The sequence below is a fragment of the Mycobacterium saskatchewanense genome (assembly GCF_010729105.1).
Taxonomy (GTDB): Bacteria; Actinomycetota; Actinomycetes; order Mycobacteriales; family Mycobacteriaceae; genus Mycobacterium; species Mycobacterium saskatchewanense.
This window is the reverse complement of the sequence record NZ_AP022573.1, coordinates 1,882,556-1,938,691: the sequence shown is the minus strand read 5'-3', so window position 1 is coordinate 1,938,691 and position 56,136 is coordinate 1,882,556. Positions and strand designations below refer to the sequence as shown.

General features: G+C 66.6%; 54 protein-coding genes and 2 tRNA genes (2 of these 56 only partly in view). 32 read left to right on the top strand and 24 right to left on the bottom strand.

Annotation, left to right across the window (positions count from 1 at the left end; genetic code table 11):
• Positions 1–121 carry the 3' end of an alpha/beta fold hydrolase gene (locus G6N56_RS08920; RefSeq protein WP_085254853.1) on the top strand. 1,022 nt of this gene lie to the left of the window's left edge, so the window shows 121 of its 1,143 coding nt (coding positions 1,023–1,143); its start codon lies off the left edge, out of view; the stop codon is at positions 119–121.
• 22 nt (positions 122–143) lie between these two features.
• Here G6N56_RS08920 and bcp read toward each other — a convergent pair whose 3' ends face one another.
• Positions 144–617 (bottom strand): thioredoxin-dependent thiol peroxidase, encoded by a 474-nt coding sequence (bcp, locus tag G6N56_RS08915; protein WP_085254854.1) that lies wholly within the window; start codon positions 615–617, stop codon positions 144–146.
• 103 nt (positions 618–720) lie between these two features.
• On the opposite strand from bcp, the gene G6N56_RS08910 reads away from it, so the two are divergent.
• Positions 721–948, top strand: a complete 228-nt coding sequence (locus tag G6N56_RS08910) for a DUF3618 domain-containing protein (protein WP_085254855.1) — start codon at positions 721–723, stop codon at positions 946–948.
• Here the strand turns inward: G6N56_RS08910 and G6N56_RS08905 are convergent.
• From G6N56_RS08905 to G6N56_RS08895, 3 genes are all read right to left on the bottom strand, one after another.
• Entirely contained in the window at positions 935–2,677 is a 1,743-nt protein-coding gene (locus tag G6N56_RS08905; protein WP_085254856.1) for a DUF3556 domain-containing protein, read from the bottom strand. The two genes, G6N56_RS08910 and G6N56_RS08905, sit on opposite strands and share 14 nt — an antisense overlap.
• Positions 2,678–2,770: 93 nt before the next feature.
• Positions 2,771–2,846 (bottom strand) — tRNA-Lys (locus G6N56_RS08900).
• A gap of 191 nt (positions 2,847–3,037) precedes the next feature.
• Complete coding sequence (locus G6N56_RS08895) at positions 3,038–4,276, bottom strand: GNAT family N-acetyltransferase (RefSeq protein WP_085254857.1); 1,239 nt, start codon at positions 4,274–4,276, stop codon at positions 3,038–3,040.
• A gap of 275 nt (positions 4,277–4,551) precedes the next feature.
• Here G6N56_RS08895 and G6N56_RS08890 point away from each other — a divergent pair, with 275 nt between their 5' ends.
• The 3 genes from G6N56_RS08890 (at position 4,552) to G6N56_RS08880 (ending at position 9,249) form a co-directional block, all read left to right on the top strand.
• On the top strand, positions 4,552–6,906 hold the full coding sequence (locus G6N56_RS08890; protein WP_085254858.1) for an MMPL family transporter: 2,355 nt from the start codon (positions 4,552–4,554) through the stop codon (positions 6,904–6,906).
• A gap of 58 nt (positions 6,907–6,964) precedes the next feature.
• A complete protein-coding gene (locus G6N56_RS08885) occupies positions 6,965–7,864 on the top strand; it encodes a DMT family transporter (protein ID WP_085254859.1) in 900 nt (299 codons plus the stop codon).
• Positions 7,865–8,052: 188 nt separating this feature from the next.
• A complete protein-coding gene (locus G6N56_RS08880) occupies positions 8,053–9,249 on the top strand; it encodes a L,D-transpeptidase (RefSeq protein ID WP_085254860.1) in 1,197 nt (398 codons plus the stop codon).
• Positions 9,250–9,267: 18 nt separating this feature from the next.
• On the opposite strand, the gene G6N56_RS08875 is transcribed toward G6N56_RS08880, so the two are convergent.
• The 5 genes from G6N56_RS08875 to orn all read right to left on the bottom strand — a co-directional run bounded on the left by G6N56_RS08875 (position 9,268) and on the right by orn (position 11,620).
• The gene (locus tag G6N56_RS08875) at positions 9,268–9,531 is read right to left on the bottom strand and encodes a hypothetical protein (RefSeq protein ID WP_142280506.1); all 264 of its coding nucleotides are present in this window, start codon (positions 9,529–9,531) and stop codon (positions 9,268–9,270) included.
• Positions 9,522–10,445 (bottom strand): hypothetical protein, encoded by a 924-nt coding sequence (locus G6N56_RS28970; protein WP_085254862.1) that lies wholly within the window; start codon positions 10,443–10,445, stop codon positions 9,522–9,524. Before G6N56_RS28970 ends, G6N56_RS08875 begins: the two co-directional genes overlap by 10 nt.
• On the bottom strand, positions 10,446–10,742 hold the full coding sequence (locus G6N56_RS08865; protein WP_085254863.1) for a hypothetical protein: 297 nt from the start codon (positions 10,740–10,742) through the stop codon (positions 10,446–10,448). It abuts the gene before it with no gap.
• Between the two features lie 108 nt (positions 10,743–10,850).
• Positions 10,851–10,923, bottom strand: a tRNA-His gene (locus G6N56_RS08860).
• A gap of 49 nt (positions 10,924–10,972) precedes the next feature.
• The gene (gene orn, locus G6N56_RS08855; protein WP_085254864.1) at positions 10,973–11,620 is read right to left on the bottom strand and encodes an oligoribonuclease; all 648 of its coding nucleotides are present in this window, start codon (positions 11,618–11,620) and stop codon (positions 10,973–10,975) included.
• 110 nt (positions 11,621–11,730) lie between these two features.
• Here orn and G6N56_RS08850 point away from each other — a divergent pair, with 110 nt between their 5' ends.
• Positions 11,731–13,314 carry a helicase HerA-like domain-containing protein gene (locus G6N56_RS08850; RefSeq protein ID WP_085254975.1) on the top strand — a complete coding sequence of 528 codons (1,584 nt, stop codon included), beginning with the start codon at positions 11,731–11,733 and terminating at the stop codon, positions 13,312–13,314.
• A gap of 1 nt (position 13,315) precedes the next feature.
• Here the strand turns inward: G6N56_RS08850 and cmrA are convergent, their stop codons facing one another.
• Positions 13,316–14,122, bottom strand: coding sequence for a mycolate reductase (gene cmrA, locus G6N56_RS08845; protein WP_085254865.1), 807 nt, complete (start codon positions 14,120–14,122; stop codon positions 13,316–13,318).
• Between the two features lie 270 nt (positions 14,123–14,392).
• Between cmrA and G6N56_RS08840 the strand changes: the two genes are divergently transcribed.
• Positions 14,393–15,718 carry an MFS transporter gene (locus G6N56_RS08840; RefSeq protein ID WP_085254866.1) on the top strand — a complete coding sequence of 442 codons (1,326 nt, stop codon included), beginning with the start codon at positions 14,393–14,395 and terminating at the stop codon, positions 15,716–15,718.
• 3 nt (positions 15,719–15,721) lie between these two features.
• On the opposite strand, the gene G6N56_RS08835 is transcribed toward G6N56_RS08840, so the two are convergent.
• Positions 15,722–16,519 (bottom strand): MmpS family transport accessory protein, encoded by a 798-nt coding sequence (locus G6N56_RS08835; RefSeq protein ID WP_085254976.1) that lies wholly within the window; start codon positions 16,517–16,519, stop codon positions 15,722–15,724.
• Positions 16,520–16,586: 67 nt separating this feature from the next.
• Positions 16,587–17,243 carry an SACE_7040 family transcriptional regulator gene (locus G6N56_RS08830; RefSeq protein ID WP_085254867.1) on the bottom strand — a complete coding sequence of 219 codons (657 nt, stop codon included), beginning with the start codon at positions 17,241–17,243 and terminating at the stop codon, positions 16,587–16,589.
• Positions 17,244–17,388: 145 nt separating this feature from the next.
• Between G6N56_RS08830 and G6N56_RS08825 the strand changes: the two genes are divergently transcribed.
• From G6N56_RS08825 to G6N56_RS08790, 8 genes are all read left to right on the top strand, one after another.
• A complete protein-coding gene (locus G6N56_RS08825) occupies positions 17,389–17,850 on the top strand; it encodes a CoA-transferase (protein ID WP_085254868.1) in 462 nt (153 codons plus the stop codon).
• The gene (locus G6N56_RS08820) at positions 17,847–18,302 is read left to right on the top strand and encodes a CoA-transferase (RefSeq protein WP_085254869.1); all 456 of its coding nucleotides are present in this window, start codon (positions 17,847–17,849) and stop codon (positions 18,300–18,302) included. The genes G6N56_RS08825 and G6N56_RS08820 overlap by 4 nt, the downstream gene beginning before the upstream one ends.
• Positions 18,303–18,313: 11 nt before the next feature.
• The gene (locus G6N56_RS08815; protein ID WP_085254977.1) at positions 18,314–19,885 is read left to right on the top strand and encodes a carboxyl transferase domain-containing protein; all 1,572 of its coding nucleotides are present in this window, start codon (positions 18,314–18,316) and stop codon (positions 19,883–19,885) included.
• A 5-nt stretch (positions 19,886–19,890) separates the two neighbouring features.
• Positions 19,891–21,882, top strand: a complete 1,992-nt coding sequence (locus G6N56_RS08810; RefSeq protein WP_085254978.1) for an acetyl-CoA carboxylase biotin carboxylase subunit — start codon at positions 19,891–19,893, stop codon at positions 21,880–21,882.
• The gene (locus G6N56_RS08805) at positions 21,879–23,045 is read left to right on the top strand and encodes an acyl-CoA dehydrogenase family protein (RefSeq protein WP_085254870.1); all 1,167 of its coding nucleotides are present in this window, start codon (positions 21,879–21,881) and stop codon (positions 23,043–23,045) included. The genes G6N56_RS08810 and G6N56_RS08805 overlap by 4 nt, the downstream gene beginning before the upstream one ends.
• A gap of 52 nt (positions 23,046–23,097) precedes the next feature.
• Positions 23,098–23,595 (top strand): MaoC family dehydratase, encoded by a 498-nt coding sequence (locus G6N56_RS08800; RefSeq protein ID WP_085254871.1) that lies wholly within the window; start codon positions 23,098–23,100, stop codon positions 23,593–23,595.
• Positions 23,592–24,404 carry an HpcH/HpaI aldolase/citrate lyase family protein gene (locus G6N56_RS08795; RefSeq protein ID WP_085254872.1) on the top strand — a complete coding sequence of 271 codons (813 nt, stop codon included), beginning with the start codon at positions 23,592–23,594 and terminating at the stop codon, positions 24,402–24,404. The genes G6N56_RS08800 and G6N56_RS08795 overlap by 4 nt, the downstream gene beginning before the upstream one ends.
• Before the next feature lie 283 nt (positions 24,405–24,687).
• Positions 24,688–25,572, top strand: a complete 885-nt coding sequence (locus tag G6N56_RS08790) for a bile acid:sodium symporter family protein (protein ID WP_085254873.1) — start codon at positions 24,688–24,690, stop codon at positions 25,570–25,572.
• On the opposite strand, the gene G6N56_RS08785 is transcribed toward G6N56_RS08790, so the two are convergent.
• The gene (locus tag G6N56_RS08785) at positions 25,569–26,339 is read right to left on the bottom strand and encodes an enoyl-CoA hydratase (RefSeq protein ID WP_085254874.1); all 771 of its coding nucleotides are present in this window, start codon (positions 26,337–26,339) and stop codon (positions 25,569–25,571) included. The genes G6N56_RS08790 and G6N56_RS08785 overlap by 4 nt on opposite strands.
• Before the next feature lie 160 nt (positions 26,340–26,499).
• On the opposite strand from G6N56_RS08785, the gene G6N56_RS08780 reads away from it, so the two are divergent.
• The 3 genes from G6N56_RS08780 to G6N56_RS08770 all read left to right on the top strand — a co-directional run bounded on the left by G6N56_RS08780 (position 26,500) and on the right by G6N56_RS08770 (position 28,081).
• On the top strand, positions 26,500–27,207 hold the full coding sequence (locus G6N56_RS08780) for a carboxymuconolactone decarboxylase family protein (protein WP_085254875.1): 708 nt from the start codon (positions 26,500–26,502) through the stop codon (positions 27,205–27,207).
• A gap of 116 nt (positions 27,208–27,323) precedes the next feature.
• Positions 27,324–27,572, top strand: a complete 249-nt coding sequence (locus G6N56_RS08775) for a hypothetical protein (RefSeq protein WP_085254876.1) — start codon at positions 27,324–27,326, stop codon at positions 27,570–27,572.
• Between the two features lie 128 nt (positions 27,573–27,700).
• Positions 27,701–28,081 carry a DUF4189 domain-containing protein gene (locus G6N56_RS08770; protein WP_085254877.1) on the top strand — a complete coding sequence of 127 codons (381 nt, stop codon included), beginning with the start codon at positions 27,701–27,703 and terminating at the stop codon, positions 28,079–28,081.
• 17 nt (positions 28,082–28,098) lie between these two features.
• Here the strand turns inward: G6N56_RS08770 and G6N56_RS08765 are convergent, their stop codons facing one another.
• Together G6N56_RS08765 and G6N56_RS08760 are read right to left on the bottom strand one after the other, a co-directional pair.
• Positions 28,099–28,845, bottom strand: coding sequence for an alpha/beta fold hydrolase (locus G6N56_RS08765; protein ID WP_085254979.1), 747 nt, complete (start codon positions 28,843–28,845; stop codon positions 28,099–28,101).
• A 47-nt stretch (positions 28,846–28,892) separates the two neighbouring features.
• Positions 28,893–29,585, bottom strand: a complete 693-nt coding sequence (locus G6N56_RS08760; RefSeq protein ID WP_085254878.1) for an O-methyltransferase — start codon at positions 29,583–29,585, stop codon at positions 28,893–28,895.
• A gap of 353 nt (positions 29,586–29,938) precedes the next feature.
• Between G6N56_RS08760 and G6N56_RS08755 the strand changes: the two genes are divergently transcribed.
• The 5 genes from G6N56_RS08755 to G6N56_RS08735 all read left to right on the top strand — a co-directional run bounded on the left by G6N56_RS08755 (position 29,939) and on the right by G6N56_RS08735 (position 35,493).
• Complete coding sequence (locus G6N56_RS08755; RefSeq protein ID WP_085254879.1) at positions 29,939–30,709, top strand: SDR family NAD(P)-dependent oxidoreductase; 771 nt, start codon at positions 29,939–29,941, stop codon at positions 30,707–30,709.
• Positions 30,710–30,779: 70 nt separating this feature from the next.
• On the top strand, positions 30,780–32,033 hold the full coding sequence (locus tag G6N56_RS08750) for an FAS1-like dehydratase domain-containing protein (protein ID WP_085254880.1): 1,254 nt from the start codon (positions 30,780–30,782) through the stop codon (positions 32,031–32,033).
• Positions 32,030–32,464, top strand: a complete 435-nt coding sequence (locus G6N56_RS08745) for a VOC family protein (protein WP_142280507.1) — start codon at positions 32,030–32,032, stop codon at positions 32,462–32,464. Before G6N56_RS08750 ends, G6N56_RS08745 begins: the two co-directional genes overlap by 4 nt.
• Before the next feature lie 28 nt (positions 32,465–32,492).
• The gene (locus G6N56_RS08740; RefSeq protein WP_142280508.1) at positions 32,493–34,118 is read left to right on the top strand and encodes an AMP-binding protein; all 1,626 of its coding nucleotides are present in this window, start codon (positions 32,493–32,495) and stop codon (positions 34,116–34,118) included.
• A gap of 19 nt (positions 34,119–34,137) precedes the next feature.
• The gene (locus tag G6N56_RS08735; protein ID WP_085254883.1) at positions 34,138–35,493 is read left to right on the top strand and encodes an amidohydrolase family protein; all 1,356 of its coding nucleotides are present in this window, start codon (positions 34,138–34,140) and stop codon (positions 35,491–35,493) included.
• 53 nt (positions 35,494–35,546) lie between these two features.
• On the opposite strand, the gene G6N56_RS08730 is transcribed toward G6N56_RS08735, so the two are convergent.
• On the bottom strand, positions 35,547–36,728 hold the full coding sequence (locus tag G6N56_RS08730) for a flavin reductase (RefSeq protein ID WP_085254884.1): 1,182 nt from the start codon (positions 36,726–36,728) through the stop codon (positions 35,547–35,549).
• 157 nt (positions 36,729–36,885) lie between these two features.
• On the opposite strand from G6N56_RS08730, the gene G6N56_RS08725 reads away from it, so the two are divergent.
• The 3 genes from G6N56_RS08725 to G6N56_RS08715 are packed head-to-tail and all read left to right on the top strand — an operon-like array spanning position 36,886 to position 40,122.
• The gene (locus G6N56_RS08725) at positions 36,886–37,335 is read left to right on the top strand and encodes an SRPBCC family protein (RefSeq protein ID WP_085254885.1); all 450 of its coding nucleotides are present in this window, start codon (positions 36,886–36,888) and stop codon (positions 37,333–37,335) included.
• Positions 37,328–39,028, top strand: a complete 1,701-nt coding sequence (locus G6N56_RS08720; protein ID WP_085254886.1) for an FAD-dependent oxidoreductase — start codon at positions 37,328–37,330, stop codon at positions 39,026–39,028. Before G6N56_RS08725 ends, G6N56_RS08720 begins: the two co-directional genes overlap by 8 nt.
• 11 nt (positions 39,029–39,039) lie before the next feature.
• Positions 39,040–40,122 (top strand): MBL fold metallo-hydrolase, encoded by a 1,083-nt coding sequence (locus tag G6N56_RS08715; RefSeq protein ID WP_085254887.1) that lies wholly within the window; start codon positions 39,040–39,042, stop codon positions 40,120–40,122.
• Between the two features lie 96 nt (positions 40,123–40,218).
• Here the strand turns inward: G6N56_RS08715 and G6N56_RS08710 are convergent, their stop codons facing one another.
• Together G6N56_RS08710 and G6N56_RS08705 are read right to left on the bottom strand one after the other, a co-directional pair.
• The gene (locus G6N56_RS08710; protein WP_085254888.1) at positions 40,219–40,410 is read right to left on the bottom strand and encodes a ferredoxin; all 192 of its coding nucleotides are present in this window, start codon (positions 40,408–40,410) and stop codon (positions 40,219–40,221) included.
• Between the two features lie 31 nt (positions 40,411–40,441).
• The gene (locus tag G6N56_RS08705; RefSeq protein ID WP_158090695.1) at positions 40,442–41,656 is read right to left on the bottom strand and encodes a cytochrome P450; all 1,215 of its coding nucleotides are present in this window, start codon (positions 41,654–41,656) and stop codon (positions 40,442–40,444) included.
• A gap of 430 nt (positions 41,657–42,086) precedes the next feature.
• Here G6N56_RS08705 and G6N56_RS08700 point away from each other — a divergent pair, with 430 nt between their 5' ends.
• Positions 42,087–43,583, top strand: coding sequence for an aldehyde dehydrogenase (locus G6N56_RS08700; protein ID WP_085254890.1), 1,497 nt, complete (start codon positions 42,087–42,089; stop codon positions 43,581–43,583).
• 184 nt (positions 43,584–43,767) lie between these two features.
• The gene (locus G6N56_RS08695) at positions 43,768–44,886 is read left to right on the top strand and encodes an NDMA-dependent alcohol dehydrogenase (protein WP_085254891.1); all 1,119 of its coding nucleotides are present in this window, start codon (positions 43,768–43,770) and stop codon (positions 44,884–44,886) included.
• Between the two features lie 41 nt (positions 44,887–44,927).
• Here G6N56_RS08695 and G6N56_RS08690 read toward each other — a convergent pair whose 3' ends face one another.
• Both G6N56_RS08690 and G6N56_RS08685 read right to left on the bottom strand, forming a co-directional pair.
• Complete coding sequence (locus tag G6N56_RS08690; protein ID WP_085254892.1) at positions 44,928–46,145, bottom strand: CaiB/BaiF CoA transferase family protein; 1,218 nt, start codon at positions 46,143–46,145, stop codon at positions 44,928–44,930.
• A complete protein-coding gene (locus G6N56_RS08685) occupies positions 46,142–46,579 on the bottom strand; it encodes a nuclear transport factor 2 family protein (RefSeq protein WP_158090696.1) in 438 nt (145 codons plus the stop codon). Before G6N56_RS08685 ends, G6N56_RS08690 begins: the two co-directional genes overlap by 4 nt.
• Positions 46,580–47,153: 574 nt before the next feature.
• On the opposite strand from G6N56_RS08685, the gene G6N56_RS08680 reads away from it, so the two are divergent.
• On the top strand, positions 47,154–48,779 hold the full coding sequence (locus G6N56_RS08680; protein ID WP_158090697.1) for an AMP-binding protein: 1,626 nt from the start codon (positions 47,154–47,156) through the stop codon (positions 48,777–48,779).
• A gap of 143 nt (positions 48,780–48,922) precedes the next feature.
• Here G6N56_RS08680 and G6N56_RS08675 read toward each other — a convergent pair whose 3' ends face one another.
• Together G6N56_RS08675 and G6N56_RS08670 are read right to left on the bottom strand one after the other, a co-directional pair.
• Positions 48,923–49,858 carry an SDR family NAD(P)-dependent oxidoreductase gene (locus G6N56_RS08675; RefSeq protein WP_085254895.1) on the bottom strand — a complete coding sequence of 312 codons (936 nt, stop codon included), beginning with the start codon at positions 49,856–49,858 and terminating at the stop codon, positions 48,923–48,925.
• Complete coding sequence (locus tag G6N56_RS08670) at positions 49,858–50,619, bottom strand: SDR family NAD(P)-dependent oxidoreductase (protein WP_085254896.1); 762 nt, start codon at positions 50,617–50,619, stop codon at positions 49,858–49,860. Before G6N56_RS08670 ends, G6N56_RS08675 begins: the two co-directional genes overlap by 1 nt.
• A 20-nt stretch (positions 50,620–50,639) precedes the next feature.
• Between G6N56_RS08670 and G6N56_RS08665 the strand changes: the two genes are divergently transcribed.
• Positions 50,640–50,810, top strand: a complete 171-nt coding sequence (locus tag G6N56_RS08665) for a hypothetical protein (RefSeq protein ID WP_158090698.1) — start codon at positions 50,640–50,642, stop codon at positions 50,808–50,810.
• A 152-nt stretch (positions 50,811–50,962) separates the two neighbouring features.
• Here G6N56_RS08665 and fabG read toward each other — a convergent pair whose 3' ends face one another.
• Positions 50,963–51,703: a 3-oxoacyl-ACP reductase FabG gene (fabG, locus tag G6N56_RS08660; protein ID WP_085254897.1), complete on the bottom strand. Its 741-nt coding sequence runs from the start codon at positions 51,701–51,703 to the stop codon at positions 50,963–50,965.
• The gene (locus G6N56_RS08655; RefSeq protein WP_232069324.1) at positions 51,700–54,030 is read right to left on the bottom strand and encodes an acyl-CoA dehydrogenase family protein; all 2,331 of its coding nucleotides are present in this window, start codon (positions 54,028–54,030) and stop codon (positions 51,700–51,702) included. The genes fabG and G6N56_RS08655 overlap by 4 nt, the downstream gene beginning before the upstream one ends.
• Before the next feature lie 74 nt (positions 54,031–54,104).
• Between G6N56_RS08655 and G6N56_RS08650 the strand changes: the two genes are divergently transcribed.
• Together G6N56_RS08650 and G6N56_RS08645 are read left to right on the top strand one after the other, a co-directional pair.
• Positions 54,105–54,926 carry an SDR family NAD(P)-dependent oxidoreductase gene (locus tag G6N56_RS08650; protein WP_085254899.1) on the top strand — a complete coding sequence of 274 codons (822 nt, stop codon included), beginning with the start codon at positions 54,105–54,107 and terminating at the stop codon, positions 54,924–54,926.
• 556 nt (positions 54,927–55,482) lie between these two features.
• Positions 55,483–56,136, top strand: partial view of an SDR family NAD(P)-dependent oxidoreductase gene (locus tag G6N56_RS08645; protein WP_085254900.1) — the 5' portion only. Its footprint extends 102 nt past the window's final position; only the first 654 of its 756 coding nucleotides appear in the window; its start codon is at positions 55,483–55,485; the stop codon falls past the right edge of the window.

Sequence of the window (56,136 nt, the reverse complement as noted above, 5' to 3'; positions counted from 1 at the left end):
GAACGGCCGCTTCGTCTTGGTACCCGCATCAGACCGCACACGTGGCCACTTCACCGGTCTCCAGGCCGAATTCTGGAGCAACGAAGTAGCCGACCTCTTGTCTCAGTCGGGCGGGCATTGACGCCGCTGGCTTCCCGCCCGGCTCACACCGACAGGTCGCGGCGCAGCTTGTCCACGTGACCGGTGGCCTTCACGTTGTACTGCGCGACGACGACCATGCCCCTCTCGTCGACCAGGAAGGTGGAGCGAATGACGCCCTGCACCGTCTTGCCGTACATCTTCTTCTCGCCGTAGGCGCCCCATGCGGTCAACACCGTGCGATCGGGGTCGGACAGCAAGGGAAACGTCAGCTCCTCGGCGTCGCGGAACTTGGCGAGCTTCTCGGGCCTGTCGGGAGAGATGCCGACGACGTCGATGCCGGCGTCGTTGAGGTCGTGCAGGTTGTCGCGGAAGTCGCAGGCCTGTTTGGTGCATCCGGGTGTCGAGGCGGCCGGGTAGAAGTACACGATGACCCGGCGGCCCTTGTAGTCGGCCAGCGACACGGTGTTGCCGTCGGCGTCGGGCAGGCTGAAGGCGGGCGCTTTGTCGCCCGGCGCGAGCCGCGTGGTTTCGGTCAACGTTCTACCTTTCGGTTCACCGGATCGCTGGGTGTAGCGCCAGCTGATCTAGGGTAGTTCGGCAGGTGCATCAGTCGGATAGTGGGCGACGGAGGACAGAGACGTGGCGGACCGGGATCCCGAGGTCATCAAGCAGGAGATCGACCAAGCCCGCGACCAGCTGGCGGCCACCGTCGATTCGCTTGCCGAGCGCGCCAACCCCCGCCGCCTCGCCGACGACCTCAAGGCCCGCGCGGTCGAGTTCGTGAAGAAGCCGGTGGTCATCGCCTCGCTGGTGGGGATCTCGTCGGTCGTCGTCATCGTGGTGGTGCGCCGGGTCAGGGATCGCTGACCCTCGCACCGCTTTGGACGTGCACGGGAAGGTCGTCGGCCCAGGGCTGGGTGGTCACCATGTCGGCGACGTCGATGTAGCCCCGCTCGAACTCGCCCGTCGCCGCGTCGACGAGCCGGTATTCCTGGGTCTGCTTCTGGATCGGCTGGGCGTCGAGGATCACCACCCGCACCTCGCCGGGCTCGAACCCGCACCGTCGCTGTAGCGCCTCGACGAGGCACTCGTTGTGCATGTGCCCGTCGCCGAAGTTCCAGCCGAGGACCATCGAGCACAGGATCTCGCCCTCGCACAGGTTGTAGTCGTCCTCGTTGTGCCCGGCCATCGCCCGGTGCGCCAGGGTGAACAGGCCACGCCCGTGGGTGTTCATCCCGCGGAACGCCATGGCGAGGTGCAGCGGGACCAGGGTGGCCTCCTTCGAGCCGTACAGGCGCTCGAGCTGCAGGTGTTGCATGGGCCCGAGCGCGCGGGAGCCGACGCGGAATTTCTCGTCGGCCGACGGCTTCACGCACCACAGCGTGGTGTCCCAGTTGCCGGCGTAGTACCGCATGCCCGGCAGGAAGGAAACCTTGCGCGGGAACAGGTTTCCGAACACGACGATCCCGGCGATGACCGCGAACAGCACGGCGATCGGTAGCGGGTCGGTGACGCTGGCCAGACCCAGCCGCGCGTGCGCGACGAACAGCGACAGCACCCCGAAGATCATGAACACGTTCCACTCCAGCGGCACCCCCATGGGAAAGGCCAGCAGGATGTTGAGGTGGAACACGATCATCACGAAGGCCGCGATCGCCGTGGGCCACCCGCCGTGCGAGAAGAGCAGCGCCAGGGGCACCAGCCCCTCCACCGCGGTGGAGAGGTGGGCGATGAAGCCCGCCAGCGCGCTGGGCCGCAGGTCGTCCGGGTAGTGCTTGAACATCGACCGCTTGAGCGTTCCGCTGGGCAGAAACGGGTTGTTGGCCAGCATCGTCGAGATGACGAACGGGAAGTGCCGGGTGAGCTTGGAGGTCGCCGCGCCCAGCCAGATCACCATGAACACCACCTTCGCGCCGATGATGATGTTCACCCCGGAGAACAGGAACACCAGGGCCAGTGGGCCGTACACCTCGCCGCGGGCGGCCAGGAAGATGACCTTGTCGCGCAGGCCGAGGACGGCCAGTACCGCCAGCACCGCGACGGTCCGCCACCACGGCAGTACGCCGATCGCCGTATCCAGCAGGGGAATTGGGCCGGTGCCGGCGGCGAGCAGCGCGGAAACCAGCAGCACCACCAGGGCGCCGTAGAGAAACGCGTCGACGACGGTCCTGTCGTTGCCCTTGGTGAGCGGCACCCTCTCGGGCCACGGTGGCAGGCGGATGGTTCCGGGCCGCAGCCAGTACAGGATCGAACCCATCGGCGGGAAATAGCGCCCGGCCAACGGCCCGAAGCAGCATCCCAAGCCGACGACCTCGAACAGCATGGTGTACAAAACGGCCTTCTGGAACACGATGGGCTCCGACCACCACGCGGCCACGTCACCGAAGCCGCCGATGCCTGGTGTCGACCATGCGAACACCCAGCCGCCGAGGATGTAGAGCGCGATTTTGACGCCGTACATCAGGTGCATCACCAGCGGGGTGCCGAACCCGTTCTCGGCGATGTGGCGGGCCATCGGGACGATCCGGTCGGCGCGGGTGCTGGTGCTCCACGCGACCGGGTCGACGATCGGCAGGTTCGGCCGGATGAACCCCATGGCAGCTCCTTCGTCGCAGCTTGAGGGGCGCGATCGAGAAGAAAATACCCTGAGTAACCGCCGAGTGCGCCGGAATACGACGTCAAACGGTTTTGGTGCGCCGTCAGGGTTTCGAACCCCGGACCCGCTGATTAAGAGTCAGCTGCTCTACCAACTGAGCTAACGGCGCTTTGTCGGCCGGAACCGCGTAGGCGACAATAACAGGCATCCTGTCGCTTGGCGAAATCCCCGGTCTCTACCAGGATAGCGGCTGCGTCGCTCGGCGTCGGCGACAGTCGGGCGGCCTGGAGTCGCCCGGCTGGGCGTGAGGCGCCACCGCGACGATCTAAATGGGCGGTGCGATACCGCTTTCCGGCCAGATCAGAACAGCGTGCCGCAATACGGGCTCCGCTCGGTGCTGAAGGCGGCGTCCAGGTCGCCCACGGCACCCGGGCGAATTTCGGTGACGCGATTCGCTCGGAGGAGTTGTCTGGCGCGGTGCGAACCCATATATATGGCGGCCAAATCCCCCAGGCTGATCTCGACGTCGGGCGGCCCTTCGTGTGGCGTGCACTTGCCGGCACCATCACGGATCTGGAGCAAGAACCGCCCTCCCGCGAGGTTGAGGGGATCTGTGACGTCCAGCACGATGTCGACATCGGCGTGGTACACGCGAGCGCCGAGCACTTCGGGCACGTCGTTGATGCGCGCCCAGAGGAAATCGGTTATGCCTTTCGTTCGAGCTGCACGCGGGTTGCGTAACTTGAGCGGAAGCGGATCATCTCTGGGCACCTCGATCTCGATCTGATCGAACATGTCCAACGCCAGCAGCGATGCAAGCAGCTCGGTATGGGCCTCGTCGGTGATGGGGCAGAAGTCCTCGACGATCACCGTCCCGAAGGGCGGCTGAAACGTGTGGTGCGGCTGATCAGCGATCCGATATGTCAGGAAGCCGTCCGGATGCACCGTGTGATAAAGCGCAGATCTCGTGCTCCGCTGCGTCGGCCGGTCTTCCAAATAGTCATCCCACCAAGCGCTGTCGCGCGCCACCGCCCCCGGGGTTTCGGCGCACCACCGCTGATAGATCTGCGGCAGAAGGCCTCTCGCCTCGGGGGCCTCGACCTCGCGCGCCCGGTTGCGGCTCGGTGCGGACCGCAGCTTCGCAATGCGGCGGTCAATCGAGTAAGTGTGTCCATAGCTCGCCACCCCGGCGCCGAAGCGGTCGTATATCGCGGTCTGGGTCGGGACACCGCAGATGATGGGGTAGCCGCGATCCAGCAAGATCCCCAGGCCCTGGGCGCTGAGCTGCGCCCAGATTCCCTTTCCCTGATGTGTCGAGGCGACGGTGATCATCGTCAGCCAGGCGGCTCGCAGGCTTGCGCTCCCGGGCACGGTCAACCGTGAGCGGTAGATGATGGACGTCCCTACCAGGAACGGATGCTCCGGATCGGCGACGTCTTCGGCCACCAGAATGTCTTCGAGGGTGACTCGGCGTTTCCAGGCTTCGACGGTGGGCGAGTCGACCGGGTCCCCGAAAGTGCGGGCCTGATTCGCATAGAGGGCGTGCCAGTCGCTTTCGGTTGGGTGCCTGATTGTGATGGCGTTGTCCATAGTGTTTATCGCTCATCCAATCCGCCGCCGGTGCAACCGAGCCGGCGCCCATCTCGGGGAGTCCCCCAGCGAAGGCGCCGCTTTCGGTCGATACCCGCTTACTGATCCGTCAAACGTAGTTACACGTTAACCCTGGATGCGTCGCCCTGTTTGCCCGCGGCGAGTGCGCCTGCTCACACCAAGAATTCGCCGAGTTCCCCGGGCAGATCACGTGTGGTGGGAATTACGCGGCCCCCGCCGGGGTATAGAGATACGCCGGGAAAACTGCGTCGAAAGGGCCTCAGATGCTGCATGCGATCACGCGACTTGCCATCGCGGCGCCGCGGCGCATCGTCGCGATATCGGTGTTGATCCTGGTCGGCGCCGCTGTGTTCGGACTTCCGGTGATCGCCAAGCTGTCGGGCGGCGGCTTCCAGGACCCCACCTCGGAGTCCTCGCGTGCTACCGAAGTGCTCCGGGACAAATTGGGTCAAACCGACCAGAAGATGCTGCTGGTACTGACTTCGCCGGCGGGCGCCCGCAGCGACCAGGCGCGTGGGGTGGCCACCGACATGGTCAACCGGCTGAAGCGGTCGCCGTGGGTCCTTGATGTGTCCTCGGCGTGGACTTCGCCGCCGCAGGCCGCCGGCCAGCTGATCAGCAAGGACGGCAAGTCCGGAATGATCGTGGTCGACCTCAAGGGTGGCGAGAACAAGGCGCAGGAGTACGCCAGCACCCTCCTGCGCGACCTGGTGCATGACCGCAACGGCGTCACCGTGCGCGCCGGGGGCATGGCCGTGGCGTACGCCCAGATCAACGAGCAGAACCAGCGAGACCTGCTGTTGATGGAGTCGATCGCGATCCCGCTGAGCTTCGCGGTGCTGGTTTGGGTGCTGGGCGGCGTCGTTGCGGCCGCGCTGCCGATCGTGCTCGGCGCGTTGGCCATCGTCGGGACGATGTCGGTGTTGCGGCTGATCACCTTCGCCACCGATGTGTCGACCTACGCGTTGGACCTCAGCATCGCGATGGGCCTCGCCCTGGCCATCGACTACAACCTGCTGATCATCACCCGCTATCGCGAGGAGCTGGCACGCGCCGCTGATCCTGATCGGGCGCTGTTCCGGACCATGGCGACCGCCGGGCGGACCGTGTTGTTCTCCGCCACCACGGTCGGCTTGTCGATGGCGGTGATGGCGCTGTTTCCGATGAACTTCCTGAAATCGTCCGCCTACACGATCGTGGCCACTGCGGTCATCGTCGCGGTCGCCGCGGTGGTGATCACACCGGCCGCGATCGCGCTGTTGGGACCCAGGCTGGACGCACTCGACGCGCACCGGCTGATCCGTCGGCTCTTCCCCCGCGCGAACTCCTGGCGTGACCCCGCCCTCAAGCCGGTCATTTCGAAGTTCTGGTACCGATCGACCAAGTTCGTGTTGCGGCACGCCCTGCCGGTCGGTCTGAGCGTCGTGGCGCTGATGCTGCTGCTGGGCGTGCCGTTCCTGGGAGTGAAGTGGGGCTTTCCGGACGAACGGGTGCTACCGACGTCGGCGTCGTCGCGTCAGGTCGCCGACATGCTGGACAACGATTTCGCCGGTGGATTGGGGAACTCGGTGTCGGTTGTCGTTCCCGACGCCCGCGGCGTGACGCCGGTGGACCTCGAGCGCTACGCCGCCGCGTTGTCGCGGATCCCCGACGTGTCGGCCGTCACGGCGCCCACCGGAACGTTCGTACGGGGAAACCCAATGGGACCGCCCGCCGCACCGGCCGGAATAGCCAACGGCGCCGCATTCCTCACCGTCGAGAGCACCGCGCCGCTGTACTCACAGGCGTCGAACACTCAGTTGGACCGGCTGCACGAAGTGGCCGGTCCGGCCGGGCGGTCAGTCGAGGTGACGGGCCTGGCGCAGATCAACCGCGACAGCGTCGGCGCGATCACCACGCGGCTGCCGGAAGTGTTCGGCCTGATCGCGCTGATCACGTTCACCCTGCTGTTCTTGCTCACCGGCAGTGCGGTGATCCCGCTGCAGGCGCTGGTGTGCAACGTGTTGTCGCTGACGGCGGCGTTCGGCGCGATGGCATGGATCTTCCAGGACGGCCACCTCGGGGCGTTCGGGACCACACCCAACGGCACGTTGAACGCCAACATCCCGGTGTTGTTGTTCTGCATCGCTTTCGGGCTGGCCATGGATTACGAGGTGTTCCTGGTCTCGCGGATCCACGAGTACTGGATGGCCTCCCAGGCCGGCGAGCCGCCGGCGAATCCGGTCGAGGCGCGCGCTGCCACAGACGAGAGCACGGCGCTGGGCATCGCGGGCATCGGCCGCGTGGTGACCACCGCCGCGCTGGTGATGTCGATTTCTTTCGCCGCGTTGATCCCCGCGCACGTGTCGTTCATGCGGATGCTCGGGTTGGGCCTGACGCTCGCCGTGCTGGCCGACGCCACCCTCGTGCGGATGGTACTGGTTCCGGCCTTCATCCACCTGCTCGGCCGCTGGACGTGGTGGGCACCGAAACCCTTGGAGTGGCTGCGCGATCGCGCCGCGACCGGTGAGGACGCCGCCGCCAGGGTGGGGCGGCGGCGCTGGGCCGCTGATGCGCCGGAACCGCGACGCCCGACGATCCGGCGGTGGCCCCCCAGGCCCGCGACTGACCGCAGTTGACGCCATTAATCCCTTGTAGCGCAATGGCGTTGGGGTACCGACGACGGAGAGGCCGATCATGCCGCATACGGGTATCGCCGCGCTCCTCGCGCTAGCTTCTGCGCTGTGCATCGCGACCGGCGACGTCCTCCAGCAACGAGCCGCACACCGCATCACCGACCCGTCCGTGGGGCACATCGCATTATTCGTGCGCCTGTTGCGAAATCGCCGGTGGCTCTGGGGCGCGCTGTTGCTCGCGGCGAGCATTGCGCTGCAGGCCGCTGCGTTGGGACAAGGTTCCGTACTGCTCGTGCAGGCGCTGCTCATGCTTTCGGTGCTGTTCGCCCTTCCGATCAATGCCCGGCTGTCGCACCGCACGGTGGCCGCCGGCGAGTGGGTCTGGGCCGGGTTGCTCACCGCCGCGGTGATCGTGATCGTCATCGTCGGCAATCCGAACGCCGGCCGTTCCGGCGCGTCGCTTAAAACCTGGGCCTGGGTGGCCGTGGTGCTCGGGCCGGTGCTGATCGGGTGCGTCATCGCCGGCCGGATCTGGGGCGGGGCGGCGGCCGCGGTGCTGTTCGCCTTCGTGTCCGGTTCACTGTGGGGGGTCTTCGCGGTGCTGACCAAGGAGGTCGTCGCCCGGCTCAGCGATGACTGGGCGGTGGTGCGGACCCCCGAGCTGTATGCCTGCGTGCTCGTGGCGGTGGGTGGAATCGTCTGGAGCCAGGCCGCCTTTCGGGCCGGACCGTTGACGGCGTCGATGCCGATGCTGGCGATGTCGCAGCCGGTTGTGGCGGCATTGTTGGGTGTCGTCGTCCTCGGCGAGACGCTGGGCACCGGCCGCGCCGGCATGGCTACTTTTGCGGCGGCCGTGCTCGTCATGACGGCGGCCATCGTCAAACTCGCTCGAGTGGACGCCGTCGCGACCCGGGAGCGGGTCGACGCACACTTGCAGGATGTCATCGACCAACGAGTCTGACCTGGCACTTCGTGCCCGGGAACCCCTTGGTTCGGCGCGCCCGGGCGCGCCGGTCCGCCGCGATCGCGACGCGGGGCCACCGCCTCCACGCGTGTCGCCTTGAGGCCGGCCCCGAAGCCATTACAATGCTTGCGATTCTTTGTGGTCAGCGGTGACCAACTAGCGGAAGTCAGAGGGAAGGTCACTGGATGGCGCGTTCGCGTATTCGTCGATCGTGGCTCGCCGTTGTGCTGGCCACGGTTGCCGTGGTTGGCGTCGCCTGCGGCGGCGGCCAGCAGGCCGTGCCGGCCAAGGTGATCTTCGACAAAGGCACCCCGTTCGCCGACCTGCTGGTCCCCAAGCTCACCGCCTCGGTGAGCGACGGCGCCGTCGGTGTCACCGTGGATGCGCCGGTGACGGTCAGCGTGGCCGACGGCGTCCTGGCGTCGGTCACCATGGTCAACGACAACGGCAGGTCGATCAACGGCCAGCTGAGCCCCGACGGGTTGCGCTGGCAGACCACCGAGCAGCTCGGCTACAACAGGCGCTACACGCTGAACGCCAAAGCGCTGGGCCTCGGCGGAGCGGCGAGCAAGCAGATGACGTTCCAGACCAGTTCGCCGGCGCATCTGACCATGCCCTATGTCAGTCCCGGCGACGGCGAGGTCGTCGGCATCGGGGAACCGGTGGCCATCCGCTTCGACGAGAACATCGCCAACCGCGCCGCCGCCCAGAAGGCCATCGTCATCACCACCAACCCGCCCGTCGAGGGCGCGTTCTACTGGCTGACCAACCGCGAAGTCCGTTGGCGCCCGGAGCATTTCTGGAAGCCCGGCACGGCGATCGATGTGGCCGTCAACACCTACGGGGTCGACCTGGGCAACGGCATGTTCGGTGAAGACAACGTCAAGACGCGCTTCACAATCGGCGACGAGGTGATCTCGACAGCCGACGACACCACCAAGATGGTGACCGTCCGGGTCAACGGCGAGGTCGTCAAGACCATGCCCACCTCGATGGGCAAGGACAGTACCCCGACGGCCAGCGGCGTCTACATCATCGGCGCCCGGTTCAAGCACATCATCATGGATTCGTCGACCTACGGCGTTCCGGTCAACTCGCCCAACGGATATCGCACCGAGGTCGACTGGGCCACCCAGATGTCCTACAGCGGCGTTTTCGTGCATTCCGCACCCTGGTCGGTCGGGGCGCAGGGGCACACCAACACCAGCCACGGCTGCCTGAACGTGAGCCCCAGTAATGCCGAGTGGTTCTACGACCACAGCAAGAGCGGCGACATCGTCGAGGTGATCAACACGGTGGGTCCGACGCTGTCCGGCACCGAGGGGCTGGGCGACTGGAACATTCCGTGGCCGGTGTGGAAGGCCGGCAACGCCGACACGTAAGGGATCGCCGGGCGCGGTTCAGGCGCCGCGCCGCCGCCTCAACCATTGGCGACCGAACCCAGCGGCGACCACGACCGCGGCGAGGGCCAACGCAATCCCATTGACCCAGCGGTTCTCCGGCGTGATGACGAAGTCGACCGCGAGCCAGAGTGCCCCCACCACCGGCAGCGCGAACAGGACGGTGCGAAGTCGCTCGCCGCGCCGGAAGTACGCGATCACGCCGGCGCCGAGGAGCCCGCCCACGATGACGAAAACCAGCGCGTAGGCGTGCACTAGTCGCACCCCGCAAGGCCTTTGAATCCGTCGATGGTGGTCGCTCCGCCTGTCAGAACCCCACCGATAGCCATGGCCCATTCCGCCGGGCCAAGTGGTGAGGCGGCGATACCGCCCACGATGGAGCCCGTCACCAGCAGCGGCCCTCCGACCCCCTCGCCCACGTATTTCGTGACGTCCCACCCATCGCATTGGTGCTTGCCGGGGTCGGGTACCGGGTTCTCGCCGGCGTGCATGTTGATGACGGCGGGCGGGTTCGGGTGGGGAGTGATCTTGATCGCCGGCGGCTGTGGCGGGACCGGCTGGCCCGGCGGCAGCGGTGGTGCCGGTGTGGGTCCGTCTTGCTTGAAGTCGACCAACTGAATTCCGCTGCGGTTCTTCGGAGTTTGCGGCAAGCCGGGGGCCGGCTCCGGTCCGAAGCCGACGTCGTCGACACCGGCGGTGCTGGCGGTGAGTTGGCCGGCGACCTTCGTTTCCGTCAACTCCAGCTGTTCGGCCCGCGCGCGAAGATCGCCGGCGAAGGCCTCGGCCTGCGCCTGGCGGGTGGCGCGCTCGACCGGGTCGCTGCTCATCCGGGTATCGGTGACCGAGAGGTCCTCTCCCACAACGAAGCCCGCGTTCTGAGCGTCCTCGACACCATAGATGACCCGTCGCTGCGCAGCACCGATGTCGCTGGCCCCGCTTCGCGCGATCCCCGCGGCCTGGCGCAATTGATCGGCCTTCGCACTGACCGTTGCCAGGTCCGCACCGGTGCGCTGGCGCAAGGCATCACCGCCCTCGCCGAGCCATGTCATGGTGTGGGACTCGTTCCTGATGTGGAGGAAGGTGTCTTCCCAGCGGTCCGCGGTGTCGGTCCAGTGGCTCGCCGCGTTGACCAGGTGTTCGGTGCTCCACGCGTGAATCTGCGACAAAGTGGCGGCCATCTAGACCATCCGGATCTGCGGCACGGGTATCGCCATCTCGCTCGCGGCGGCGGCTTCCTCCTCGGCGTAGCCGCCGGCGGCCGTCGTCATCGCCGCGGCCGTGGCCTGGGTCCGGGCGACGAACGCGGCCGAGGCGGCGCTGACCGCCGCATGGATGGCGCCGACCGCCGCCGCGGTCGGCTGAAAGGGGTGCCCCGGCGACGGCGGCACCGACGCGAGGTGGGCGCTCAGGCCCTCCCACCGAGCGGCCGCAACCTGCAGCTCAGCGGTAACAACCTGCAGCTTCTTCCCTCCCACGGCGCGAGTCTAAGCCGCTCGTTCAATGGTGGCTATTCACCCCGCGGGTCACCCGGGCCGCTGCGAATGAAAAAGGTCAGAGGGGCGAATAACCCCTCTGACCTGCGGGGTGGCTGACGGGACTCGAACCCGCGACACCCAGGATCACAACCTGGTGCTCTACCAGCTGAACTACAGCCACCATAGCCGCGGCCCGCCTTCGGAAGGGCTGACGAGCGGCGACGTCGATACTAGCCGGTCGGTGGCTCGGCGGCCGAATCGATTGCTTCCGGTGGGCCGCCCGCGCCGCCGATGTCGGCGACAACCGCCTCGATTTCGCTGGTAGAGGGCCCGGGTGGGGGGACGAACGCGGTGCGCCGGTAGAACTTCAGCTCGCGGATGGACTCATGGATGTCGGCCAGGGCGCGGTGGGAGAGCCCTTTCACCGGCTGCCCGAAGTAGATCCGCGGGTACCAGCGCCGGCAGAGCTCCTTGATCGAGCTGACGTCGATCATGCGGTAGTGCAGGAACGCGTCCAGGGCCGGCATGTCGCGGGCAATGAATGCCCGGTCCGTGGCGATCGAATTGCCCGCGAGCGGCGCCGTCTTGGGCTGCTTGACATGCTTGCCGATGTACTCCATCACCATCGCCTCGGCGGTGGCGAGGTCGACCGTCGACGCCCTCACCTCGTCCGTCAGCCCGGAGCGCGAATGCATTTCGGCGACCACGTCGACCATCGACGACAGCGCGGCGTCGTCGGCGTGGATCACCACGTCGACTCCGTCGCCGAGCACGTTCAGGTCGGCGTCGGTGACCAACGCTGCGATCTCGATCAGCTTGTCCGACCCGAGGTCCAGCCCTGTCATCTCGCAGTCGATCCACACCAGTTCGTCGCGCACAGCGCTCACATTAGGCCCCGCATAGGCCCTTCCGCCGCTCCGCCCGGCAAGTAGGGTGAGCGGTGCCGAACCGCAGTGGGGACCAAACCCGGGAGGAGGGGCGCATCACGATGAGCACCGAATCGGCGGCCGGCGGGGCTGACGGGGCCGCGCAGCGGATCGCGAACGGCTACGGGGTCGACGGCCGGGCGCTGGAGTTGGGCACGGTCGTCGTCGACGGCGTCGTGGACCCGACCGCCCAGGTCCGTATCCCGCTGGCCACCGTCAACCGGCACGGCCTGGTGGCCGGAGCGACGGGCACCGGGAAGACCAAGACGCTGCAGTTGATCGCCGAACAGCTCAGCGCGGCCGGCGTGGCCGTGCTGATGGCCGACGTCAAGGGCGACCTATCTGGTCTGGCCCGGCCCGGGGAGGCCAACGACAAGACCGCGGCGCGTGCGAAGGATACGGGTGACGACTGGGTGGGGACGGGCTTCCCGGTGGAGTTCTTGTCCTTGGGCACCGGGGGAGTCGGCGTGCCGGTGCGGGCGACGGTCGAAAGTTTCGGTCCGGTCTTGCTGTCAAAGGTGCTGGGCCTCAACGCAACCCAAGAGTCGACGCTGGGCTTGATCTTCCATTGGGCCGGTGCGGCGAACCGGCCCCTGGTCGCCCTGGACGATCTGCGCGGCGTCATCAGCCATTTGGCCAGCGACGAGGGCAAGGCTGACCTGAAAGAGCTGGGCGGGGTGTCGCCGACGACGGCTGGAGTCATCCTGCGGGCGCTGGTGAACCTCGGCGGGGAGGGCGGCGACACGTTCTTCGGCGAGCCAAAACTCGATCCGCAGGATCTTTTGCGCTGCGATGACCAGGGCCGCGGCATCATCTCGCTGCTCGAGTTCAGTGGCCAGCAGTTGCGTCCGGTCATCTTCTCGACCTTCCTGATGTGGTTGCTGGCGGACCTTTTCAAGGTGCTGCCCGAGGTCGGTGACGTGGACAAGCCCAAGCTGGTGTTCTTCTTCGACGAGGCGCACCTGCTTTTCGCCGACGCGTCCAAGGCCTTCCTCGAGCAGGTCGAACAGACCGTGAAGCTGATCCGCTCCAAGGGCGTGGGAGTGTTCTTCTGCACCCAGCTGCCCACGGACGTGCCCAACAACGTGCTGTCCCAGCTGGGCGCGCGGATTCAACACGCGCTGCGGGCCTTCACCCCCGACGACCAGCAGGCGCTGAGCAAGACGGTCCGCACCTACCCGAAAACCGATGTCTACGACCTGGAGTCGGCGCTGACGTCCCTGGGGATCGGAGAGGCCGTCGTCACCGTGCTCTCCGAGAAGGGCGCGCCGACGCCGGTCGCGTGGACCCGGATGCGGGTGCCCCGCTCACTGATGGCCTCGATCGGCACCGACGCGATCGCGCAGGCCGCGAAAGGCAGCCCGCTGCAGGCGAAGTACGGCCGAACGGTCGAACAACCGGCCCGGCCCCAGGTTGGCCCGGCGGGGCAAGATCGCCGCAGCCCGCAGCGGCCGGACGTCCGGTCCGGTTACCCGCCCGTCCCGCCGAACGAGCCGGTGCCGCCCATGCCGGAGCCCTTCGAACCAAAGGGCCCGGCCGTATGGGAGGAGGTACTGGAGAATCCGACGGTGAAGAGCGGCATCAATACGGCCATACGCGAGATCACGAGGAACCTTTTCAACACCGGCCGGCGCCGCCGCAAGTGACTTAACCGCCGCCGAGCTTCTTGTAGAAGCTGCCGACGATTGGCGCGACGATGGCCCGCGGGGCGTACCCGCTGGCCACGGACATGGCCTTCGACGTCAGGCCCGGGACGACGCGCATCTTGTTGCGCTCCAAGGCGTTCAGGGACACCTTGGCGGTGTGCTCGGTGGAGATCCAGAGGAAGTCCGGCACCAGTCGTTCCACCAGCGAGGCTTCGGTTTCGTCGGGCAGCTCGGTGCGCACCGGGCCCGGCGCCAGCAGCGTGACGTGCACGCCGGAGCCGCGCACCTCGCCGCGCAGCGATTCGCTGAAGGTGTTCACGAACGCCTTGCTTGCCGCATAAGTGGCGTTGTAGGGGATCGGCGAATTCCCCGCCGCCGAGCCCGAAATCAGGATCCCGCCCGCGCCGCGCTTGACCATGCCGGGCAGCACCGCCAACGTGAGGTCGTGCACCCCAAGCACATTCAACTGCACCTGGGCCTTCTCGACGGCCGGGTCGAGGCCCGACACCGGGCCGAAAGTCGCGGTACCGGCGTTGGCGCACAAGATCGAGATCGGGCGGGTGGCCAGTTCGTCGCACAGTTTCGCCCGTTCGCCCGGGTCGGCCAGATCGGCGGGTCGCACGTCGACGGCGACGCGGTACCGGTCGGACAGCCGGGCGGCGAGCTCGTTGAGCAGGTCCTCGCGCCGCGCCGTGACAATCAGATTGTGGCCGCGGGCGGCGAGCTCGGTGGCCAGTGCTTCGCCGATGTTCTGCGAAGCTCCGGTGACGACGGCGCGCGCGTCCGGGCTGGGAGCGGGTATCGGCATGAGGCAATCGTAGACAGGCGGGCGCGGTGGGCTTCGGGCGCGCCGGATCGCGGGTGCGGCGAAGCGGGTCGCCCGTCAATCAAATCCGCGGGTGATCGCGAGGGCGGCGGAGCCGGGCGAAGCGGGTCGCCCGCCAATCAAATCCGCGGGTGATCGCGAGGGCGGCGGAGCCGGGCGAAGCGGGTCGCCCGCCAATCAAATCCGCGGGTGATCGCGAGGGCGGCGGAGCCGGGCGAAGCGGGTCGCCCGCCAAACAAATACAGTGCGAACATGGGCCAGCCACAATCGCGTTCGGTCACGCCGGTGCCGTCTCGCATCGTGGCGTGGGCGCTCTGGGACTGCGGCTCCACCGGTCTGAACGCCATCGTTGCGACGTTCGTCTTCTCCGTCTACCTGACCAGCAGCGTCGGGGCGGGCCTGTCTGGCGGCACCTCACCGGCGAGTTGGCTTGGGCGCGCGGCGGCGATCGCGGGGCTGACCGTCGCGCTGCTGGCGCCGCTCGTCGGCGTCTGGGTGGAGTCGCCGCACCGCAGGCGGGTGGTCCTGAGCGTGCTGACCGCCCTCGGGGTGACACTGACCTGCGGGATGTTTTTCATCCACGATCGGCCCGGCTACCTGGCCGCCGGGCTGGTGCTGCTCGCGGCGACGGCGGCGTGTAGCGACCTGGCCAGCGTGCCGTATAACGCGATGCTGCGCGAGCTTTCGACGCCGCAGACCGCGGGCCGCATCTCGGGGCTGGGCTGGGCCGCCGGTTACCTGGGCAGCGTCTTCCTCCTGCTGCTGATCTACACGGGCTTCATCTCCGGCAGTGGACCGGTGCGTGGGCTGCTCGGGGTGCCCGCCCGGGACGGGCTCTACGTCCGGGAGGCGATGCTCCTGGCGGCGGCCTGGTTCGCGGTGCTGGCGCTGCCGTTGCTGGTGGTCGCGAACCGGTTGCTCACGTCGGACGAGGCGTATCAGCCGACCGGCCTGCTGGGCGGCTACCGCAAGCTGTGGACCGAAGTCGTGGCGGAATGGCGCCGCGACCGCAACCTGGTGTATTTCCTCATCGCCAGCGCGCTCTTCCGCGACGGGCTGGCGGCGATCTTCGCGTTCGGCGCCGTGCTGGGCGTCAACGTGTACGACATTTCACAGGCCGACGTGCTGATCTTCGGTGTGGTCGCCAGCGTGGTGGCCGCCGTGGGAGCGGTGCTGGGCGGGTTCGTCGACCACCGGATCGGGTCCAAACCGGTGATCGTGGGGTCATTGATCGCGATCATCGCCGCGGGGCTCACCCTGATGACGCTTTCGGGCTCGGTGGCCTTCTGGGCGTGCGGGTTGCTGCTCGCCCTGTTCATCGGGCCGTCGCAGTCGTCGGCACGCGCGCTGCTGTTGCAGATGGCCAACCATGGTAGGGAGGGTGTCGCCTTTGGCCTGTACACCATGACCGGGCGGGCGGTGGCCTTCGTGGCGCCGTGGCTGTTCTCCGTGTTTGTCGACGCCTTCGGAGCCGTGCGCGCCGGTTTGGGCGGCATCTCGTTGGTGCTGGTCGCCGGCCTGCTGGGGATGTTGATGGTCCGCGTTCCGGCGCGGGTCGCGGCGGCGGAACCGTCGTAGGGCCTACCCCCGAGCGTCGCAGATCGTGAGGCCGACCCCCACGCGCTGGCTGACCTGAACGCCGCCGATGGTGACCGAACAGGTGACGTTACGTCCGAAGTTCACGATCGTGACGTTCGCCGGGTGAATGGCCGATTTGGCCAGGCTGACTTCTTTGCTCCACGGCAACGCGACGTTGAACTCGGTCTGCACCACGTCGCCGCTGCCGATGTACATGATGCTGATGGCGCGGCCGTCGCCGTTGACGGTGTAGACGACGTCTTGCATGGCGCCGGGAACAGTGGATTGGGTGGGCGTCTGCGATTCGCTCGGCGTCGGCGTCGGCGTCGGCAGGTGGGTGCGCGACGGCGGCGTGGTGCGGATCGAGGGGGGCGGCGTCGGGAACTCCGAGCTCGGCGCGGGCATGGGGGGCAACGGCGGCACCGCGGTCTGCTTCCTGATGGCGTCGTTCGCCAGCGCCAGCGCGATGACCAACGCGACCACCAGGAAAAGGCCCACGCCCGCGAGGATCCACACCCAGCGGGGGGGCTTCGGGCCCCCTGGCGGCGCGGGAGCCGGATCTTCGGGCGCCGGCACACCCGGGGGAGGAGCATCCTGCTGTTGCCAGTACGCGGGCAACTGCTTGGTGTCGTTGGCGCCGGGCCACTGCGGGGTGTAGTACCCGCTGTATGTGGGCGCGTAGGGCGCTTGGTCGGCGTACGCCGGGTCAGCGATCGGCGGGTACCAGGGACCCTGCGGCCCGGTCGGCCCCGACCCCGCGAGAGGGGTAGTTAACCGTTCGGGTCGACGTGGATCGTTCATGTCCACCTCATGGGTTGCAGGGTACCCGTGCGACACGCCTGGGCGGCGGCGCGCGAAGCCCCGGGTTTCAAGGGCACTGGTTCCCGGCGCTCAACGCGGCGACGGTCATCGCACGCATGACGGCGCGTGAACGCGCCGCCCGAGCGGGTTTGCTGCGCCCCTGGTCGGGGGACTTGAGGCTGTGCGGTGTGGAGTTCAGCAGGCCGAATGCCGCGTGCGCCGAGAGCCGGGCGTCGGCCTCGGCGAGGTCGGGGTTGAGCTCGCGCAGCACATTCACCCAGACCTCGACGTATTGGCGCTGCGCTTTGCGCACCTGCTTCTCGGCCGCCTCGGGCAGGTACGCCAGGTCGCGGTCCTGAATGCGGATGAGGTCGGGCTCTCCGAGCGCGAAGTCGAGGTGGAAGTCGATGAGGCCGTCCAGGGCGGCGGCGGCGTCCGCATTGCGGTCGCGCACCTCGCGGGCCCCGGCGAGCAGCCGGGTGCTGATGCCGACCAGTAATTCCACCAGCAGCGACTCCTTGTTGGGGAAGTGGCGGTAGATGGCCGGTCCGCTGACCCCGGCGGCCGCGCCGATGTCTTCGAGTCGCACGGCCAGGAAGCCGCGTTCGGCGAACAGCCGCTCGGCGGCGGACAGCAGTTGCAGGCGCCGGTCGGACTTCAGCCGGCTCCGGCGGTTGGGGGCCTCTGTGGGAGCGGGCGGGCTCTCCGCGGCGGGTGTCGTCATCGGTTAATCGTCACTAACTTAGCATCGTCGTCGACCAGCTGCGGCCGTTGTGGACGCGGCCGCGCGGACGGTGGTATTGTCGCACGAGTTAATCAGCATTAACTGAATTGTAGACCGCCCCGACGGCAAGGAGGCTGCTGCGGCGATGGACAAGGTCGTGGCGACGGCCGCCGAGGCGGTCGCCGACATCACTGACGGTTCGTCCTTGGCGGTCGGGGGATTCGGCTTCTGCGGCATCCCCGAGCCGTCGATCGCGGCACTGGTCGCCACGGGCGTCGGCGACCTGGAGACGGTCTCCGACAACCGCGGCGGAAACGGTGTCGGGCTGGTCCACCTGTTGGAGCACAAGCGAATCCGCCGGGTCGCCTCCTACGCCGCCGACAACAAAGAATTCGCCCGCCAGTTTCTGTCGGCGAACGCGTCCGCGGCCAACTTCAACCCGGACTGCGCGCGGGCCGGGAGGATTACAATCACCGAGGTCGACCACCTCGTCGAGCCCGGCGAGATCGACCCCGCCGCGGTGCACACCCCGGGCATCTTCGTGCACCGGATCGTGCACGTGCCCGACCCGGTGAAACCGCTCGAGAAGGTGACGGTCGCCCGATGACGTGGACGCGTGAGGGCCTGGCGGCGCGCGTGGCCGCCGAGTTCAGCGACGGCCAGTACGTCAACCTCGGTATCGGTATGCCCACGCTCATCCCCAACTACCTGCCCGCCGGCGTCAGAATCTCGGCCGCCGGCGACCTGGCCAACTGGATGGTCCCGGGCAGGATGGTCAAGGGCATGGGCGGTGCGATGGAACTGGTGCACGGCGCCCTCAGGGTGATCGCGACGATGGCGCACACGGCCCGGGACGGCAGCCCCAAAGTCGTTGCCCGATGCACCCTTCCGCTGGCGGGCGTGGGCTGCGTGCACCGCATCATTACCGACCTCGCCGTCATCGACGTGTGCGACGAGGGTCTGCGCCTGGTCGAGACCGCGCCGGGCGTCGGTGTCGATGAGGTGCGGGCAAAAACAGAACCGCCCCTGCTGGTGGCGACTGACGGGAGGCATGCGTGAACACGTCCGTGATGACGGCGCCATCGTTCGCCGACGAGCACCGCCGGTTGGTGGACGAGCTGAACGCCAAGCTTGCCGCGGCGGCGCTGGGTGGCAACGAACGCGCGCGGGAACGCCACGTCGGCCGGGGCAAGCTGCTGCCGCGGGAACGAGTCGACCGCCTGCTCGACCCGGGCAGTCCCTTCCTGGAGCTGTCTCCGCTGGCCGCCGACGGGATGTACGGCGACGAGTCGCCGGGCGCGGGGATCATTACCGGGATCGGCAGGGTGTCGGGTCGGGAGTGCGTGATCGTCGCCAACGACGCGACGGTCAAGGGGGGCACCTATTACCCGATGACGGTCAAGAAGCACCTGCGCGCCCAGGAGATCGCGTTGCAGAACCGGCTGCCGTGCATCTATCTCGTCGACTCCGGCGGCGCCTTCCTGCCGCGGCAGGACGAGGTGTTTCCCGACCGCGAGCACTTCGGGCGGATCTTCTACAACCAGGCCACCATGAGCGCCAAGGGAATTCCGCAGGTGGCGGCGGTGCTGGGGTCGTGCACGGCGGGCGGCGCCTACGTGCCGGCGATGAGCGACGAGGCCGTCATCGTCCGTGAGCAGGGCACGATCTTTCTGGGGGGTCCCCCGTTGGTCAAGGCGGCCACCGGCGAGGTCGTCTCGGCCGAGGAGCTGGGCGGGGGTGACCTGCATTCGCGCGTTTCCGGCGTCACCGACCATCTCGCCGAGGACGACGAGCACGCGCTGCGGATCGTCCGCTCCATCGCAGCCACCTTCGCCCCGCGGGGGCCGGCCCCGTGGGAGGTGCGGACGGCGTTGGAGTCCAAGCATTCCCAAGTCGAACTCTACGATGTCGTGCCGCCGGACCCGCGGGTGCCCTACGACGTGCACGAGGTGATCCTGCGGCTGGTCGACGGCGGCGAATTCAGCGAGTTCAAGGCCAACTACGGCAAGACCCTGGTGACCGCGTTCGCGCACATCCACGGCCACCCGGTCGGCATCGTGGCCAACAACGGCGTGCTGTTCAGCGAATCCGCCCTGAAAGGGGCGCATTTCATCGAGCTCTGCGACAAGCGCCGGATCCCGCTGCTGTTCCTGCAGAACATCGCCGGGTTCATGGTCGGCCGCGACTACGAGGCCGGCGGCATCGCCAAGCACGGCGCCAAGATGGTGACCGCCGTGGCCTGCGCCCGGGTGCCCAAGCTCACCGTCGTGATCGGCGGATCCTATGGTGCGGGCAATTATTCGATGTGCGGGCGGGCGTATTCGCCACGGTTCCTGTGGATGTGGCCGAACGCGCGGATATCCGTGATGGGCGGCGAACAGGCCGCGTCGGTGCTGGCGACCGTGCGCGGCGAGCAGCTCGGCGCGGCGGGCAAGCCGTGGTCGGCCGACGACGAGGAGGCGTTCAAGGCGCCCATCCGTGCGCAGTACGAGGAGCAGGGTAACCCGTACTACTCGACCGCCCGCCTCTGGGACGACGGCATCATCGACCCCGCCGATACCAGAACTGTTGTCGGCCTGGCTCTCTCGGTGTGTGCGCAAGCGCCGCTGGAGCCGGTCTCCTACGGCGTCTTCCGGATGTGAGGCTGATGTTCGACACCGTATTAGTGGCCAACCGCGGCGAGATCGCGGTGCGCGTCATCCGCACCCTGCGCCGGCTGAACATTCGGTCGGTCGCCGTCTACAGCGATCCCGACGCCGGAGCGCGGCATGTGATCGAGGCCGACGAGGCTGTCCTACTGGGGCCCGCCGCCGCGCGGGAAAGCTACCTCGCCATCGACAAGGTGCTCGACGCGGCCGCCCGCACCGGAGCCCAGGCGATCCATCCGGGGTATGGGTTCCTCTCGGAGAACGCGGCTTTCGCGGCCGCCTGTGAACGCGCCGGCGTGGTCTTCCTCGGGCCACCGGCGCGGGCGATCGAGGTGATGGGCGACAAGATCACCGCCAAGACCGCCGTCGCCGCCTTCGACGTGCCGGTGGTGCCCGGTGTGGCCAAGCCGGGGCTCAGCGACGACGATCTCGTGGCGGCGGCCGACGAGGTCGGCTACCCCCTGCTGGTCAAGCCGTCGGCGGGCGGTGGTGGCAAGGGCATGCGGCTGGTGGAAGACCCGGCCCGATTGCGCGAGGCACTGGTCGGCGCCCGCCGGGAGGCCGCGTCGGCCTTCGGCGACGACACCCTGTTTCTGGAGCGGTTCGTGTTGCGGCCCAGGCACATCGAGGTCCAAGTGCTCGCCGACACCCACGGCACTGTGGTACACCTGGGCGAGCGTGAGTGCAGCCTGCAGCGCCGCCACCAGAAGGTCATCGAGGAGGCGCCGTCGCCGCTGCTCGATCCTCAGACCCGCGCGCGGATCGGGGCGGCGGCCCGCAACACCGCGCGCAGCGTCGACTACGTCGGTGCCGGCACGGTGGAATTCATCGTCTCCGCCGACCGCCCGGACGAGTTCTTCTTCATGGAGATGAACACCCGCCTGCAGGTGGAACATCCGGTCACCGAAGCGGTCACCGGGCTCGACCTGGTCGAATGGCAGCTGCGGGTGGCCGCCGGCGAGAAGCTTGGGTTCGCCCAGGACGACATCGAATTGCGCGGGCACGCCATCGAAGCGCGGGTATATGCGGAGGATCCGGCGCGCGGCTTCCTGCCCACCGGGGGCCGGGTGCTGCGGGTGGTCGAGCCGAGCGGGGATGGCGTCCGGGTCGACTCGTCGCTGCTGGCCGGCACGGTCGTCGGCAGCGACTACGATCCGATGCTCAGCAAGGTCATCGCGCACGGCCACGACCGCGACGAAGCCCTCGCGAAACTCGATGCGGCGCTGGCTCAGACCGCGGTCCTCGGTGTGCAGACCAACATCGAGTTCCTGCGCTTCCTGCTGGCCGACGAGCGGGTGCGGGCCGGCGACCTGGACACCGCGCTGCTCGACGAGCGGCTGGCGGGCTTCGCGCCGCTGGCGGCACCCGACGACGTGCTCGCCGCCGGCGGCCTCTACCGGCAATGGGCCCTGGCGTCCAGGGCCCACGGTGACCCCTGGTCCGTGCCCACCGGATGGCGGGTCGGCGGTGCCGCGGCACCGGTCCGCACCGAGATGAACAGCCCGCAGCGGGCCGAGACCGTGTCGGTGTGGGGACTGCCCGAGGCCGCGCGGGTGCGGCTCGGCGACGGTGAAACCCGTTCCGCCAGCGTGGAAGTGGCCGGCGGCCGGATGAGCGTGACGCTGGACGGGCTGCGCCGCGAATACCGTTGCGCCGAGGCCGACCGGCACCTGTGGATCACCGACGAGCGGGGCACGTGGCACCTGCGCGAGGCCGAGGAGCACAAGATTCATCGCGCCTCGGGCGAGCGGCAGGCCGAGATCGTCAGCCCGATGCCCGGCAGCGTCATCGCCGTCCAGGTCGCCGACGGGGCCGAGGTCGCCGAGGGCGACGTGGTGGTGGTCGTGGAGGCGATGAAGATGGAACACTCGCTGGCCGCGCCGGTTGCCGGGCAGGTTGAGGTTCTGGTGTCCGTCGGAGACCAAGTCAAAGTCGACCAGGTGTTGGCGCGGCTTGTCCCCGAGTCAACTGCAAGGGATCAGGGAGCATGACGACATCCATCACGGCCGGGGCACTGCCCAAGGAATACGAGGATCTTCGGGACACGGTGGCCGAGTTCGCGCGCACCGTGGTCGCGCCCGTGTCCGCCAAACACGATGAGGAACACAGCTTCCCGTATGAGGTCGTCGCCAAGATGGGCGAGATGGGCCTGTTCGGCCTGCCGTTCCCCGAGGAGTACGGCGGCATGGGCGGTGACTACTTCGCGCTGTCGCTGGCGCTCGAGGAACTCGGCAAGGTCGACCAGTCGGTGGCCATCACCCTGGAGGCCGGGGTCAGCCTCGGCGCGATGCCGATCTACCGATTCGGCAACGACGAGCAGAAGCAAAAGTGGCTGCCCGACCTGACGGCCGGGCGGGCGCTCGCCGGGTTCGGGCTGACGGAGCCGGGCGCCGGATCCGACGCCGGCGCCACCCGGACCGCTGCCCGGCTCGACAACGGCGAGTGGGTGATCAACGGCAGTAAGCAATTCATCACCAACTCGGGCACCGATATCACGTCGCTGGTGACGGTCACCGCCGTGACCGGGGCGGTCGCCGACGGCAAGAAGGAGATCTCGACCATCATCGTGCCCAGCGGCACACCGGGATTCACCGTCGAGCCGTTCTACAACAAGGTCGGCTGGAACGCGTCGGACACCCACCCGCTGAGCTTCGACGACGCGCGCGTCCCGGAGGAGAACCTGCTGGGCGCGCGGGGGACGGGTTACGCGAACTTCCTGTCCATCCTCGACGAGGGCCGCATCGCGATCGCCGCGCTGGCCACCGGGGCCGCGCAGGGCTGCGTCGACGAAAGTGTCAAGTACGCCCAGGAACGCCAGTCGTTCGGCCAGCCGATCGGCTCGTACCAGGCGATCAGCTTCAAGATCGCCCGGATGGAGGCGCGGGCGCACGTGGCCCGCACGGCCTACTACGACGCGGCAGCAAAGATGTTGGCCGGCAAGCCCTTCAAGAAGGAGGCGGCGATCGCCAAGATGATCGCGTCCGAGGCGGCGATGGACAACGCCCGCGACGCCACTCAGATCCACGGCGGATACGGCTTCATGAACGAATACCCGGTGGCGCGTCACTACCGCGACAGCAAGATCCTCGAGATCGGCGAGGGCACCACCGAGGTGCAGCTGATGCTCATCGCGCGATCGCTGGGGCTGCGGTGAGCCGCGACAACCACGATGATGCCGGCGCAGCCGGGATCAAGGGGTGGCGCGCATGAGTAACGAGAAGTCGATCGTCCAGCGGGGCTTGTGGTTCGAAGAGTTCGAGATCGGCACCAGGTACCTGCACCGGCCGGGTCGCACGATCACCGAGGCCGACAACGTGTTGTTCACCACGCTGACCATGAACACCCAGTCGCTGCACCTCGATGCGGCGTGGGCGGCCGAACAGCCGGGATTTCGCGGCGAGCGGCTGGTGAATTCGATGTTCACCCTCTCCACGCTGGTCGGGCTGTCGGTGTCACAGCTGACCCTCGGCACGATCGTCGCCAATCTCGGCTTCTCCGAGGTGTCTTTCCCCAAGCCGGTCTTCCACGGCGACACCCTCTACGCCGAAACCGTGTGCACCGGCAAACGCGAGTCGAAAAGCCGGCCGGGGGAGGGCATCGTCACCCTCGAACACATCGGGCGCAACCAGCACGGCGACGTCATCGCGCGCGCGGTGCGCACCACGTTGGTGCAGAAGCGACCCGCCGGCGAGGAGCCCCGATGAATCTGCGCGCCGCCGGGCCGGCTTGGCTGTTCTGCCCGGCCGACCGCCCGGAACGTTTCGCCAAGGCCGCGGCCGCCGCCGACGTGGTGATCCTCGACCTGGAAGACGGTGTGGCGCCGGCGGATAAGCCCGCCGCCCGCGACGCGCTGCGGCAGACGCCGCTGGACCCGGAGCACACGGTCGTGCGGATCAACGCCGCCGACAGCGAGCAGCAGGCGCGCGACCTGGAGGCGCTGGCACATACCGCGTACACGACGGTGATGCTGTCGAAGACCGAGGCGGCGCAGCAGGTGAGGGCGCTCGCGCCGCGCGACGTCGTCGCGCTCGTCGAAACGCCGCAGGGCGCGGTGTTCGCCACCGAAATCGCCGCGGCCGACGGCACCGTGGCGATGATGTGGGGCGCCGAGGACCTGGTGGCCACGCTCGGCGGCAGTTCCAGCCGGCGGGCCGACGGCACCTACCGGGACGTCGCCCGCCACGTGCGGTCGACGGTCCTGCTCGCGGCGTCCGCGTTCGGCCGGCTCGCGCTCGACGCCGTCCATTTGGATATCCGCGACATCGACGGCCTGCGGGCCGAGGCCGACGACGCGGTGGCGGTCGGCTTCGGCGGCACCGTATGCATCCATCCCTCGCAGGTGTCGGTGGTGCGCGAGGCCTACCGCCCCAGTGGGGAGAAGCTGGGCTGGGCGCGACGGGTGTTGGCCGCGGCGAAGAGCGAGCGCGGCGTGTTCGCCTTCGAAGGGCAGATGGTCGATTCGCCGGTGCTCAAGCACGCCGAGATGATGCTGCGGCGGGCCGGGGAGGGCTGACCGGGGCGCGTCGACGGGCGCGAGACGTGCGGGGACTCTCCCGAGACATAAACTGCTGCGACGTTTGCCGGCGTGTCGTGTGCGTGGTTTATGTGTCGCGAACGCAGTTCGGGCTAGCCAACGCAATCCGCTCATCGTGATTTCCCGCCTCGGCGCCGGGCACTGGGCCGCGCGACGTGGCTGGCGTTGCGCACCGGCGGTCTTCCAGTACGTTGCTTACCTGTAAGGCGGGCTAACTATTCGCGGCACTGTCGCCGTCCGCGCATCAACATCCTGGAGCGTCATGGACAACCGGTACTTCCCGCTGGTCGTTGTGGTCATCATGCTCGCCCTCGGGTTGACGCTCACCCTCGACGACTTCAAGCGGGCCGCCACGCTGCGGCGACCCCTGCTGGTCGCGTTGATCTGCCAGGTGTTGATCCTGCCGATCCTGTGTCTGCTGATCGCCGAAGCCTTCCACCTTCCGCCGACGCTGGCGGTCGGGCTGATGCTGATGGCCGCCACGCCGGGCGGGACGATGGCCAACATCCTGAGCCATCTGTTCAACGGGGACCTGGCCCTGAACCTGACGCTGACCGCGATCAACGCCGTCCTGTCCATCTTCGCCCTGCCCGCGATTCTGGCGATATCGCTGACCTGGTTTTTCGGCGAGGGACGGTTCCTTCCGGTGCAGCTGGACAAGTTCCTGGCGGTGTTCGGGCTCGTGCTGGTGCCCACGGCGGTCGGCGTCGCCCTGCGCCACCGATTCCCCGAGCTGGCCAGGCGGCTGCAGAGGCCGGTCCGAATAGCCGCGGTGGCGCTCCTGGTGCTCGCGATCCTGGCGGCAATCGCCGGCGGAAAGACGACGGTGTGGAACAACTTCGGCATCCTGGTCGGGGCCGTCGTGGCGTTCTGCGCCGCGAGCCTCAGCGTCGGCTACCTGGTGCCCCGCTGGATGCGTCTGGCGCCGCGCCAGTCCGTCGCGATCAGCCTGGAGATCGGGATGCACAACGCCGTGGTGGCCATGGGCGTGGCGCTGAGTCCCCAGCTGCTGAACAGCGTCGAGATGGCGACGCCGGCCGCCGTCTACGGCGCCGTCGCGCCCCTTGTCGCCCTGACATTCGTCTTCGCCGCCCGGCGCCTGGACCCCGCGTATCGCGCCGTCGCCCGCAACGAGGCCGCCGCTTAGCGGCGCTGCGCCGCGGCCAGTCGACTGGCAAATTCGGGGGACTGGATGGAGTGGGCCTGCGGGCCCAGCTCCGTGCGCATCGAGCGCTCATGCTGTTCGTTGTCCAGCGACCCGGGCGTCGCGGTGGCGCGCATGGTGGCCTTGGTGGCCAGGACCACATCGCGCGGGGCCGCGGCGGGACCGGCGGCGAGTTCCAGCGCCGCGGCGACGGGGTCGTCGGCGATGCTGAGCGCCAGGCCGTGCCGCACGGCGGTCTCGGCGTCGAAACGCATCCCGAACAGCAGGGCCGCGCGAGCCACCTGCGGGCCCACCGCCCGCTGCAGCATCCAGGTGGCGCCGCCGCCGGGATGCAGCCCGAGCTTCTGGAACCGGGCGTCGAACAGCGCGGCCGGACCGGCGATGCGCACGTCCGCGGCCAGCGCAAGGTTGAGTCCCGCGCCGACGGCCGCGCCGTTGACCGCGGCGATGGTGGGCAGCCGGCAGCCGCCCACGGCCATGAATCCGTCGTAGAGCTGTTGCAACCCCGTCTCGGCGGCCCCGCCGCCCGCGGCGCCGAGGGCGGCCAGATCGGCGCCGGCGCAGAACGCCTTGCCCGCCCCCGTGACCACCACGGCGTGCACGCCGGTGTCGTCCTCGGCCCGCTCGACGGCGGCGCGCAGCCGGGCCGAGATCTCCGCCGTCACCGCGTTGCGCCGATCCGGGTCGTTGACGGTGATCAGCGCGACGCGGTTTTCGACCGCATACAGGACGGGGTCGGTTTCGGCCATCGGGCACCTCCGGGTTAGCTGCGTGCTCGGGGTGGGACCCACCTAACGCTACGTGTCCGGTAGCACCGGTTGGAGAGCCGGCGTCCATGCTGCGTTTTAGCTAAGTGGCGCAAGGGTTTTCGTCTTGCACGGCAGGGAATCCCGGACGTAGGGTTCGCGCATGACGAGACCATCCCGCTCCCGGCCCGAAGCCTCCGAACGAACCGCCGCCCGAGACGTGCCGATCCGGGAACGCGGCGTCATTCCGGCCAAGTACAAGCTACTGATGGCGATGGCCGCCGCGTCCGCGGACGGTGTCGGCGCGTTCGCCGACGAGGCGCGCGCCGCGGGCGCCTCGGACGCCGAGATCGCCGAGGCGCTGCACGTGAGGCGCACGCTCGGGCGGCCGCGCGCTCCCCGGGGCCGACGGCCCACCCGCCTCGGCGGGGTGCGGGCGGCGGCGGCCGCCTGCTGCGCGTTGCTGATCGCCATCGTCGCGATCGTCGAAAGCGCGCCGCCGGGCACCGCCGACCCGTGCGCCGACGTCGCTCCGGCCCCGGCGGCCGGTTGCGGCGGCCCTACCCAGGACGGCCCGCCCCGGCCGCCGTGGCTCGGGGCGATCGAGCAGCGCGATCCGCAATTCGTCGAGTCCTACCTGCCGATGCGCCAACGCATCCTGAGCGACGGGGCCATCCCGTCGAAGTACAAGCTGCTCATCGGGATGGTCACCGACGCGATCGCCGCCCACCCGGACGGCGTCAAGGGGCTCGCCGACAACGCCCGCGGCGCCGGCGCATCGGAAGCCGAGATCACCGAGGCGGTCGAGGTCGGCTATCTGTTCGGCGGCACCGCGGCGCTGGTGATGGGCGTCAACGCGTTCAAAGGCTGACCGGCCGCCGCGCCCCGGCTTTGCCCGACGACACCCCAAGAATCTCTTGAGGATCCGCTAAGCCCCTCTGCCGATGCTCGAGTCAGTTCACCGACATCGACACTAGGAGCGCCCCGATGACCGCCGCGGCAGCGAGCAAGAGGACCCACAGAAAGATCGGCTACCTGAGGTTGGTGCTGGTCGTCGTCCCCACCGCCGTCCTCGTCGTCCTCGGGATCGGCGTGGCGCAGGCCACCGCGCCGGCGGCGGGCCAGCCGTGCACGGTGCGCAACGCGACCACACGGGACGCCAGCGGGCACACCATGTGGTGCAACCCCGCAGCGGGCGGGCATCGGATGGTGTGGCACCACGCGCCGGCCGCCTAGCGTACGGGCCGCATTAGGCCGCACATCGTTTGCTGTGTCGCGCGGGAGGCGGCGACGGGCGACAATGTGTTCCTTCGCGTTTACCTGCCCACAACGGAGCAGCGCAGGAGGGAGGGCCGGGGTAGCCCATGAAGAGACGAGCAGCGGTCGCGATCGCCTTCGGTGCGGCATTAGCCGCGGCGCCGATCGCGCACGCCGATGACCCGTGGATTGCGCTGGCGATTTCGGACTCGACCGGGCAGCTCAAGTACACGTTCTCGGGAACGAGCCAGAACGACGCCCAGCAGACGGTGATGAAGGAGTGCCGCAAGACGGTCAGCGATTGTCGCCTCTTGGCCAGCGGGCAGGGCGGTTGCGTGGCCATCGCCGTGCCGCCCGCGAACACCCGATACTTCGGCGGCTGGGGCCCGACGCGCGGGGACGCCGAGGCCGCGGCGGTAGCCAATTCCCGGGGTGGCACGGTCCAGAAGGACCACACCCACTGTCTGGGCGATCCCGGGAACTCGTGAACCGGCGGCGTACTCGCCTACCCGAGTGTGTCCCAGAAGGCGGTGAGCGCCGCGGCGCCCCGGGCGGGGTCCTCGACCATCCACCAGTGTCCTAGTCCCTCCAGCACCTCGGTGCGGGCGCCGGCCCGGTGCGCCGCCCGGCGGCGGAGTTCGTGGGAACCGACGTAGGTGTCCTCAGTGGCCAGCAGCGAAAGGCCCGGCCGGGCCGCGGCGTTCTGCAGGTCGCGGCCGGCCTCGGCGATGGCGGGTTGGCGCGCGGAGCGATAGAGCGACAGGATCGCGCGGCCCATCTCCGGGCCCTGGGCCGCGGCGATCGCGGTCGCGATCTCCATCGGAATGCCGAATCCGGTGAGCTGGGTCGCGCGGTCCTCGACCGTCCCGCCCATCATGGCGTCCACCAGCTGCTCGCCCGCATCCGGCGTTTGCCACACCTGCGCCAGGTCATGCCAGACGTATTCGGGGTCGAACACCCCGACGATGTCACTGGCCCAGCTGCGCACCAGCTCCGGCCGATGCATCACGACGTTCATGACGTGGCCGCCGCCCCAGTCGTGCCCGACCAGATCGATCGGCTGGTCCAGGTCCTCCAGCTGCCCTTCCAGCCAGTCGCGGTAGGCGAGATAGGTCGCCGGAAACCCCTCGGGGAGCTTCGCGCCGAAACCCGGTGGTGAGAGCAGTGTCACGTCGTCGCGCCCCAGGGCGTTTACCAGCGGGCCCCAGATCGCGTCCGTCTCGGGATTGCCGTGCACCAGAACGATCGTCATGACCGACATCCTGGCACGACGGAGCGGCCGCGGACAGACTCGTCGGATCACGCAGTGCGGACGGACAATTCGTTACCGCGGCCCGGGTTGAAAGGCAGGCTCATGGTGCGGTAGCCGTTGTCGGGGTTGCGCACATACTCGAGATAGGGGCCCGACTCGTCGACGGCGTTCTCCCCGATCACCAGGGCTCCCGGACTCAGCTGGGGCTCGAGGAGCTTGAGGACCGGCAGGTACAGACTGAACGCCCCGTCGAGCAAGACGAGGTCCACGGGGCCGCCTACTCCGCCCCGGAGCGTGTCGAGCGCGTCCCCGACGCGGATCTCGACGATGTCGGCGAGCCCGGCGGCGCTGAGATTCTGCCGCGCGCGCTGGGCCTTGCTCGGCTCGAGTTCGGTTCCGATGAGTTCCCCGCCGCCACCGTCGCGCAGGGCCACCGCGAGATAGATGGTGGAGATGCCGAACGACGTCCCAAACTCCACCACGCGTTTCGCCTGCCGGGCGCGCGCGCAGATGTAGAGGAAGCGGCCGAACTCGGCCGAGACGTTCAGGAAGTTCGACGCGTAGCCGCGATACAGGCCCTTGTAGTCCGCGGCCTCCTGCGCGAGTAGTTCGGCGATCGCCACGCTCCGTCCTTCCCGTTCTTGGCTGAACCGCGCCTTGAGTGCCCCGTCGGCCAGCTGTGCCTCGTCGAACAACCGCTCCAGCACCTCGGTGACCAGCGGAGACGTGAGGGTGTCCATTTCTTCCTCCAAAGTTAGGGTTGCCTAACCTAAACGACCGTACCGTCGGGTGCGGGGAAGCACAAGGGGAGGCGACGGCGAAGGGAAGCCCTGTCGACGATATGGGCGCCGACTGGGCCTCCGGCCGCGGCGACCCGGGCGAGGAAAGAGGGGGCAGAAGGCGGCTGGGGAGGTCGGTGACGCCAAGCAGCACGTGGGCAGCCCGTCGATGCAATGCTTGCCTAATCAGACACCGTTAGTTAACGTCGGTGGCACCGAAGGCCGCCCGCCGCACCTGAAGATAAGCCGGCGCGGTCAACGCCTTGGTGAGTGCGGTTGTGGTGCAATTGTTTTGGGCTTCAGGAGGCCATGCGGTGAAGGGTTTGCGGGGCAGGGTGTTCCTCCTTGCGGGGGCCGGCTCCGGCATCGGAGCGGCGACCGCCAGACGGGTCGGCGCCGCGGGTGGCCTTGTGGCCGTCGGCGATGTGTCTTTGGCCAACGCCCAGTGCGTCGCCGACGAGATCGACGGACAGGGGGGCACCGCGCTCGCGGTCGAGTATGACCAAGCCGACGAAGCTTCGATCAGTGCACTTGTCGATCGTGTGGCGTCACATTACGGGCGTCTCGACGGACTGCTGGGCAATGCCGCGGACCTGGGGCCCGACGCGCTCGGCGCTGATTCCCATGTGGGCAGAATGAGTACTGACGTCTGGATGCGAACTTTGACGGTCAACCTCGTCGGCAATGCGGTGTTGATCCGCGAATGCATCCCCCATCTCCTGAAGGCCGGCGGGGGCTCCATCGTGCTGACATCGTCGGCCGTGACATCGTGCGCGGAACCCACGCGCCCGGCCTACGCCGCATCGAAGGCCGGGCTGAACGCTTTGGTCCGGCACGCTGCGTGCAAGTTTGGCAAGCAGGGCGTCCGCGTCAATGCGGTGGCACCCGGCCTGGTGCTGAGTTCCGCTGCGCTCGACCTGCTCGATGACTCGTTCGTCGAGGAAAAACTCGCTCAGATCAGCACTCCGAGATTGGGCGATCCCGACGACGTCGCGGCGACGATCGCCTTTCTCCTGTCCGACGACAGCGGTTACGTCACCGGGCAGGTGTGGGGAGTCGACGGTGGTCTGACCTTCCGCGAATAGCAGACGAACGATCTGACAGTTGCCGGCATCGGCTCATGACGGCAACCCGACGCGTACCTAAGGAGACGGATTGTCAGGCAAGGCGACATTCACCGACGAGATGATCGTCAAGGCCCGCCAGGAAATCGACCGTGAGCGGCCGGCCCGAGCTCACTGGAACGAGGTCACCGCGGACGCGATCCGGCACTTCGCACTGGGCATAGGCGATGATAATCCCTTGTGGCTCAGTAAGAGATATGCGAACGAGTCGGTGGGATCGGTACTTGCGCCGCCCACCTTCTTATGGACAGCGTTCATGACGCCGATGTTTTTCCCGAGCGACTCGAAAGCCAAGAGTTCTGGCGGCGGCATGCCCGGCATGCAGGCCCTGTACGCCGGTTGCCAGTTTCGCTTCAACCGTCCCATCAAACCCGGTGACACGCTGCGAGCGTCCAGTACCCGCTGCGGCGTGGTCGACCCGTCGGCCAGGGTGGAGGGAGACTGCACAGAGCGCCGCGCTGACCTGGACCGCGCAGTGGCGGCAATGGCCTCCTACAATCCGAACCCGGGCGGCAGGACGGTATTTCAGATCGAACATCATCAGTGTGCGGACGCCCGGACCGGCGAGATCCTGGGTGACTTGATCGAGCACGCGGCACGGGTGGAGCCGGAAGCGATCGACCCGCACCTCGGCAAGTACGGATGTTTCAGGCCGCGTAAGTATTCGGCGGCCGAGATGGAACACATCGGCAACCTCTATGCTCAAGAAGCCCGGCGGCGCCGCGGTGCGACGCCTCGTCGGTGGGAGGACGTGGAGCCCGGTGATGAATTACCGGGCCTGGTCAAAGGACCCATGACGATTCTGAGTTACAGCGCTTTCTTCGCCGGATTCGCCGCGTTCTTCAACCTCACGGACCGGGTGCTGTACAACTTCGCGAGTCGATTCGGCGAGTCGGTCAAAGTGGATCCCGAGACTGGCATCTGGTTGCTCCCCGAGGAGATGCATTGGCACCCCGAGATGGCCCGGATCCTGGGCATGCCTTATGGATTCGACGTCGGCTCCCAGCGGGTCAGTTGGCTCGCCCATCTGGTGACCGACTGGATGGGCGATCACGCGTGGATCAATTCGCTCGATGCGTGGTTTCTGCGTCCGATGTTTCTCACCGAGACGGCATTGATCGCAGGCCGCGTCGTGTCCAAGACCGAGGCGGACGAGCGCCAGGTCACTATCGCCATCGACGCGAAGACGTTCGACGGGGAACCGCTCTCGGCGGCGACGGCGGTGGTAACGCTGCCGGGACCTGACGCCGAGCCGGTGTGGGCGCGCGCGACGGACCTCTCGTGACCGGAGTACCCGCACGGCTCAACGTGGTGGTTCTCGGCGTTCGGGACATCGACACGATGCGCGGATTCTACGAGTCGCTGGGTTGGCGACCCAGGCCCCGGCGCGGCGCCTTCTCCCGGATGGACCTTGCCGGCGCATCTTTGATGCTCTTTCCTCTCGACGTCCTTCTGGAGGTGGTCGGTTTGCCGCTCAGCGAAAACGGATTCCGCGGCACGGTCAACGCCATCGTCGCTGAAGACGACGACATGGCGCGATCAATTCTGTCGGCGGCAGTGGCGGCCGGCGGAACGCGGCTGAGCGAACTGACCCAACGGAATTGGGGCGTGAGGACGGGCTACTTCGCCGACCCTGAGCGCAACGTCTGGGAGGTCGCGGTCCTTCCGGGCGCCTCGTTCGACGACAGCGGCGCTCTCATTTGGCCGACGCAGTGAAGGACACGCACCTGCCGTGGAGATCGAAGTGACAACAACGGAATCGATGCCGCCCCGCGAGGAGACCGTCATTCGTTATCTGCTCGAACGCAACGCGGCAGAGGCACCCGACGACAAGTGCGTGGCGTTCGAGAACGGGACGGAATGGAGCCGGCTTGGTTGCCTGGGGGCGGCCTACGCATCCGCCAATCAGCTCCACACCGCCGGGGTGCGGCAAGGGGACCGGGTGGGCGTGTTCCTGCCCAATGGCGAATCATTCATCCGTGCCTGGTGGGGACTGTGTGTTCTCGGGGCGACGATCGTCCCCATAAATCCGGTCTTCCGCGGCACCATGCTCGAGCGTGTGCTCGAGCTGGCTGATCTTTCGGCCATCGTCGTGGATGCCGAGCGCCGGACGCTGATCCAGGAGCAACCGCGGGCACCACGCGTGGTGCTTGATGCGGGCGAGCTTGGGGGGTTTGACCGCACCGCGCCCGGGTTGCAGCGGCCGATCGAGCCCTGGGACAGCGTCGCGTTGATCATGACATCGGGGACGACGGGTCCGTCGAAGCTGGTCACTGTCACGTACATGTACTTCGCGACCGGCGCGGGTGCATTCTATGAGCGCGAAGGGCTTGGCAGAACCGACGTGTTTCTCATCGACCTCCCGATGTTCCATATGGCGGCGCTCTGCTACATCGGCGGCTCATTGTTGACCCGCAGCGGCCTCGCAATTCGAGACCGGCCCGCCCTTGACCGGTATTGGGAGATCGCGCGCGACGTCGGGGCAACCGCCGCGATCCTGTTGAGCACGATGGTGACGTTTCTGATCAACGCCGAGCGCCGGCCTGCCGAACGCGAACACCGTCTGCGTACGGTGCTGATGTCCCCGCTGCCCGGCGATCCTCAGGCGTTCAAGGACCGCTTCGGCATCGCGAACATCTGGACAACGTTTGGGATGTCGGAGGCGCCCTCGGTGATGCGGGGTGCCTGCGGCGTCCCGGGCTCGGACCAGCCCGGGTATGTGGGGCAGCCCTATTCGGGGTACGAAGCACGGTTGGTCGATGAGAACGATGTCGAGGTGCCGGTGGGCAGCCCGGGTGAACTCATGATCAGGACCCACACGCCGTGGGTTATCTCCCCCGGCTACTTCGGCGATCCTGAGGCGACCGCCAAGGCGTGGCGCAACGGATGGTTTCACACCGGTGACGTGATGCGCAGGAATGAGTACGGATCTTTCTTCTTCGTCGACAGGGTCAAAGATGCTCTACGGCGTCGCGGGGAAATGATCTCGGCGTACGAGGTCGAACGCGTCGTCCTCCGGTATCCCGGTATCCGGGAAGCTGCCTGCGTGGCCTATCCCTCGGATGGCGGCGCCGAGGACGATGTCAAGGTCTTCGTGGTTTCGACCGGGGGGCAGCCGGACTTCTGCGAGCTGCTGCGCTTCTGCCACGCGAACATGCCCCATTACATGGTGCCGCGGTACTTCGAATCCATCGCCGTTTTACCGAAGACAGCGACCATGCGGGTCACAAAGAACGTGCTGCGCGATCAGGGCAACAGCGCCCGGACATGGGATCGAGAACAACAGGGGATACGGGTGACCCGGCGGGGCATCGAGGGGTTACCGACCGCCTCACCGGGCGTCAGCCAGGCGTCGTCGGCAGCCAGCTAAGCCCCCCTTCGGGGCAGTGATGCCGTCCGTTCAGGCCCGCACGAACTTGACTGCGATTGTCCCTGGGGCAATAATCAAACACTGTAAGGTAGAGCGGAACAGCGGGTGCCGCGCGTTAAGGAGGTCACGCATGACCACATCGGCAACGACATCCCCCTCGGCCCAGACATCGGACGTCCTCGCCGATCTCGGTCCGATCCTTGACATCGACTCACACGAAATGATCCCGCTGCATATGTGGCCGGAGGCGTTCGGTGAGGCAGCGGTGAAGTTCACCGAGCTGGCTGCCAATACGTCCATGGTCGACAACCTCGGTGAGAATTCCATGCGGCGCGACGACCTCGGTGCCGACGACGACGAGATTGACCCCGAGACTGTTTGGGAGATCAAAGGCCCGGCGGCGCCATCGGCGATCAAGATGTCGCGCAGGGTCGATGTGCTTGACGCGATGGGCGTCGCGCGCCAGCTGGTCTTTCCCAACTTCGCGCTGATCGGTGTAATGCTGGCTTGCAATCCCGAGGCGCACAAATGGTTTGGGTACGACCCCGAGGGAGTCGACCGCGTTCAGCTCGGCCGGGACGTGATCGCCGGCCACAATGGCTGGGTGTTGCGCACCATCGGTGAGGTCGACGACAACCGTGTGCGCCCGGTGGCGCTGATCCTGACCGAGTCCCTCGAACAGATGATGGCCGACTCGCAGCGGTTGATCGACGGCGGAGCGCGGGCCCTGATGATTCCAGGCGGCGAGCCGCCGGCTGGAATGTCGCCGGCAGATGAGCGCCTCGACCCCTGGTGGAAGTTGCTCGCCGACGCGAACATCGCCGTCACCCTGCATATTGGAACGGAGTTCCCGTTCCTGGCGTCGTCGCGGTGGGCCTCCCGGGTCCCGCAGTTCAAGCGAGCCGACTTCGCGTCGCTGGAGTTTCCGGTCGAACCGTACTTCGGTGCGACGATGAACTTCACCCACGAGAATTTCCTCACCGTCCTGGTCTTAGGTGGGGTTTTCGAACGGCACCCGACTCTGCGATTCGGGTCGCTGGAGATCACCGCCCAGTGGATCGGTCCCCTTGCGGAGCGCCTTGACCTTTGGGAGAAGCAGTTTCACAGGCGTTTTACCGGCATCCTGTCGATGAAGCCCTCGGAATACATCAACCGCAACGTTCGCATCGGCCCCTTCCCTTTCGAGGACGTTGCCTCGTACTTCACCCGTTATCCGCATCTGTCGGACGTGTTCAGCTTCTCCAGCGACTTCCCGCATATTGAGGGCGGGAAGGGCTCGAAGCAGAAGTTTTTCGACAATCTTGCGCCGCTGGGTGAGGACGTGTTGCGCAAATTCTTCGTCACCAACCCGGAACTGCTGCTGCCCGCGTTGTGACACCTCAGCAGTAGCTAAGGGCTACGCAGCTTTCGGGTGGACGTATCGCCGATTCAACTGTGCGGCAAACGATTCGGCGCGATCGCGCCGATCCGGGCCGCCGACAGCTGAAGACGCGCCGAACAAGACTCAATCTCCCTGCCGGTCAACGGGGACGGTAAGCCCCATACGGATAGCAACAGCCGCAATGATCCTGTCTGATCGACTACCGGCACGCTGATCATGCGGACATCAAGGGGTCGATCGGAATCGAGAATTGCAGGCTCGTAGTGCTCCGCCACCGACGCGATCAGTTCCCGGATGCGATCGGCGTCGCCCGGCGATCGGTCGGTGTTGGTGTAGTGGTGGTAGATGCGCTCGAGTTCGAGCTGGGTGTTGCTGGCCAGCGTGACAGACCAGCCGCGCGCACGCACTCGTTCGAGCATCGCCCGGTAGGAGTCCCGTTGGTTCTCGCTGAGCGAAGGACCGGCGCGGTCGAGCCATGCGCGCTCGGCCACGTCGCCGGCCGCGGCCACGAACAGGGTGCCCAGCGGGGGCACCAGCGGCGAGCGCTGACCCACGCGGGTGCGCGGTGACCCAGCCGCCGGATTGCCGGCGCCGGCGATGACGACAAGCTGGTCTCCCACCATAGCGGTGGACAGCACCTCCGCGTCGAGTTCGGCCGCCAGGGCCTCCATCTCGTCACGAGCCAGGTCCGCATGCTGGAGATATCCGATGACATCGGGCTCAGGGATTGCCACCATCGATGCCGGAGAGAAGCGCCCGTAGCCGCCCTGGAAGAAGATCAAAGGCAGCGCGGCATCGGCGGCGGCAAGGTCGCGGACCCGTCCCAGCACGTGGAAGTGATCACCAGCGGGCATTATCGACTCGAAATCGCAGTCAATCCATGCCGCAACGCCACGCAAGCGTGGCGCGCCTGAAGCCGCGGGCTCCCAGTCTATGCCGGCGAACTTATCCTGGGCGCTGCCCGCAAACGTCCGGCACAGATCTTCCTGGTGGGCTCCGATAACATTGACACAGAACGACTTTGCCGTACGCATTCGCGCGAAACTGCGCGACGACCGGCTCGGGTAAAACCCAATCAGCGGCGGTTCGAGCGAGACGGATACAAACGATCCGATTGCCATACCGGTCGGCTGCCCCGTGTCGTCTGTTGCCGTGATCACGGCAACGCCCGTCGGAAAACTACCCAGCACGTCGCGAAAGCGGCGTGGGTCGAACAGCGGGCCGGTCATCGGGCCTCCCCATCACCGTGTCGAGCTGCGCCCACCCCGGCTGCTCCTCCTGCCCGATAATCTATCGCCGTTGTATTATTACGGTATAACATACCGTGGCGGCCCTTCCGGGCAGCGGATCGTTGTGGCCGCGAACACGAGTGACCAGGAGCTACACATGACCAGGGCCTATGCCAGTACGGTGATCGACGCCGGTGTGGACACCGTGTGGGGGCTCGTGCGTGACTTTGGCGCCGTGGGCCGCTGGATTCCCGGGTGCAAGGGATGCGACGTGCTCGTCGACATCGACCCGACCCGCCCCGTCCGGCGTCTCGTACTGGCCGACGAGGACGTCGTCGAGGAGGTGCTCCTCACCCGTGACGATCTGTTGCGCCGAATCCAATACGGCTTTCCGGGTCAACTCCCGCGGGGCATGCGCAGCTTCATCGGAACCGCGCAGGTCCGGGAGGTCACCGACGGTGACCGTACCTTCATCGAGTGGTCGAGCGAGTTCGACACCGACCAGGAATGGGAGTCGAAGATGATCGCCAACATCTCGGGCATGCTGACCCAGATCATCGCGGCAGTAGCTGCGGAAGCTCAAGGGAAGGGTCGCAGCAATGCCTGAGGCCATCGACTGGGACGCCGATATCTGGGACCGCATCGTCGACGTCGTCGTGGTCGGCACCGGCGTGGCTGCCGGATCCGCGGCGGCGGCAGCCAGTCGGGCCGGGGCATCGGTCGTGATGTGCGACAAGGCCGAGCACCCCGGTGGCACCACAGCAAGATCTGGTGGCGGGATGTGGATCCCGAACAATTTCCACTTGCGTGCCCTGGGGATCACAGATGACCGCGACCGGATGCTTCGTTACATGGCCCGCAGCGCTTACCCGGCGAAGTATCGCCCCGATGATGTGACGCTTGGGCTGACCACCCGCGAGTTCGAGTTGATCGAGTGCTTCTTTGATCACGCCGCCGAGGTGGTCGATGAGCTGACCAGCGACGGCGTGCTGGACATGTGGGGCCACGACTTTCCGGACTACTACAGCGATTTACCCGAATGCGTGACCTGGGGTCACCAGCTTGCGCCGAAACTGCCGGCGGACTGGAAGCGTGGTGACCCCGGCGGCGGGGAGCTTGTCGCCCTACGGTTACGCGGCGCCGCTGAGGCTAGAGGTAACGAGACAATGCTGCAGTGCGAGGTGGTCGACCTGCTGCGCAACACCGACGGGGAGGTCATCGGAGTCGAAGCGCGCCACCGCCGCGAGACGCTGCTGATCGGCGCCCGCAGGGGGGTGGTATTCGGCTCGGGCGGGTTTCTGCACAACGCCCAACTCGCCTCGGACTGGCTGCGAGGACCGATTTTCGGTGGCGCGGGCGAGATGACGTGCACGGGCGACCTCGTCGGGATCGCGTTGCGCAACGGAGCTCAGTTCGCGAACATGACCCATGCGTGGTGGACGCAACTGGTGGTCGAGCAAGCCCTCCACCATCGGGTCACCAGCCGTGATGTGTTCTACGCGTATGGCGATTCGATGTTGATGGTGAACCGGCTGGGTAGACGCGCAGCGAACGAGAAGGCGCCCTACACCGATCGCGGCCAAGCCCACTTTCATTGGGACACAGGCCATCACGACTACAGCAACCGCGTCCTGTTCATGATCTTCGACGAGGCTGTCAGAACCTCTGATCTCCGGGAGGACCCGTCGATTCGTGGAAGTAGAATGGGCCGCTACCCGGTTCCGTTCCCCGAGGAGAACCCCGCCTATCTGATCTCGGGAAGCACCTGGCACGAGCTGGCCGGCAACATCGCCGAGCGCTTGCGCAGACTCGCGCCGGAACTGGGACCCGTCGAGCTGGGGGAGGGGTTCGCCGAAGAGGTGGCAAGGACCGTGGAGGTGTTCAACGGCTACGCGCGCGCGGGCAAGGACCCGGAGTTCCGCCGTGGCGAAACCCTGATCGAGCAGGCCTGGGCGTCCAAGACGCGGCCCGACGCGAAGAACGACTCGATGTATCCGCTGCGCGACTCCGGGCCGTACCACTGCGTGATCCTCGGGGCGGGCGCTCTCGATACCAAGGGCGGCCCCGCAACCGACGCGCACGGACGAGTCCTCGACACGCGCGACCGGCCGATCCCGGGACTCTACGGCGCCGGCAACTGCGTGGCTTCCCCGTCGGGTCAGGCTTATTGGGGCCCCGGCTGCACCCTGGGCATCGGCGTTACCTTCGGATACCTGGCGGGGCGGCACGCGGCAAACCAGCCGACCCGTTCGGGGGCCTTGGATCTCGGCCGAGGCGCCGATACGACCGTATACGCCTGAGGCGCAGCGTGATGGGAGAAGCGGCGCGCCCCGGCAGCGTGCGGGCCGACGGAAGCGCGGATTGGGGCGAGCCTGGCGTGTTTCGCGTCGCCGACGGCGTATTTCGCATCCCGTTGCCGATGCCGCAAGATGGGCTCCGCGCGGTCAACGTCTACGTGCTCGTCTCCGACGATGGCCTGACACTCATCGATAGTGGCTGGAACATTCCCGAGGCGCGCACGCTGCTCGAGCGGGGCATCAAGACGATCGGCTTCTCGATGGGTGACATCACGACCTTTCTGATCACCCACCTGCACCGCGACCATTATGAACTGTCCATGCATATACGGCAGGAATTCGGCGCCACGATCGCCCTCGGCGAGGGTGAGCGTGCGGGAATGGAGATGCTGCGACGAGGGTGGGTGGCCCCCTTTGAGGGGCAACTGGCGTCGCTGCGGTCGATGGGAGCCGATTCGATAGCCGACCGGTTCGCCGAGCACGCGCTTCAGGAGGGGCTTACACCGTCGCGCCATGAGATGCCCGACGAGTGGATTGTCGCGGGGCCGACGATGGTGGGCAACCGAGTGATTCAGGCGGTGCCCACCCCCGGCCACACACGGGGACACATCGTTTTCCATGACGAACGCGCGGGCCTGCTCTTCTCCGGTGATCATGTGCTGCCCGCGATCACTCCGTCAATCGGATTCGAGGCCGCACTGGCGCGAAACCCTCTGGGAGATTTCATGGAATCGCTGAGAATCCTTCGTCGCAGATCCGATGCCCGACTGCTGCCCGCGCACGGCCCCGTGACCGGAAGTGTCCACGTACGAGTTGATCAATTGCTTGCCCACCACGAACGCCGTCTCGCGAAGACGGAAGGCGCCATGGCAGCGGGTGCGCGCACCGGGATCCAGATCGCCGAACACCTGACGTGGACCCGCCGTGAGCGCTCGCTGTCCGAGCTCAATGTCTTCGACCAGATGCTCGCCGTGTGCGAAACCGCTTCGCATGCTGAGTTACTCGTCGCGATGGGACGCGCCGGTTCAGAGACGCGGTTGGGCACCACCTACTATTGGCCGGTCCACCACACGTCACCGGGCGCGATGACCAAGTGAGCCGTGACCATCCCGCCGTCCACGGCGAGAACGGTGATGCCCCGGCCGGCGGTCGTCATCACACCGGCCGAGGCAGGTTCGTGGTGGGCAGCTCTCCTAATCGACTGCGGAGATAGCCCGCTCCGGGCACGTTTCGATGCCCAGCATCGCGGGCAAGCGGTCAGCTTCGTCGACGTCGGCGGCCTCGATGGCCACATATCCGTCGTCGTCGATCGGGTACACCGACGGCGCGACAGCGTGACACATTGCGTGGCCCTGGCACTTGTCTTTGTCGACGATCACTTTCATTCGTCTGCCACCTTCGCCACAACGGGCCCCGTCACGACAGAATCAACCGTAAGTTGTCGATCCCCGTGGTGCCCCCCGTGTGCTCGGTGAGCGACTCGGGATCCTCTAGCGAGTAGTCGGGGAATCGCTTGTGCCACTCTTCGAGGGCGACTCTGAGCTCCAGGCGCGCCAGATGCGCGCCGATGCACCGGTGCGGTCCCGCGCCGAAGGTCGCGTGGCGAATCACCGGCCGGTCGAAATCGACCACCTCGGCGTCGGGGTAGACGCTGTAGTCGCGCCCGGCGGGCGAGGTCGGAAGCAGGATCATCTGGCCGGCCTTGACGGGTACGCCCGCGACCTCGGTGTCGGCGACGACCTTGCGACCGGTTGCCACATTGGGGAAGGCGCGCAGGAACTCCTCGACCGCGTGCGGCACTATCGTGGGGTTCTCGACGATTCGTCTTCGATTCTCCGGGTGGGTCGCCAGATGGTGGAAGATCACCGTCAACTGAGAGGCGACGGTGTCCAAGCCGGCGATGAACAGGAACATGCACAGGTTTTTGAGGTCCTCGGTGTCCACCGGCTTGCCGTCGATCTCCCACCGGAGCGCGGCCGACAGCAAGTCATCGCCGTTGAGACTCGGGTCGGCGCGCCGCGCGGCGATCAATTCACCCAAGTAGGTCGCCACCTCCACCATCGCCTGGCGGGCGCCGCTGCGGTCCGGGTCGGTGGCGCTCTCGGCGTGCATGATCTTGTTCTCCCAGACCATGAACTGGTCGAAATCGGCTTTCGGCAACCCAAGCAGTTCCATGAACACGAAGTTCGGGAATTGCGCTGCGAACTCGTCGATAAAGTCGACCGTGGGCTTCCCGGCGAAGCCTTCGATCAGCTCGACGCAACGGGCCCGAATCCTTGGCTCCAACAACTCAACCCGAGACGGCACGAAGTGCGGTGCCAACAGCTTGCGCCACGTCGTGTGGTCCGGCGGATCGATCATCACCGGGATCATGAGATACTCCGGATCCGGTTCGATCGGAATGACCGCATTGCTGCTGAAGCGCTTCGGGTCCTGGAAAACCTCCACCACGGCCTCGCCGGTCGCGGCGATCAGGTAGCCCGGCATTCCGTTGGTGGGTGCGACCTCGACGACAGGGGACTGCTTACCCAGCTCGGAGAGCCGGGCAAACCCCGAATTCACCGGACAGCCACCCTTGAGGTAATCCCACTCGATCACCGGGCAGTGCGAATGAGCGCTTTCAACTGACATGTTGTGACACTCCCTCTGACTTCGTCGTCGGACGCCGTGCGCACGCATCGACGTAACCGGGCAGCAAGGCTGCTCGCGGATCGGCACTGATTAACCAACCACCTTTAGATTATGTGGCGACGCCGCCCTGGTGTCCAGGGAATCTCCGTTTCAGCTTCGGCGACTTGCCGGTCACGGGATTGATCCTGCCGTGGGGGCCGTGCGCCCGCCATATTCTGTCCGCAACTGGGTAGCAGGCGCGCGGGACCTGGTGCGACAGATGCAGGCACTCGATGGCGCCCGTTCGCTGCGCCGGTGTTGCAGGGCTCGAGAAAGTGTCGGAGCCTGGCCGGTCCCCGCGTTGACATGTGACAGCGATCACCCTTAATCTAACGCCCGTAGATTTTGCCGCCCGACTGCTGCGCAGGCAATCCGGTACCTGACGAGTAGCATGCAGCCGCGGGCGCGACGCCTAGCGACGGAAGGTCGGACATTGCACGTCCATAAGGAGCTGTTCGTAGGAGGGCGCTGGGTCTCTCCGTCGACAAACGACACCATAGAGGTGATCTCACCCCACAACCTGGAGACGATCGGCAGGGTGCCGGCTGCCGGCGAGGCCGATGTCGATGCCGCGGTCGCGGCGGCGCGCACGAGCTTTGACTCGGGCGTGTGGAGTCGGCTGCCGGTGGATGAGCGTATTTCGGTGATCAGGCGCCTGCACGATCTCTACGTCGCTCGTCTCGACGAGATCGTGGAGCTGCAGTGCCATGAAATCGGTTCACCGATAACCTTTTCCAGGGCCGTCACGGGTCCGGCGCCGGTGCTGACATTGGCTACGTTTCTTGACAATGCCAAGCGGGTGCCGTGGGAGGAGATCCGGCCCGGGGTCACCGGCCTGGACATCATCGTCCGTCGCGAAGCAGTTGGTGTGGTCGCGATCATCGTCCCGTGGAATGCCCCGCAGTTCACCCTGATCGCCAAACTCGCCCCCGCGCTCATCACCGGCTGTTCGGTGGTCATCAAGCCGTCTCCGGAAACGCCGCTCGACTCCAATATCGTCGCGGAACTCACCGCCGAAGCCGGAATTCCGGAGGGTGTCGTCTCAGTGCTGCCCGCGGGCCGTGACGTCGGACAGTATCTGGTTTCGCATCCCGGGGTGGACAAGGTCGCGTTTACCGGGTCGACCGCGGCCGGGCGGAGGATCGCGGCGATCTGTGGGGAGCAGCTCAAACGTTGCAGTCTGGAGTTGGGCGGTAAGTCGGCGGCCATCATCCTCGAAGACGCGGACCTGGCCGCCACCGCGGCGGGCTTGGAATACGCTTCGCTCGCCAACAGCGGGCAGGCCTGTATCGCCCAAACGCGGATCCTCGCACCTCGTTCCCGGTACGACGAAACCGTTGAGGCCGTTGCGGCGATGATGTCCGCCCAGGTCGTCGGAGATCCCTTCGATCCGAACACCCAAATCGGGCCGATGGTCTCAGCGCGCCAGCAGCAGCGGGTCAATGGATACATCCGCCTCGGCGAGAAGGAAGGCGCTCGCCTCGTAACTGGTGGCGCACATCCCGTGACAAGCCAGGAACGCGGTTGGTACGTGCGGCCGACGCTGTTCGCCGACGTTGACAACTCCATGCGCATCGCGCGCGAGGAGATCTTCGGGCCTGTACTCGTCGTCATTCCTTACGGCGATGAAGCCGAAGCCGTACGGATCGCGAACGACAGTGACTATGGACTGGCCGGATCGGTATGGACGTCAGACACCGACCATGGCATTGACATCGGCCGCCAAATCCGTACCGGAACGTTCAGCGTCAACCAGTACTGGCTGGACATCAACGCCCCGTTCGGTGGATTCAAGGCGTCCGGCATCGGCCGGGAAATGGGTATCGAAGGGTTCAACGCCTACATCGAGTACAAGTCGATAGCCCCGGCACCTCCGCTTCCCGCATGACGCGGCACCCGGTGACCCTGACTGGCGGGCGATCAAGCGCGCACACACTTGACACCCGCGATTTCGCATTGCTAGCTTACCAAGCGCTGATTGGTTTGCAGTCACGGTCGGCGCCGCCTCGAGAACTGGGCGCCGCATCCGCCCCACGTGATGGACATTGCGTCCTGCTAGGAGGAGGTCATTGATGAGGACCAACGCAGCCGTCCTGTGGCAGGCGCCCGGCAAGTGGGAAATCGAACAGCTCGAGGTCGCCGAGCCTGGCCCCGGCGACGTGCAAATCCGGATAGAGGCCGCGGGCCTGTGTCATTCGGACTACGCATTCAATACCGGGGATTCGCCCGTCCAGTACTTCCCGTGGATCGGAGGACACGAGGGCGCCGGCGTGGTGACGGCGGTCGGCTCGGATGTTCGGTCGGTCGCGGTGGGCGATCACGTCGTCACCGTGTTCATCCCGAGCTGTGGCCGTTGCCGTTGGTGTGCATCGGGGCAGGGCAACCTGTGCGACGAGGGTGCGCGGATCATGGCACTGGGTTCGGGGGAGGAGCAGTTCAGGATTCGCACGACCGGCGGCCAAGGAGTGGGACAGACCGCTCTGCTGGGCACCTTTTCCCAGTGGACGTCGGTCCCGGAACAGAGCGTCATCAAGATTCCGGACGACGTCCCCTTCACCTCGGCATGCTTGCTGTCGTGCGGCGTGCCGACCGGTTGGGGCGCCGCGGTGAACGCGGGCAACGTCAGTCCGGGTGACGTCGTTGTGATCCTGGGTACCGGCGGAATCGGCATGAATTCCGTACAAGGTGCCAGGCATGCCGGGGCGGCTCATATCCTGGCCGTCGACCCATCGGGCTACAAGCGCGATCAGGCAATGAAGTTCGGCGCTACCGAATCGTTCGCCGACATCACGGACGCCACGGAGCGGCTCGCTCACCTCACGAACGGTCAGGGGGCCGACGTGACACTGGTGTCCGTCGACCTACTTACCAGCGAGATCGCTGGGCAGGCCCTGGAATCCGTTCGCAAGGCCGGCACGCTCGTGATCACCTCGCTCGGTCGTAGTGGCATGGGCTCCATCCCCGTTGACCTGATGATGTTCCCGATGTTTCAGAAGCGAATTCAAGGCTCGCTCTTCGGCGCTCAGCCGCCACGGCTTGCAATCCCGAGGCTCATCGAGCTGTATCGAACCGGGGACCTCAAACTCGACGAACTCGTCACTCAGACCTACGGACTCGACGAGATCAACGAAGCTTATGAGGATGTTCTGAACGGTAAGGTTATTCGGCCGGTTGTGGAGATGCGGCACTGAGCGTCAGGGGCGTCGCATCCGAGCCGGCTTCCGCGCGAGGTCTACTCGTTCTCACCGTGCGCGGCGTGGCCGGCGACGCAGACGACACCGTCTGCGACCAACTGCGCGACCTGCTCGGTGGTGTATCCCGCTTCCTTGAGTAGCTCCTCGGCGCCCTCACCAAGCGTCGGCACCCGTGCCGGCGCTGATTCCAGTGCCGATTCTGATTGAGCGAAGCGTAAAGGTCCCGAGGGGGCCTCGAGCACGGCGCCGGACGGATGCTGAACGCTGGTCACACTCCCGCGGGCTCGAACATGCGGACTCGCAACGGCTTCCTCTATGGACAGCACCGGTGCAGCGCAGACGTCCTCACTCCCAAAGTGATCGACCCAATCGTCGCGGGTGCGTGTCCGCAGCACCGCGGCAACCCGGGCACGCAGCACATCTTGACGGCTCTTGTCGTACTGCGCACCCTCGTCGTCGATGCCGGCCAGCTCGCAGAATCGCTTCCAGAAGTGCGGCTCGAGCGCACCGACCGCCAGGTGCTTACCGTCTGCGCATTCGTAGGTGCCGTAACAGGCCCACGCACCAATGAGCATGTGGTTCTCGGGGCTGACGTCACGTTTCAACATCAGCGCCTGGGCGTGCGGGATCACCATCGAGAACATCGCTCCATCGAACAAGCTCGATTCACCGATCGCGCCACGCCCGGTCCGGCTTGCTTGCAAGACGCCGGTGACCACCGCCAATGCAGCCAGCGACGCCCCAAAATAGTCGGCGGCCTGTACGGGTGGGGGCCCAATCGGGCCAGGCCAGATCAACGACAGCAGTCCCGCCCGAGCGTCGTAGTTCACGTCATGACCGGCCGTCGAGGACAGCGGTCCGCCTGATCCGTAACCGGGGAGCGTCACGTACGTCAAGGCCGGATTGACGCTTTTCAACGCCTGTGCGCCGATCCCGAGGCGGTCGGCGACGCCGGTGCGCATACCCTCGATCACCGCATCGGAGGTTCTCGCCACCGCCAGGTAAATTTCTCTGCCGGCCTCGCTGCGCAGGTCGACCGGCAAGCTCTTCTTGTGCCGGTCGAATACCAGATGGTTGACGCCGACACCCTCGACCATAGGGGCTAGTGAGCGCAAGTTGTCGGAGCCGTCTACCGGCTCTATCTTGATGACTTCGGCGCCGAGCTCGGCCAGCAACCAGCTGGCGATGCAGCCCACGCCGACCCAGGAGACGTCAAGAACCCTGATGCCGTTGAGCGGGCCAGTCCTTTCGGTCATTGCAGCACAGATCCGATGCCATCGGGGACCGCGCCCTCGAGGAGGAATCGCCGCCGAGCGATCCGCCAGCGCCCTGTCGTGCAGACGAATTCGTCGTCGTAGCGTCCCCAGTGGTCCAGAACGCCATTGGCAAGGACACTCACATATGAACTTGCGGACGCCGCGCCACCGTCGGCGAGATCGATGACGGATGTCGACATCCAATGCGTCGCACGAACCCTCATCCTCGCCACGCGCAGACGCCTGCCCGACTCTGCGAACAGATCACGGATACCGTTGTGGCCCTGATACTTTCGATCGTTGAAGTTATACTCGGCATCGTTGGTGAACAGGTCGAGCAGGCGGTCGATGCGCCCGTGATCGGCCTCTATGCAGTACCGATTGATGACATCGCGGATGCCTTCACGTCCCGCCAGGTCCTCGAGAAGACTCATCCCGCTCCTTTGACTACCGCGACGTCGACAGATCCGCCGCCACCTGCGACGAACCGGAAGTGCATTGAGGCTGTAGGCGAACATAACCTAGCGATGTCTGGTATTCAAGCGCGCACTTCGCCGTTGCCGTAGGGGTGAGCCGCGGCCGTGACGCGGCGGCGGGGTGATCGAGCGTCCCGCGCACGCCGCCGACGGGCCGCAAGGCGGGGAGGAAGCGGTGCTGCCGTTTACGGGGCTCACCGGGCGGCGCGTCGGACGTGGTCCAGCGGGTCCGAGCGGCTGTCACTGCTACGCATTCACGGGGGATCTTGACAGCGCCAACCGCAGCTCATAGGTTACCAAGCGAGGTTTGGTTAAGGTGACGGTATGGGCGCGGCAGGAACCTCACACCCTGATGCGGGGCGGTTTTCGGCGCCTTACTACTGTTTAGCCCACGCGGGTCGATGGCATGTCGGCATCGACCGGTGGCCGATCCCAGATGTCGTCCATGTCGCTCGGTGACCTCCTCGACTTCGGCGCCACGGAAATCAGATGAGGACGAGGACCTATGCCCCCATTGACGCCCTCCGATTGGATGAGTCAGGGCCTGCTCGACTCGTTGAAATCAGAGCAGGTTGTCACCCGCTCCCTCCTGCAGTCTAAAGCTGCTGTCCATCCCGATCGCCATTTCGCCCAATTCGAGGATGACGCCTGCTGGACCTATCGCGACGCGCTGTTGCAGGCAGCCCGCGCGGCGAATGTGCTGAGCGAGCTTGGTGTTTCACAGGGAACATGTGTGGGGATCATTCTTCCCAACGGACCCGACTTCCTGCGCGCGTGGTTCGGCGCGGCGATGCTGGGTGCCGTCGTATTGCCAATCAACCCTGCCATGCGCGGAGTCATGCTCGCCCGCCCCTTGGCGATCGGCCAACCCCACGTGATCATTGGTGACCTAGCGGCGACCTTCGCCGAGGGGCTGCAAAACTTCTGCCCGGCAGCGCTTGTCGAACCGGCCGCGTTACGGGGAACCGACGACGCCATTCCTGTGCTGGCCCGCGACATCGAGCTCTGGGACGACGAAAAGTGGCTCATGACGTCAGGCACGACCGGCCCGTCCAAGCTGGTCCGCATTCCTTATCTGTACGCGTTCTGGGGCTATTCGACAATCCTGATGGACCAGGGCTTCTCGGCAGACGATGTGTTCCAGATCGACCTGCCGTTGTTTCACACCGCTGCGATGAGTTACGTGAACGCCAGCCTGGCGAGCGGGAGCGCGATCTACGTGCGTAGCAGGCCGGCCCTGGACAGGTACTGGGAAGTCGCCCGCGACGCCCGGGTCAGCGCCGGTGTCCTGATCAGTTCGATGGTTCCCACGATGATGGGTCAGCCGCCCCGAGCCGCCGAGCGTGAGCACCGGATGAGGTTCCTGGTGAGCTCTCCTATACCCCCTGATATTTCCGCGTTCCGAGAGCGATTCGGCGTTCCGACGATAGTCACCAGTCTCGGAAGTACTGAGGCGTCGACTCCGCTTCGTGGCTACGCGCAGCCCGGATACGATCCCTCCTACTGCGGCGAGACGGTGCCGGGCTTCGAGGTGCGTCTCGTGGATGACCACGATCAAGAGGTGCGGCGGGGGCATGCGGGCGAGGCGATCGTTCGTTGCTCTCGCCCATTCGTCATGAGTCCGGGCTACGTCAACGATCTCGCCGCCACCGGCCAAGCTTGGCGCAACGGCTGGTTCCATACCGGCGACCTCTTGCGCCAGGACCCCGACGGCCGTTTCTATTTCGTGGGCCGCACAAAAGATGTGATCCGGCGTCGCGGTGAGAACATCTCGGCATACGAGGTGGAATTGGCCATCGCCACTCACCCCGCAGTCGCTGAAGTTGTCTGCGTGCCAGTACCATCCGACAGCGGCGTCGAGGATGAGGTCAAGGCGTTCATCGTGCTGAAGCCCGCTTCGGTCGACGCGCACGCTGACTTCCTCGAATACGCGCACCAGCGCCTGCCCCACTACATGGTTCCCCGGTATTACGAGTTCGTTGACTCGATTCCGAAGACGTCGACGGGAAAGCCGCAGAAATATGTGTTGCGCGACCTGGGGAATTCCATCTCGACCTGGGACAGTCATCAGCACGGATACATGGTCACCCGCTCCGGAATTCAGCGGCGGCCCGTCAAGGGGCCGGAGAGCAGCCCGACGGTTGCCGCGCAGAAGTGACACGGCCGAATTTCACAGCGCTTATCCAGGCGGAACCTGAACCGCCGCAGGTGGGCAAAAGTGGCTGCGCGCCGACCCGAATGTGGTCACCGCGCATACGGCCGCAGATGGAACCGAGCGAGGCCGCATGACCATGAGAATGGCTAAGTCTGGTCAGTGCGCGACGACCAGTTCTGTGCTCTGGACGTTCTCGGTACCGACCGCGTAAGCAGTTGCCGCACGGTACGGCCAACCTCTATCGGATGCGCCGGCGTCTGATCAACTTTCGGGCCTTGACGCCAACCCTCTGCGACGGCGAGCATGCCCGCGTTGGCTTCGAAGATCTGCCCGGTGACGTCGCGGGAATCGGACGAGGCAAGCCAGACGACAAGCGGTGCAACGCCTTCTGGATCGAAGCCGCCCCTTGTGGCGACGTGCGAGAGATCGATCCCGGCCGCGCGCATCGGGATGGTCATCCTGGTCCAGGCGCCGGGGGCGACACCATTGACAGTGACCCCGTATGCGTCGAGTTCGTCGGCCAGCACCTGCGTGAGCGTGGCCATCGCCGACTTCGACGCTCCGTAGGCCGCCATGGTGGGGGCGGCGTACAGGCCTGCCGACGATGTCACGTTGATCAAGCGAGAATCGAGTCTTCCTTCTCGGTTGTGGCGCGATTGCCAATGCTGTGCCGCTGCATGGGCGGGTGCGATCGTGCCCTTACAGTTGGTCAAGAACACAGTGTCACACTGGCTTTCCTTCAGGTCGACAAACGGCCCGCGGCGGAAGGTTCCGGCGTTGTTGACCAAGACGTCGAGTCGGCCGAAGGCCGCGACAGCGCGCTCGACCATGTCATGGGCGGCTCCCCAGCTCGAGATGTCGCTGCCGTCCGCCAGGGACGGACAGCCCCGGGCCTCGATCTCGGCGGCCACCGATAACGCCGGGCCGAGTTCGGCGCCCGTGCCGTCAGGGTCGGCGCCGAGGTCGTTGACGATGACCGCCTCGGCACCCGCCTCGGCGAGCGCAATCGCGTAGGAGCGGCCCAGCCCCCTGCCGGCCCCCGTGACCAGGCAAACTCTGCCCTCGCAGACGTTGGTGCTCATCAGCGCGGCCCCATCCGGATCGCGCCGTCGAGGCGAATGGTTTCACCGTTGAGCATCCCGTTCTCAACGATGTGGGCGACCAGGGAGGCGAACTCGGCAGGCTTGCCCAACCGCGCCGGATGTGGGACCTGCCGGGCGAGGGATTCCTGGGCCTTCACGGGAAGACCGAGGAGAAGAGGCGTTTCGAACATACCGGGGGCAATCGTCACGACCCTGATCTGGTGGCGCGCCAACTCGCGCGCGATCGGCAGAGTCATGCCGACGATCCCGGCCTTGGATGCTGAGTATGCCGCCTGGCCGATCTGGCCTTCGAAGGCCGCAACCGACGCTGTGTTGACGATGACGCCGCGGTCGCGCCCCACGGGATCGTTGCCGGCCATCTGTTGAGTGGCGAGCCGGATGACGTTGAAGGTGCCAGTGAGGTTGATGCGCAGAACCCGGTCGAATTCCTCGAGCGGATGCGGACCGTCTCTGCCGAGCACCTTGGTCGGATCACCGATGCCCGCGCAGTTGACCACGATCCGCAACGCTCCCAGGCGTGCGGCCGCGTCGACCGCGGCCTGGACTTGGTCTCCGTCGGTGACGTCGGTTGCCTGGAAAAGACACCGTTCACCGAGTTCGGCCGCGGCGACATCCCCAGCAGCCGAGGCCAGGTCGGCCACCACCACCTTCGCACCGGAAGCGATCAGCCTCTTGGCGGTGGCTCGACCCAGGCCCGACGCCCCGCCGGTCACCAACGCGCAACTCTCCTTGATTTGCATCTAGCACTCCTGTCTTGACCGTGAGATTGAGCAGCATCGCGATGCGCACGGACCAGGACATCGGCTACCCACGCGGGTTTGCCGCTGTCCCGGGTATGGGCGGTGACGTGTACGGCGAGCCGGAGGCCGCCGGAAACCGGTGCGACATCGGTGATCTCCGCCGGCTGCACGCCGGACGCCGAGAGCGATAGCCGTGCGCCATGGTGCGGCCGAACGGGCCTTCGGCTGCGCGTGATGGGTCGAGGTGGATCCAGGTGTCCTTTTTCCGTTTCAGCTGGTTACCGCGAGCGGATTGGGGCGGAATGGATTCAGGTGAGATGGTGTCGGGGGAAGACGGTCGCGCTCACATCGACATCCCGCCATCCACCGGCAGCACGGCACCGGTGATGTAGGCCGCTTCGTCCGCGGCGAGAAAGGCGACCGCGGGAGCCATCTCGGCGGGTTCAGCGAACCTGCCCTGGGGGATGGCAGCGGTGAGTTCGGCGAGCTTGTCGTCGGGGATATCGGCGACCATCGCGGTGGCGGCGTTGGGTGAAATCGCGTTGACGGTAACGCCGAATCGCGCGACTTCCTTGGCCACTGTTTTGGTGAATCCGATGATGCCGGCTTTTGCGGCGGCGTAATTGGCTTGTCCGATATTGCCATGCATGCCGGTATAAGACGTCACGTTGATGATCCGCCCGAATCCCGCGCCGCGCATGTGCGGCAATACCGCACGCGTGATGTTGAACGTGCCACCGAGGTGCACGTCAAGCACGTGCTGCCACTGTGCCGTCGTCATCTTCCAAACCACTGCGTCGCGAGTGATGCCCGCGTTGTTGACGGCTATGTCCACGCTGCCGGCCCACCGCGCGACATCGTCAATGGCCTCGACGACCGCATCGGCGTCGGACACGTCGACAGCCAGGGGTGCGACGTTGTCGCTGCGCGTCCCCCAACGCGCCTTCAGGCGTTCGGGGTCCAGGTCGAACGGGGCGATTCTGGCACCGGAAGCCTGGAAAAACCGAGCGATCTCGGCTCCGATACCTTGCGCCGCGCCGGTGATGACGGCGGTGCGGCCTGAGAAACCAAAAGTGAGGCTCACGAACGTCTGACCTGCTTCCACGGGATGTCGCGGTCAGAGCGTGGTTCACCGGGCAGCCCGAGAACGCGCTCGCCGAGAATGTTGCGCAACACCTCCGAGGTGCCACCTTCGATCGAATTGGCAAGTGAGCGTAGGTAAGCCATCCGGACATCGGCCCCGCCGTGCACCGCCGCCTCCGCGGGAGCGGTCTCCCGGTAACCCGCCACGAGTAATCCGGCAGTCCCGGACATGTCGACGCATAATTCGTAGATGGCCTTATTCAGTTCTGCCATCTGCAATTTGGCGATCGACCCCTCAGGTCCGGGCTGCCGGCCGACCTGGACGGCGGCACGCGCATTGGTAAGCCGCGCCGCCTCAGCCCGCGTCCATAGCCGCATGAGGCGCTCAGTGACCGCCGCATCGACGCGGCCCTCGGCGGCGGCTTGCCGATAAGTGCGAACTGCCTGGCCGATGGGGCCGCCGCCACGTGACAGCGGGCGGCCGCCCAGCGATACGCGCTCGTTGGCCAGAGTGGTCATCGCAACCTGCCAGCCTCGTCCGACCGAGCCAAGCACGTTGGCCGCCGGGACGCGCACCTCGGTGAGGTATACCTCATTGAACTCGGCCTCGCCGGTCAGTTGCCGCAACGGCCGCACTTCGACTCCGGCCGAGCGCATGTTGATCAGAAAGTAGGTGAGGCCCTTGTGTTTGGGCACTTCGGGATCCGTTCGTGCCAGCAGAATGCCCCAGTCGGCGACATGCCCGAGGGAGGTCCACACTTTTTGGCCGGTCACCACGAAGTCGTCGCCGTCACGGACCGCCCGCGTCGCGAGCGCGGCGAGGTCAGAGCCCGCCCCCGGTTCGGAGAACAGTTGGCACCAGATGTGTTCACCGGCGAATGCGGGTCGAAGGAACCGTGCCTTCTGATCATCGGTGCCGTGCGCGTGGATGGTCGGAAGTGCCATCCCCAAACCGATGACATTTCGCGCGGTGTGGTCGGCCGCGCCGGCATCGGCGAAGCACTGTTCGACCACCGGCTGCAGGGAGGCGTCGTAACCGCGTCCGCCATGTCCTACACCAAAGTGGATTACGGCGAGCCCGGCATCGAATCGTGCCTGCCTGAACCGCCGGTCGCCGTCACGATCGGCGGAATCGGGAACCGGGTGATTGGCCAGAAACTCTTCGATATCAGCCTTCAGCGCAACCGTTACCGCATCGGATGCCGGCGAGGCGGTGGGCATTATCGCGGCCTCGGCGCCGCCATTAATGACCCGGTCTCGCAGCCGCGCGCGGTGGCGGTGGGGCGCCCCGAGGAGCAGCTGGCTGCTTTTGGCCCTCTTGAGGTAGAGATGGGCCGGGTGCTCCCAGGTGAATCCGATGCCGCCGTGAATCTGGATGTTGTCGCTAGCCACCCGTTGGTAAGCATCGGAGGCCACGGCGCGGGCGAGGTTCGCCGAGACAGGAAGACTTGCCGGGTCGTGGACCGCGGTCCAAAGCCCGTGCCACACAACCGACCGCGCCAACTCCACCTCCACCAACATGTCGGCGCACCGGTGCTTGATGGCCTGAAAAGATCCAATCGCCCGGCCGAACTGAATCCGCGACCCGGCGTATTCGACGGCGCTTGACAGGACGTGCGCCGCCCCGCCGAGCTGCTCGGCGGCCAGATACACCGCAGCCAGGTCCGCCGTTCGACGCAGCGCTCGCTCTGCCCCGCCGGTCGAGCCGAGCAGCGTCGCCGGTGTCGAGGTGAAGGTCAGTTCGGCCAACTTGCGGGTGGAATCCATGGTCGTCAGAGAAGCGCGCCGCATGGTGGTGTCGTCGGCGACGATGAACAAACCGGGTCCGTCGGCGGTGCGAGCGGCGACGAGCACCAGTTCGGCACCGGCGCCGTCGACGACCGCTTCCGCGGTGCCCGATATCTGCCACTGCGCTCCAATGGCGACCGCCTCAAGCTCGCTGTCTGCGGGCTCCGGTCCGCTCCAGGCCAGGGTGGCGATCGTCTCGCCCGCCGCGATCCGGGCGAGGTGCTCGGCGGCGCGGTCGTCACCAATTTCGAGCAGTGCGGTCGCCGCCAGCCCCACGGTTGCGAAGAACGGTCCGCAGAAGAGCACCCGGCCCATCTCCTCGAACACCACCCCCAACTCGATGGGGGTTGCGCCACTACCACCGTGCCGCTCTGGAATGGCCAACCCGTGCAACCCGAGTTCGGTGGCGGCCCGTGTCCAGACGCTCGGGTCGTAGCCAACCGTCGTCTCCATCAGCAGGCGGACGTCGCTCTCCGCTGATTGCTTGTCCAGAAAGTCGCGTACGACTTCTCGCAGCCCCTCGGCGTCCTCGCCGGGCATGAAGCTCACGCGCGTCTCACTTTCGTCGTCAGGACGTATGCTTGCCCGGTACTAAACCATATGCCGTTTGATTAATGCCGTCGAGTCTCACATTCTGTGAAAGAGGAACGAGGTCAATGCAGCATCACGAAAGCAAAGCTTGCGGTGGGCGAAGGGTCTTGGTGACCGGCGCGAGCCGAGGCATCGGTGCGGCCGTCGCGAGGCGATTCGCCGAAGAAGGCGCTGCCGTCGCCGTCGCCGCGCGCAGCGCAGATGCCATCAGTGCGCTCGCCGCCGAACTCGGTCGGGCGGGCAGTCCAGCGCTGGCCGTCGAGGCCGACATGACCGACCGGGCGTCGCTCGATGTGCTCATTGACAGGGTTGCAGACGAGTTTGGCGGCCTGGACGTCCTGGTCAACAACGCGGGGGTTCTTCCAGCGGCGACGCGAGCCGAAAACGTCAGCTGGGCCGACTGGGACACAACCATTCAACTCAACCTCTCGACGCCGTGGTACTTGGCTTGCCGCGCAAAGGCGTTGATGGGGTCGGGAGGGGTCGTGGTCAACAACGCCAGTACCGCTGCCTACTTCCCTTCGCGCGGATTGGCCGCATACAACGTGAGTAAGTCCGCGCTCCTCATGCTCACCCGCGTGCTTGCACTGGAATGGGCCCGCGAGGGGATCCGAGTCGTCGGGGTCGCGCCGGGCAAGATCGATACCGCACTGGTCGAGCCGATTCTGCGCTGGACCGAAAAGCATGAGCTCCCACTCAACCCGCTGCGGCGAATCGGCACCGAGGCCGAGGTTGCCGACCTCATCGCCTTCCTCGCGTCCGACCGGGCAAGCTACATCACCGGCGTCACCGTGCCCATCGACGGCGGTGAACTGTTGACGGCCGGGTCCGAAGCCGGCCGTTGATGGTCAGGGGATCGTCATCACCGACAGGCGACTTTCGGCCGATCCCGAACGTCATCGCGCCCGCCCACGATGGCTGTCGGCCGGGCAGCCGTGGGGCGATGCTCGACGCTGCAACCGTGCGGCGGCGTCGGGCGACAAGACGTTGACATTCTCTATGCAGGGCGCTAATAATCGACCGTCGATTGGTATTGCGTGCTGCACCCGGCGTTGACTCGAACGCGAAGGGATCAGCCCAGCCTGAACGCTTTTCGCATCGGTCAGTCAGCTGAGGGGAGTGCCCAAGTGACTTTACGTGCTGTGGTCGCCACCGCACAATCGGCGCCAGGCGGCACGTATCCGTGGCAATCGCACGTCGATGAGTGAGACGGCTGACGCCCTCGATGTCGCTCAAGCTGATGCGGAACGGGACCGTGGCAACGACAGCGGACTGGTAGGGATGTTCGCGGGCGGCCGTGTCGGGACGCCCAGCTTGGTGCCGCTCGTCGATTCGATGCTCCCGTGTCATATCGGAGCGTGTCGTGCAAAGACCTGATGAGAAGTAAACGATGGGAGCGAAATGGCGGAACTCGACGGCAAAGTAGCGATTGTCACCGGCGCGGCCCGCGGGATCGGTGCAGCTATCGCCCGTGCCCTCGACGACCGGGGAGCCTGCGTGGTGCTCTGTGATATCGCCGGGAACCCTGAGCAAGCGGCATCGGGGCTGCGAAACGGTATCGGCATCTCGTGTGACGTCAGCAGTGAAGACGACGTCGATGCGCTGATCGACAGAACTCTGCGTGAGTTCGGCCGACTCGACGTCGTGGTGAACAACGCGGGCATTGACGGGGTGTTCATTCCGCTGGCGGAATCCGCCTCCGAGACCTTTGACCAGGTGATTGCGGTGAATCTCCGTGGAGTCTATCTGGTGATGAGGAAATCGATCCCTGCGTTGGTTGCCGGTGGAGGCGGTTCCGTCATCAACATCGCGTCGGTAGCCGCGGTCGTCGCTTTCACGGGAGCGAGCGCCTATACGGCAAGCAAGGCTGGGGTCGTCGGTTTGACGCGGGTGGCAGCGCACGAGTACGGGAGTTCCGGTGTCCGGGTGAACGCAATACTTCCCGGAGCGATCGAAACTCCCATGCTCGCCGGCCTCAAAGAGACGGCTCCCGATGTCTATGAGCGGATCAACTCGCAAGCCGTCGCCATGACATCGCAGGGCCGATTAGGTCGC

Coding starts and splice junctions, on each gene's coding strand:
- G6N56_RS08905 (WP_085254856.1), bottom strand. CDS start 2,677: ATGGGGTTCATCCGGCCGAACCTGCCGATCGTCGACCCGGTCGCGTGG.
- G6N56_RS08890 (WP_085254858.1), top strand. CDS start 4,552: ATGCTGCATGCGATCACGCGACTTGCCATCGCGGCGCCGCGGCGCATC.
- G6N56_RS08885 (WP_085254859.1), top strand. CDS start 6,965: ATGCCGCATACGGGTATCGCCGCGCTCCTCGCGCTAGCTTCTGCGCTG.
- G6N56_RS08880 (WP_085254860.1), top strand. CDS start 8,053: ATGGCGCGTTCGCGTATTCGTCGATCGTGGCTCGCCGTTGTGCTGGCC.
- G6N56_RS28970 (WP_085254862.1), bottom strand. CDS start 10,445: ATGGCCGCCACTTTGTCGCAGATTCACGCGTGGAGCACCGAACACCTG.
- G6N56_RS08850 (WP_085254975.1), top strand. CDS start 11,731: ATGAGCACCGAATCGGCGGCCGGCGGGGCTGACGGGGCCGCGCAGCGG.
- cmrA (WP_085254865.1), bottom strand. CDS start 14,122: ATGCCGATACCCGCTCCCAGCCCGGACGCGCGCGCCGTCGTCACCGGA.
- G6N56_RS08840 (WP_085254866.1), top strand. CDS start 14,393: ATGGGCCAGCCACAATCGCGTTCGGTCACGCCGGTGCCGTCTCGCATC.
- G6N56_RS08835 (WP_085254976.1), bottom strand. CDS start 16,519: ATGAACGATCCACGTCGACCCGAACGGTTAACTACCCCTCTCGCGGGG.
- G6N56_RS08830 (WP_085254867.1), bottom strand. CDS start 17,243: ATGACGACACCCGCCGCGGAGAGCCCGCCCGCTCCCACAGAGGCCCCC.
- G6N56_RS08825 (WP_085254868.1), top strand. CDS start 17,389: ATGGACAAGGTCGTGGCGACGGCCGCCGAGGCGGTCGCCGACATCACT.
- G6N56_RS08820 (WP_085254869.1), top strand. CDS start 17,847: ATGACGTGGACGCGTGAGGGCCTGGCGGCGCGCGTGGCCGCCGAGTTC.
- G6N56_RS08815 (WP_085254977.1), top strand. CDS start 18,314: ATGACGGCGCCATCGTTCGCCGACGAGCACCGCCGGTTGGTGGACGAG.
- G6N56_RS08810 (WP_085254978.1), top strand. CDS start 19,891: ATGTTCGACACCGTATTAGTGGCCAACCGCGGCGAGATCGCGGTGCGC.
- G6N56_RS08805 (WP_085254870.1), top strand. CDS start 21,879: ATGACGACATCCATCACGGCCGGGGCACTGCCCAAGGAATACGAGGAT.
- G6N56_RS08800 (WP_085254871.1), top strand. CDS start 23,098: ATGAGTAACGAGAAGTCGATCGTCCAGCGGGGCTTGTGGTTCGAAGAG.
- G6N56_RS08795 (WP_085254872.1), top strand. CDS start 23,592: ATGAATCTGCGCGCCGCCGGGCCGGCTTGGCTGTTCTGCCCGGCCGAC.
- G6N56_RS08790 (WP_085254873.1), top strand. CDS start 24,688: ATGGACAACCGGTACTTCCCGCTGGTCGTTGTGGTCATCATGCTCGCC.
- G6N56_RS08785 (WP_085254874.1), bottom strand. CDS start 26,339: ATGGCCGAAACCGACCCCGTCCTGTATGCGGTCGAAAACCGCGTCGCG.
- G6N56_RS08780 (WP_085254875.1), top strand. CDS start 26,500: ATGACGAGACCATCCCGCTCCCGGCCCGAAGCCTCCGAACGAACCGCC.
- G6N56_RS08775 (WP_085254876.1), top strand. CDS start 27,324: ATGACCGCCGCGGCAGCGAGCAAGAGGACCCACAGAAAGATCGGCTAC.
- G6N56_RS08770 (WP_085254877.1), top strand. CDS start 27,701: ATGAAGAGACGAGCAGCGGTCGCGATCGCCTTCGGTGCGGCATTAGCC.
- G6N56_RS08765 (WP_085254979.1), bottom strand. CDS start 28,845: ATGACGATCGTTCTGGTGCACGGCAATCCCGAGACGGACGCGATCTGG.
- G6N56_RS08760 (WP_085254878.1), bottom strand. CDS start 29,585: ATGGACACCCTCACGTCTCCGCTGGTCACCGAGGTGCTGGAGCGGTTG.
- G6N56_RS08735 (WP_085254883.1), top strand. CDS start 34,138: ATGCCGTCCGTTCAGGCCCGCACGAACTTGACTGCGATTGTCCCTGGG.
- G6N56_RS08730 (WP_085254884.1), bottom strand. CDS start 36,728: ATGACCGGCCCGCTGTTCGACCCACGCCGCTTTCGCGACGTGCTGGGT.
- G6N56_RS08725 (WP_085254885.1), top strand. CDS start 36,886: ATGACCAGGGCCTATGCCAGTACGGTGATCGACGCCGGTGTGGACACC.
- G6N56_RS08720 (WP_085254886.1), top strand. CDS start 37,328: ATGCCTGAGGCCATCGACTGGGACGCCGATATCTGGGACCGCATCGTC.
- G6N56_RS08715 (WP_085254887.1), top strand. CDS start 39,040: ATGGGAGAAGCGGCGCGCCCCGGCAGCGTGCGGGCCGACGGAAGCGCG.
- G6N56_RS08710 (WP_085254888.1), bottom strand. CDS start 40,410: ATGAAAGTGATCGTCGACAAAGACAAGTGCCAGGGCCACGCAATGTGT.
- G6N56_RS08705 (WP_158090695.1), bottom strand. CDS start 41,656: ATGTCAGTTGAAAGCGCTCATTCGCACTGCCCGGTGATCGAGTGGGAT.
- G6N56_RS08700 (WP_085254890.1), top strand. CDS start 42,087: ATGCAGCCGCGGGCGCGACGCCTAGCGACGGAAGGTCGGACATTGCAC.
- G6N56_RS08695 (WP_085254891.1), top strand. CDS start 43,768: ATGAGGACCAACGCAGCCGTCCTGTGGCAGGCGCCCGGCAAGTGGGAA.
- G6N56_RS08690 (WP_085254892.1), bottom strand. CDS start 46,145: ATGACCGAAAGGACTGGCCCGCTCAACGGCATCAGGGTTCTTGACGTC.
- G6N56_RS08685 (WP_158090696.1), bottom strand. CDS start 46,579: ATGAGTCTTCTCGAGGACCTGGCGGGACGTGAAGGCATCCGCGATGTC.
- G6N56_RS08680 (WP_158090697.1), top strand. CDS start 47,154: ATGAGTCAGGGCCTGCTCGACTCGTTGAAATCAGAGCAGGTTGTCACC.
- G6N56_RS08675 (WP_085254895.1), bottom strand. CDS start 49,858: ATGAGCACCAACGTCTGCGAGGGCAGAGTTTGCCTGGTCACGGGGGCC.
- G6N56_RS08670 (WP_085254896.1), bottom strand. CDS start 50,619: ATGCAAATCAAGGAGAGTTGCGCGTTGGTGACCGGCGGGGCGTCGGGC.
- G6N56_RS08655 (WP_232069324.1), bottom strand. CDS start 54,030: ATGCCCGGCGAGGACGCCGAGGGGCTGCGAGAAGTCGTACGCGACTTT.
- G6N56_RS08650 (WP_085254899.1), top strand. CDS start 54,105: ATGCCGTCGAGTCTCACATTCTGTGAAAGAGGAACGAGGTCAATGCAG.